This is a genomic window from Pseudomonas sp. 6D_7.1_Bac1 (assembly GCF_025465945.1).
GTDB lineage: Bacteria > Pseudomonadota > Gammaproteobacteria > Pseudomonadales > Pseudomonadaceae > Aquipseudomonas.
This window is the reverse complement of the sequence record NZ_JANLNW010000084.1, coordinates 171,545-226,801: the sequence shown is the minus strand read 5'-3', so window position 1 is coordinate 226,801 and position 55,257 is coordinate 171,545. Positions and strand designations below refer to the sequence as shown.

The 55,257-nt window shown below is 56.3% G+C and carries 59 protein-coding genes and 1 pseudogene (2 of these 60 only partly in view); 28 read left to right on the top strand and 32 right to left on the bottom strand.

From position 1 onward, the window contains the following. Positions 1-430, top strand: partial view of a tyrosine-type recombinase/integrase gene (locus tag NTD87_RS27735; RefSeq protein ID WP_262117349.1) — the 3' end only. It extends 638 nt beyond the left edge of the window; only the last 430 of its 1,068 coding nucleotides appear in the window; its start codon lies off the left edge, out of view; the stop codon is at positions 428-430. A gap of 182 nt (positions 431-612) precedes the next feature. On the opposite strand, the gene NTD87_RS27730 is transcribed toward NTD87_RS27735, so the two are convergent. From NTD87_RS27730 to NTD87_RS27700, 7 genes are all read right to left on the bottom strand, one after another. Then, positions 613-1,434 carry a hypothetical protein gene (locus NTD87_RS27730; protein ID WP_262117348.1) on the bottom strand — a complete coding sequence of 274 codons (822 nt, stop codon included), beginning with the start codon at positions 1,432-1,434 and terminating at the stop codon, positions 613-615. 179 nt (positions 1,435-1,613) lie between these two features. Further along, positions 1,614-2,270, bottom strand: coding sequence for a VOC family protein (locus NTD87_RS27725; RefSeq protein ID WP_262117347.1), 657 nt, complete (start codon positions 2,268-2,270; stop codon positions 1,614-1,616). A gap of 12 nt (positions 2,271-2,282) precedes the next feature. Continuing rightward, complete coding sequence (gene tnpC, locus NTD87_RS27720) at positions 2,283-3,818, bottom strand: IS66 family transposase (protein WP_262117373.1); 1,536 nt, start codon at positions 3,816-3,818, stop codon at positions 2,283-2,285. An 81-nt stretch (positions 3,819-3,899) separates the two neighbouring features. Then, positions 3,900-4,235: an IS66 family insertion sequence element accessory protein TnpB gene (gene tnpB / locus NTD87_RS27715; protein ID WP_262117346.1), complete on the bottom strand. Its 336-nt coding sequence runs from the start codon at positions 4,233-4,235 to the stop codon at positions 3,900-3,902. After that, on the bottom strand, positions 4,232-4,564 hold the full coding sequence (gene tnpA, locus NTD87_RS27710; RefSeq protein ID WP_262117345.1) for an IS66-like element accessory protein TnpA: 333 nt from the start codon (positions 4,562-4,564) through the stop codon (positions 4,232-4,234). The genes tnpB and tnpA overlap by 4 nt, the downstream gene beginning before the upstream one ends. 612 nt (positions 4,565-5,176) lie before the next feature. Beyond that, a complete protein-coding gene (locus NTD87_RS27705; protein ID WP_262117344.1) occupies positions 5,177-6,439 on the bottom strand; it encodes a hypothetical protein in 1,263 nt (420 codons plus the stop codon). 2 nt (positions 6,440-6,441) lie between these two features. Continuing rightward, entirely contained in the window at positions 6,442-7,593 is a 1,152-nt protein-coding gene (locus NTD87_RS27700; RefSeq protein ID WP_262117343.1) for a nucleoid-associated protein, read from the bottom strand. 615 nt (positions 7,594-8,208) lie between these two features. Here NTD87_RS27700 and NTD87_RS27695 point away from each other — a divergent pair. Next, positions 8,209-8,991 (top strand): SDR family NAD(P)-dependent oxidoreductase, encoded by a 783-nt coding sequence (locus tag NTD87_RS27695; protein ID WP_262117342.1) that lies wholly within the window; start codon positions 8,209-8,211, stop codon positions 8,989-8,991. After that, positions 8,991-9,995, top strand: coding sequence for an AraC family transcriptional regulator (locus tag NTD87_RS27690; protein ID WP_262117341.1), 1,005 nt, complete (start codon positions 8,991-8,993; stop codon positions 9,993-9,995). Before NTD87_RS27695 ends, NTD87_RS27690 begins: the two co-directional genes overlap by 1 nt. A gap of 422 nt (positions 9,996-10,417) precedes the next feature. On the opposite strand, the gene NTD87_RS27685 is transcribed toward NTD87_RS27690, so the two are convergent. The 6 genes and pseudogenes from NTD87_RS27685 to NTD87_RS27660 all read right to left on the bottom strand — a co-directional run. Continuing rightward, positions 10,418-11,104, bottom strand: coding sequence for a hypothetical protein (locus NTD87_RS27685; protein ID WP_262117340.1), 687 nt, complete (start codon positions 11,102-11,104; stop codon positions 10,418-10,420). Then, a complete protein-coding gene (locus tag NTD87_RS27680; RefSeq protein ID WP_262117339.1) occupies positions 11,101-12,279 on the bottom strand; it encodes a hypothetical protein in 1,179 nt (392 codons plus the stop codon). Before NTD87_RS27680 ends, NTD87_RS27685 begins: the two co-directional genes overlap by 4 nt. 1 nt (position 12,280) lies before the next feature. Beyond that, complete coding sequence (locus NTD87_RS27675) at positions 12,281-13,324, bottom strand: hypothetical protein (protein ID WP_127927725.1); 1,044 nt, start codon at positions 13,322-13,324, stop codon at positions 12,281-12,283. Between the two features lie 473 nt (positions 13,325-13,797). After that, positions 13,798-14,610, bottom strand: a complete 813-nt coding sequence (locus NTD87_RS27670) for a hypothetical protein (RefSeq protein ID WP_262117338.1) — start codon at positions 14,608-14,610, stop codon at positions 13,798-13,800. After that, positions 14,591-14,866 carry a hypothetical protein gene (locus NTD87_RS27665; protein WP_262117337.1) on the bottom strand — a complete coding sequence of 92 codons (276 nt, stop codon included), beginning with the start codon at positions 14,864-14,866 and terminating at the stop codon, positions 14,591-14,593. The genes NTD87_RS27670 and NTD87_RS27665 overlap by 20 nt, the downstream gene beginning before the upstream one ends. Positions 14,867-15,802: 936 nt before the next feature. Further along, positions 15,803-15,970 (bottom strand): annotated as a pseudogene (locus NTD87_RS27660) (DUF4113 domain-containing protein); the annotation flags it as partial. Between the two features lie 405 nt (positions 15,971-16,375). On the opposite strand from NTD87_RS27660, the gene NTD87_RS27655 reads away from it, so the two are divergent. Together NTD87_RS27655 and NTD87_RS27650 are read left to right on the top strand one after the other, a co-directional pair. Further along, complete coding sequence (locus tag NTD87_RS27655) at positions 16,376-16,912, top strand: inclusion body family protein (protein WP_262117336.1); 537 nt, start codon at positions 16,376-16,378, stop codon at positions 16,910-16,912. A gap of 602 nt (positions 16,913-17,514) precedes the next feature. Beyond that, the gene (locus tag NTD87_RS27650; RefSeq protein WP_262117335.1) at positions 17,515-18,414 is read left to right on the top strand and encodes a LysR family transcriptional regulator; all 900 of its coding nucleotides are present in this window, start codon (positions 17,515-17,517) and stop codon (positions 18,412-18,414) included. 15 nt (positions 18,415-18,429) lie between these two features. Here the strand turns inward: NTD87_RS27650 and NTD87_RS27645 are convergent, their stop codons facing one another. The 3 genes from NTD87_RS27645 to NTD87_RS27635 form a co-directional block, all read right to left on the bottom strand. Further along, the gene (locus NTD87_RS27645; protein WP_262117334.1) at positions 18,430-19,059 is read right to left on the bottom strand and encodes a glutathione S-transferase family protein; all 630 of its coding nucleotides are present in this window, start codon (positions 19,057-19,059) and stop codon (positions 18,430-18,432) included. Positions 19,060-19,139: 80 nt separating this feature from the next. Next, the gene (locus tag NTD87_RS27640) at positions 19,140-19,889 is read right to left on the bottom strand and encodes an SDR family NAD(P)-dependent oxidoreductase (RefSeq protein ID WP_262117333.1); all 750 of its coding nucleotides are present in this window, start codon (positions 19,887-19,889) and stop codon (positions 19,140-19,142) included. Positions 19,890-20,370: 481 nt separating this feature from the next. Next, on the bottom strand, positions 20,371-21,225 hold the full coding sequence (locus NTD87_RS27635) for a LysR substrate-binding domain-containing protein (protein WP_262117332.1): 855 nt from the start codon (positions 21,223-21,225) through the stop codon (positions 20,371-20,373). Between the two features lie 107 nt (positions 21,226-21,332). Here NTD87_RS27635 and NTD87_RS27630 point away from each other — a divergent pair, with 107 nt between their 5' ends. Then, complete coding sequence (locus tag NTD87_RS27630; RefSeq protein ID WP_262117331.1) at positions 21,333-21,974, top strand: FMN-dependent NADH-azoreductase; 642 nt, start codon at positions 21,333-21,335, stop codon at positions 21,972-21,974. A gap of 197 nt (positions 21,975-22,171) precedes the next feature. Here the strand turns inward: NTD87_RS27630 and NTD87_RS27625 are convergent, their stop codons facing one another. Both NTD87_RS27625 and NTD87_RS27620 read right to left on the bottom strand, forming a co-directional pair. Beyond that, complete coding sequence (locus NTD87_RS27625) at positions 22,172-22,396, bottom strand: hypothetical protein (protein ID WP_262117374.1); 225 nt, start codon at positions 22,394-22,396, stop codon at positions 22,172-22,174. A gap of 35 nt (positions 22,397-22,431) precedes the next feature. Next, a complete protein-coding gene (locus NTD87_RS27620) occupies positions 22,432-23,634 on the bottom strand; it encodes a M20 aminoacylase family protein (protein ID WP_262117330.1) in 1,203 nt (400 codons plus the stop codon). A gap of 366 nt (positions 23,635-24,000) precedes the next feature. On the opposite strand from NTD87_RS27620, the gene NTD87_RS27615 reads away from it, so the two are divergent. Next, positions 24,001-24,714, top strand: a complete 714-nt coding sequence (locus NTD87_RS27615; protein ID WP_262117329.1) for an SOS response-associated peptidase family protein — start codon at positions 24,001-24,003, stop codon at positions 24,712-24,714. 94 nt (positions 24,715-24,808) lie between these two features. Beyond that, the gene (locus tag NTD87_RS27610; RefSeq protein ID WP_262117328.1) at positions 24,809-25,009 is read left to right on the top strand and encodes a hypothetical protein; all 201 of its coding nucleotides are present in this window, start codon (positions 24,809-24,811) and stop codon (positions 25,007-25,009) included. Between the two features lie 82 nt (positions 25,010-25,091). Here the strand turns inward: NTD87_RS27610 and NTD87_RS27605 are convergent, their stop codons facing one another. From NTD87_RS27605 to NTD87_RS27595, 3 genes are all read right to left on the bottom strand, one after another. Next, positions 25,092-25,283, bottom strand: coding sequence for an SPOR domain-containing protein (locus tag NTD87_RS27605; protein ID WP_262117327.1), 192 nt, complete (start codon positions 25,281-25,283; stop codon positions 25,092-25,094). Between the two features lie 215 nt (positions 25,284-25,498). Then, positions 25,499-26,092, bottom strand: a complete 594-nt coding sequence (locus NTD87_RS27600) for an NUDIX domain-containing protein (RefSeq protein ID WP_262117326.1) — start codon at positions 26,090-26,092, stop codon at positions 25,499-25,501. A 147-nt stretch (positions 26,093-26,239) separates the two neighbouring features. After that, positions 26,240-26,875, bottom strand: a complete 636-nt coding sequence (locus NTD87_RS27595; RefSeq protein WP_262117325.1) for a lytic polysaccharide monooxygenase auxiliary activity family 9 protein — start codon at positions 26,873-26,875, stop codon at positions 26,240-26,242. Positions 26,876-27,198: 323 nt separating this feature from the next. Here NTD87_RS27595 and NTD87_RS27590 point away from each other — a divergent pair, with 323 nt between their 5' ends. Continuing rightward, positions 27,199-27,642, top strand: coding sequence for a GNAT family N-acetyltransferase (locus NTD87_RS27590; protein ID WP_262117324.1), 444 nt, complete (start codon positions 27,199-27,201; stop codon positions 27,640-27,642). Positions 27,643-27,654: 12 nt separating this feature from the next. On the opposite strand, the gene NTD87_RS27585 is transcribed toward NTD87_RS27590, so the two are convergent. Then, entirely contained in the window at positions 27,655-27,993 is a 339-nt protein-coding gene (locus NTD87_RS27585; protein WP_262117323.1) for a hypothetical protein, read from the bottom strand. A 212-nt stretch (positions 27,994-28,205) separates the two neighbouring features. Here NTD87_RS27585 and NTD87_RS27580 point away from each other — a divergent pair, with 212 nt between their 5' ends. The 9 genes from NTD87_RS27580 to NTD87_RS27540 all read left to right on the top strand — a co-directional run bounded on the left by NTD87_RS27580 (position 28,206) and on the right by NTD87_RS27540 (position 33,094). After that, complete coding sequence (locus tag NTD87_RS27580; RefSeq protein WP_019689854.1) at positions 28,206-28,454, top strand: hypothetical protein; 249 nt, start codon at positions 28,206-28,208, stop codon at positions 28,452-28,454. Positions 28,455-28,513: 59 nt separating this feature from the next. Further along, positions 28,514-28,843, top strand: coding sequence for a DUF6388 family protein (locus NTD87_RS27575; protein WP_262117322.1), 330 nt, complete (start codon positions 28,514-28,516; stop codon positions 28,841-28,843). A 3-nt stretch (positions 28,844-28,846) separates the two neighbouring features. Continuing rightward, entirely contained in the window at positions 28,847-29,551 is a 705-nt protein-coding gene (locus NTD87_RS27570; RefSeq protein WP_262117321.1) for a YoaK family protein, read from the top strand. A 65-nt stretch (positions 29,552-29,616) separates the two neighbouring features. Beyond that, positions 29,617-30,009: a sulfurtransferase complex subunit TusD gene (tusD, locus tag NTD87_RS27565; protein WP_262117320.1), complete on the top strand. Its 393-nt coding sequence runs from the start codon at positions 29,617-29,619 to the stop codon at positions 30,007-30,009. A gap of 3 nt (positions 30,010-30,012) precedes the next feature. Then, positions 30,013-30,375, top strand: coding sequence for a sulfurtransferase complex subunit TusC (gene tusC, locus NTD87_RS27560; protein ID WP_262117319.1), 363 nt, complete (start codon positions 30,013-30,015; stop codon positions 30,373-30,375). Further along, positions 30,375-30,674: a sulfurtransferase complex subunit TusB gene (gene tusB, locus NTD87_RS27555; protein ID WP_262117318.1), complete on the top strand. Its 300-nt coding sequence runs from the start codon at positions 30,375-30,377 to the stop codon at positions 30,672-30,674. The genes tusC and tusB overlap by 1 nt, the downstream gene beginning before the upstream one ends. Then, positions 30,671-31,006 carry a TusE/DsrC/DsvC family sulfur relay protein gene (locus tag NTD87_RS27550; protein ID WP_262117317.1) on the top strand — a complete coding sequence of 112 codons (336 nt, stop codon included), beginning with the start codon at positions 30,671-30,673 and terminating at the stop codon, positions 31,004-31,006. Before tusB ends, NTD87_RS27550 begins: the two co-directional genes overlap by 4 nt. Continuing rightward, positions 31,003-32,004, top strand: coding sequence for a glycosyl transferase family protein (locus NTD87_RS27545; protein WP_262117316.1), 1,002 nt, complete (start codon positions 31,003-31,005; stop codon positions 32,002-32,004). Before NTD87_RS27550 ends, NTD87_RS27545 begins: the two co-directional genes overlap by 4 nt. An 88-nt stretch (positions 32,005-32,092) precedes the next feature. Continuing rightward, positions 32,093-33,094, top strand: a complete 1,002-nt coding sequence (locus NTD87_RS27540; RefSeq protein WP_262117315.1) for a glutathione S-transferase family protein — start codon at positions 32,093-32,095, stop codon at positions 33,092-33,094. 134 nt (positions 33,095-33,228) lie between these two features. On the opposite strand, the gene cysG is transcribed toward NTD87_RS27540, so the two are convergent. The 7 genes from cysG to NTD87_RS27505 all read right to left on the bottom strand — a co-directional run bounded on the left by cysG (position 33,229) and on the right by NTD87_RS27505 (position 41,162). Continuing rightward, complete coding sequence (cysG, locus tag NTD87_RS27535; protein WP_262117314.1) at positions 33,229-34,623, bottom strand: siroheme synthase CysG; 1,395 nt, start codon at positions 34,621-34,623, stop codon at positions 33,229-33,231. Beyond that, the gene (gene serS, locus NTD87_RS27530) at positions 34,624-35,904 is read right to left on the bottom strand and encodes a serine--tRNA ligase (protein ID WP_262117313.1); all 1,281 of its coding nucleotides are present in this window, start codon (positions 35,902-35,904) and stop codon (positions 34,624-34,626) included. 16 nt (positions 35,905-35,920) lie between these two features. Beyond that, positions 35,921-36,295, bottom strand: a complete 375-nt coding sequence (crcB, locus tag NTD87_RS27525) for a fluoride efflux transporter CrcB (protein WP_262117312.1) — start codon at positions 36,293-36,295, stop codon at positions 35,921-35,923. Then, positions 36,295-37,617 carry a replication-associated recombination protein A gene (locus tag NTD87_RS27520; RefSeq protein ID WP_262117372.1) on the bottom strand — a complete coding sequence of 441 codons (1,323 nt, stop codon included), beginning with the start codon at positions 37,615-37,617 and terminating at the stop codon, positions 36,295-36,297. Before NTD87_RS27520 ends, crcB begins: the two co-directional genes overlap by 1 nt. Before the next feature lie 167 nt (positions 37,618-37,784). After that, positions 37,785-38,408 (bottom strand): outer membrane lipoprotein chaperone LolA, encoded by a 624-nt coding sequence (gene lolA, locus NTD87_RS27515; protein WP_262117311.1) that lies wholly within the window; start codon positions 38,406-38,408, stop codon positions 37,785-37,787. A 58-nt stretch (positions 38,409-38,466) separates the two neighbouring features. After that, positions 38,467-40,872: a DNA translocase FtsK gene (gene ftsK, locus NTD87_RS27510; protein WP_262117310.1), complete on the bottom strand. Its 2,406-nt coding sequence runs from the start codon at positions 40,870-40,872 to the stop codon at positions 38,467-38,469. Further along, a complete protein-coding gene (locus NTD87_RS27505) occupies positions 40,869-41,162 on the bottom strand; it encodes a hypothetical protein (protein ID WP_262117309.1) in 294 nt (97 codons plus the stop codon). The genes ftsK and NTD87_RS27505 overlap by 4 nt, the downstream gene beginning before the upstream one ends. A gap of 38 nt (positions 41,163-41,200) precedes the next feature. Here NTD87_RS27505 and trxB point away from each other — a divergent pair, with 38 nt between their 5' ends. From trxB to infA, 4 genes are all read left to right on the top strand, one after another. After that, positions 41,201-42,151 (top strand): thioredoxin-disulfide reductase, encoded by a 951-nt coding sequence (trxB, locus tag NTD87_RS27500; RefSeq protein WP_262117308.1) that lies wholly within the window; start codon positions 41,201-41,203, stop codon positions 42,149-42,151. A gap of 64 nt (positions 42,152-42,215) precedes the next feature. Then, positions 42,216-42,896, top strand: coding sequence for a leucyl/phenylalanyl-tRNA--protein transferase (gene aat, locus NTD87_RS27495; protein ID WP_262117307.1), 681 nt, complete (start codon positions 42,216-42,218; stop codon positions 42,894-42,896). A 58-nt stretch (positions 42,897-42,954) separates the two neighbouring features. After that, complete coding sequence (locus NTD87_RS27490; RefSeq protein ID WP_262117306.1) at positions 42,955-43,662, top strand: arginyltransferase; 708 nt, start codon at positions 42,955-42,957, stop codon at positions 43,660-43,662. Positions 43,663-43,773: 111 nt separating this feature from the next. After that, complete coding sequence (gene infA / locus NTD87_RS27485) at positions 43,774-43,992, top strand: translation initiation factor IF-1 (protein ID WP_002553999.1); 219 nt, start codon at positions 43,774-43,776, stop codon at positions 43,990-43,992. Between the two features lie 236 nt (positions 43,993-44,228). Here infA and clpA read toward each other — a convergent pair whose 3' ends face one another. Together clpA and clpS are read right to left on the bottom strand one after the other, a co-directional pair. Beyond that, positions 44,229-46,499 (bottom strand): ATP-dependent Clp protease ATP-binding subunit ClpA, encoded by a 2,271-nt coding sequence (clpA, locus tag NTD87_RS27480; protein WP_262117305.1) that lies wholly within the window; start codon positions 46,497-46,499, stop codon positions 44,229-44,231. Between the two features lie 29 nt (positions 46,500-46,528). Continuing rightward, positions 46,529-46,891, bottom strand: coding sequence for an ATP-dependent Clp protease adapter ClpS (gene clpS / locus NTD87_RS27475; protein ID WP_015094394.1), 363 nt, complete (start codon positions 46,889-46,891; stop codon positions 46,529-46,531). A 223-nt stretch (positions 46,892-47,114) separates the two neighbouring features. On the opposite strand from clpS, the gene cspD reads away from it, so the two are divergent. Continuing rightward, complete coding sequence (gene cspD / locus NTD87_RS27470; protein WP_262117304.1) at positions 47,115-47,378, top strand: cold shock domain-containing protein CspD; 264 nt, start codon at positions 47,115-47,117, stop codon at positions 47,376-47,378. Positions 47,379-47,456: 78 nt separating this feature from the next. Here the strand turns inward: cspD and icd are convergent, their stop codons facing one another. Further along, a complete protein-coding gene (icd, locus tag NTD87_RS27465) occupies positions 47,457-48,713 on the bottom strand; it encodes an NADP-dependent isocitrate dehydrogenase (RefSeq protein WP_071550691.1) in 1,257 nt (418 codons plus the stop codon). 492 nt (positions 48,714-49,205) lie between these two features. Here icd and NTD87_RS27460 point away from each other — a divergent pair, with 492 nt between their 5' ends. From NTD87_RS27460 to purB, 5 genes are all read left to right on the top strand, one after another. Further along, positions 49,206-51,431, top strand: coding sequence for an NADP-dependent isocitrate dehydrogenase (locus NTD87_RS27460; protein ID WP_262117303.1), 2,226 nt, complete (start codon positions 49,206-49,208; stop codon positions 51,429-51,431). A 216-nt stretch (positions 51,432-51,647) separates the two neighbouring features. Next, positions 51,648-52,094: an NUDIX hydrolase gene (locus NTD87_RS27455; RefSeq protein WP_262117302.1), complete on the top strand. Its 447-nt coding sequence runs from the start codon at positions 51,648-51,650 to the stop codon at positions 52,092-52,094. Positions 52,095-52,153: 59 nt separating this feature from the next. Next, positions 52,154-53,287, top strand: coding sequence for a tRNA 2-thiouridine(34) synthase MnmA (gene mnmA, locus NTD87_RS27450; protein ID WP_262117301.1), 1,134 nt, complete (start codon positions 52,154-52,156; stop codon positions 53,285-53,287). After that, positions 53,284-53,907, top strand: a complete 624-nt coding sequence (gene hflD, locus NTD87_RS27445) for a high frequency lysogenization protein HflD (RefSeq protein ID WP_262117300.1) — start codon at positions 53,284-53,286, stop codon at positions 53,905-53,907. The genes mnmA and hflD overlap by 4 nt, the downstream gene beginning before the upstream one ends. Before the next feature lie 126 nt (positions 53,908-54,033). Then, positions 54,034-55,257, top strand: partial view of an adenylosuccinate lyase gene (gene purB / locus NTD87_RS27440; protein WP_262117299.1) — the 5' portion only. Its footprint extends 147 nt past the window's final position; the window shows 1,224 of its 1,371 coding nt (coding positions 1-1,224); it begins with the start codon at positions 54,034-54,036; the stop codon falls past the right edge of the window.

Sequence of the window (55,257 nt, the reverse complement as noted above, 5' to 3'; positions counted from 1 at the left end):
GGATCTGACCGAAAGCTTTCTGCAGGTTGCCCAGGGCAAGACTTCGAAAAAGCTCCGAATCCGGCTCGATGCTGGCGAGATCATTAACGGCTTGGGTGAGCTGATAGAAAAGCTGCTCGCACAACGGAAGGCGCGTGCAGTCCGAAACCCATACTTGATCGTCACGGAGGACGGACGCCGCGTGACCGCACCAATGCTGCGTCTGCGCTTTGACGATGCACGAAATATTGCCATCGCGAAAGCTCTAGAGGACGAGGATTCGCAACTCGCTTCGAACATCCGACAGTTCCAGTTCAGGGATATCCGGCCTAAGGCAGCCAGCGAGATTGACGATCTTGGGCATGCCAGCAGACTGCTTGGTCATACAGATAAGCGCATAACAGAAACGGTTTACCGACGTGTCGGTGAGATCGTGAAACCTACCCGATGAACCCGATGATCGATTGAGTTCGTACACGAGTTTTCTTAACCGCCGCTCTTTCTCGAAGTACGGCTCTCGTCCGGAGGCGGACATTCGAGGAGGACAGCTTTCGGTTGTGGATTCAACCGGTCTGTCGAGGGTCTACCAACTCGGGGGACGATTCACTCAGTTGCGACCCAGTTGAGCCAGAGTTAGGAGATGAAAGCCTCAGGTGTGTAGCGTCTACCATCGAACCTGAGAATATCGCTCGGCCTTATGTTACCTCCCCAATCTGCAACACCTTCCTGATACCTTTCAGGCCCTTCAAGAAACCTCATCAGGTTACCTGACCGGCGAACATCAATTTCGTAAAATGGGGCCGCAATTGGTCGGAAGGCCAGCTCGCTCTTCCAGCCAAGTCCATCAGGATCGTGCTGTTCGTACATCAGCTCTAATATCTCATCGAAGCTATCCCCCAGCTTCGTGTATATCTTTAGGGTTGTGACGCCCCAACCCTGTGCCATATCGCTACTCTTCAACAGAACACCGTACCTGGCATCCGCGATAAGCTGCACCGCGATCATCGGCGGCTTTCCCCAAGCACCGTCCTGTACCGCAGCGATACTGAAAGTAGAGAGATCCCACCCACCAATCACTTTATCGAATTCAAAGAAGCTCAAATACGGCGCACATGCATGGCAATCGTTACCAAGAGGTGTCGAGGCATACACTAAAACGCGCCCTTCTTTGCCATCCCTGTAGATCAGTGAATAGACATTTACTGAAACGTGATCTGGCGTGTCATGAATCCCAATAGAAGGCCAGTCAGCCTCCTCAATCTTCTGTTGAGCAATTGCACACGCTAATGCTTGGTCCCACTTACCCGGAACAGCCAAAACCGCAACTGGGAAAATTGGAGCGGCGGCAGGCGTCAGAGCAGACGTTGCCATATGGTTGATTGTAATGTTGCCAGTGACGGAGTGAATCTGCGTGCTGTTAGCTCCAGCGCTTTGCCGCTGGTCACCGCGGGGCACGGGAATGTCCGCCTTCGATCCCGCAGCATCAGCAGACTTACGCCTCCAGAGTCTGATAGCGCCTAAACCGTAAGCGCCCGGCCAACACACCCTCCTGAATCCAAACCTCAATGAAGCACACCAACGCCCCCAGCGTTGGGATCAGAACGAGATGTTGGCTGAATGGTTAGGTCAATGCATCACCAGTTCATAATCATCGGCAACCCTGGACGGAAATCGTGTGTCTGGCCGCTTGCGCCATGATCGATTTCCAATACGACCAGATGCTCATCACCATGAACAATTTCAAATCCTTTCAGCTGGTTTGCGCAGTTGGCAGGGGTAGAAAAAGCTTGGCTGTTGGGAGTGGTAACTCGCACAGATGTAATGTCGCGAAAGCCGTTGGGATGTTCAAACGGCTGCGCTCGCTCAATCGGAGCCTCATCTGGTCTCTTGGCAAACGAAAGAAAAAACCACATCGGTTCGGATATAGGCGCATGTCCTACGTCGACTTTCAGGGCAGCTGGTAAGTAAACAGGTTGATATTCCCAGACCGGAAATATTGGCTTCTCGCCTACGGTAGATGGTCTGAAGCAAATTCCAAAGGGCGCGGCGACTCCATCTGCGCACTTGAGGCGGTCAAAGAGCTGGGTTGGCGCTGTTAACTGACTTTGAGCTTCTAACTCATCGGTGAGATGTAAAAGTTCAATGAAAGAATTTCGGAAGAAAAACCTTCTATTGGCAGTGCCTTGGCCTGGGTGTACGTTTGGCGTCCCTTCAGCAAGCCCGAGGGCTTTCAGTGCGTCAGCGCCTCGACCGTCATCATTCACACAAATAAAAATGTGATCTATTTCCATCGTTAATTCCCTTTAATCCTGTGATTTGATTGCCCAATTATTCGGCAACAGGTCAGCAACTTCACTCGCCCGCTGCGTCGGCAGGCGCGTGAGAACGTCTTTCAGGTAAGCATACGGATCATGGCCATTGAGCCGTGCCGACTGGATCAAACTCATGATCGCCGCCGCGCGTTTGCCGCTGCGCAAGGAACCTGCGAACAGCCAGTTCGAGCGCCCAAGAGCCCACGGCCGAATTTGATTCTCGCACCAGTTATTATCGATGGGCACAGCGCCGTCATCGAGATAGCGCGTCAGCGCTATCCAGCGTTTGAGGCTGTAATCCAAGGCCTTGGCAATGGCTGATCCCTCAGGCACCAGCTGCCGCTGGGCGATCATCCAAGTATGAAGTGCGTCGATGATCGGCGCTGCTTTTTCCTGTCGTATTCGTTGCCGGACACCCGGCTCTAGCTCGCGGACTTCTCGTTCAACTTCGTATAAGGCCGCGATGTAGTGCAGCGCCTTTTCGGCGATCTGGCTCTTGTTGGTCGCGTGCAAATCGAAGAACTTGCGGCGCGCATGGGCCATACAGCCGATTTCAGTGACGCCCAGTTCGAAGCTTGCCTTGTAGCCAGCGAAGTCATCGCAGACCAGCTTGCCGTTCCAATTGCCCAGGAAGGCTCGGGCATGTTCGCCAGCGCGACTCGAGCTGAAGTCGTAAACGACCGCCGCCAGGTCAGAGAACTGGCTGGTGGCATAGGCCCAGACATAAGCGCGATGAGTTTTCTTCGCGCCAGGCGTCAGCATTTGTACCGGCGTTTCGTCAGCGTGGACGACGCCGTGCGTCAGCACGGCTTCGCGCAGCGCATCAACCAGCGGCTGTAATTGCACACCGCAGTTGCCCACCCATTGCGCCAAGGTTGAACGGGCGATGGATAGCCCGGCGCGGCCGAAGATTTTCTCCTGCCGATACAGCGGTAGATGGTCGGCAAACTTGGCCACCATGACGTGGGCCAACAGGCCCGCCGTCGGTATGCCTTTGTCGATGACGTGCGCCGGCACCGGTGCCTGGATCAGTGTTACGCATTGCTCGCAGGCCCATTTGCCACGGATGTGGCGCTCGACGGTGAACACGCCGGGCGTGTAGTCGAGCTTTTCGCTGGCATCTTCGCCGATACGCTTGAGGGCGCAGCCGCATTGGCAGTGGCTGTTGTCTGGTTCGTGATGGATCAGCGTGCGAGGAAACTGCGGCGGCAGCGCTGCGCGCTTGGGCTGCTGGCGAACTTTGGTCTCGATTGCCGCCGGTTGCAGCGCCTCAAGTTCGGCTTCGATAGCGGCGATATCGGCATCGATCAGCTCGTCGAGCAGGCTGGCCTGATTCGGGCTTAGCTGCTCGCTGCGCTTGGCAAACTTGAAGCGCTTGAGCAGCGCGATCTCGTGGGCCAGTTTCTCGTTGACCGACTTGTGATGGGTAATTTGCTTGTCCATTGTCTCGACGCGCTGGATCAACTGCGCCGCCAAGGCACGCAGTTGTTCAGGGTTTAGTTGGTCGAGATTGGGAAGCGAAGTCATGCCGCCGATTTTGCCAGAGCAGGCCAATACCAGCGATAGACTCATCGGACAATTGCACGGCCAGGCAGGTCATGGCAGGCGTCACACGATAGAAATCGCGCCGCCTGGCCCGACTCTTTGCCAGGGTAGCCCGAGCACAAGGACGTGCAACTGCTCAGCGCTCAATTCCACGTGAGCGCCGTGTCGAGAGCCCGGCCAGAAAAACTTGCCTTGATGCAGGCGGCGAGCCGCCAGCCAAATACCCAACCCGTCGTGCACCAACACTTTGATGCGCGTGGCGCGACGATTGGCAAACAGATAAGCACAGTGCGGCTGCGCCGCACCGAATACTGCAACAACCCGTGCCAACGCGGTGTCGGTACCCGCGCGCATGTCCATGGGCTCGGTGGCGAGCCAGATGGAATCGACGCGGATCATCGCAACAGGTCTCGCAGAAAGGTCGCGCAGGCAGCCGCACTTTCGGTCGGCCAGTTCACTTTGATGGTGCCGCGCGGGTGTGGGATTTCAACGCAGATATTCGATGATGCAGCTTGCGAATTTGCTCCGGCTAGCGGCATGGGTAACGGAATAAAAGCAGGTTGCAGCTCGGTGCTTTTTTGCGTTTGCACCCGAATCCATTTGTGGACGAGGTTCGCGTTGAGGCTATGGCTCAGCGCGACGCTGGCAATCGAGGCACCGGGCTGGGCGCACTCTTGAATGACTTGGACTTTGAAGGATTTGGAGTAGGAACGGCGTTGTGGCTGCATGAAATACCCGCTTAAAAGGCTAGAACTGGTGCCCACTTAAATTTAAGTGCACACCATGTCTTGGCTTTGCAGGGCTAGGTAGATGACTTGGCCGGACGGATACCCTAAACCTGCCTGCCACAAGGTTATGCCGCCCGCAGCGATACCGGCCAACCAAGATAAATATTCCACATAATTCGTCACGCGCGGCTCCCTGAGTCCTACTTCCCTGCGGCGCCTCTAATACTCCGCAATCGCTATCTTACCGTGAGGAACTGGCAGTGCCATACATTGCCATCAAGCCGCTGCATATACCAAGTCTCAACCCTGCGGGGCAAGTCATTGACGGGGCCAGGTAGGCGAGCCGTCGACAGGTTGTAGCGCACAATTTCTCCTGACCATGGACGAAAAGGGAAAAGCTAGACGCTCGCAAACGTTGGCGAGACTATCGCAATTGATTACAGAGTTTAGAGGGAGTGATCTTCAGCCCCTTACCTAACCTGAACAGACACTTGGCAATGTAGTCACGAATACTCACACTGAGCGTGACCGGCAGAGAGCGGCCAGAAGCAGCCACTCTAAGGTATCTACGAATCTAGGACCGGCTCAGCCCTCCCAATCCAAAAGCTTGTTCTATGGGCTGAGAAAAATCGGATCAACCGTTGGGGCGGAAAATACGATTGATAGAACAGCCATGAATAGCCACACAAAACCATCCCAGTATTTGACTAAGGCCAACAGCAAAGCCCCTGCGATTGGCAGCATGGATAGTCCCTTGAGTAACTGAAACGTCTTGCTGAGGGTTTTGCCCTGCTTATCGACTTGATCGATGGTAATTCTGAGTAATCCCTGAAGTTTTGGGGGATACGTTTTTATTTTGTCTTTAAACTCATCGAAAATAACGTTGAAACTGTGTAGTAGACGCTCTGTTTGCAGCATTTGATTGCGCAAGATCGCAAGCAAGACTATGGAGACTACCGCAAGACCAGCGACAAGGATAAATGCTTCGAATTTTGAGGTAGTCTTCTCCAGGACCACCAAACCGGCAAAAGATATCGGCAGAGCCAGCATCTTGCCTGCAATATCACCAAGCACTCCGCTTAACTTGGTGCCGTAGTCAATTTCAGCTTGGGCTACCTCGCGTCTAACCCGCTCAAAGGAAAAGCTGTAGACGTAAGTTTGGAGATTCGCCCGGTAAGTAGCCAGAACTTCCCGCCACTCCTGCACGATCACAAGGAGCAAATTCGGCTCGCTCTCGAACTTTTCAATAACGCTGGCAATAGCCATCCGAATCATCAACTTACGCTCGGAGAGATGCGCCTTGTTTTCGTTTTTTCGATTGAGGATTTCCTCCAGCAAGCTCAAATGGTTGAGCTCATAATCAAGAACTTTGATATCAACCTGAGTGGGCAGAAGGAATGTTCTCGGGGGCTTAGCTCCATCAGGAGGCAAGGCAAAAAATAGGTTATAGCCATCCGGGCTACTGTCTTTATCAACGCCGATCGCTAGTAACGCAAGCAGTTCGATTAGCCGGCAAACCCGCCTGAGAGACTTGATTTCCGGGGGGGCAACCTCATCGCTGTCCGACCAGCAGAGCTCAGTGATGTAAACATTGCTTGGAAAATGGCCCTTTCCCAACGATCCATTTCGCGCGACAAACTCGCTTAGGCTGCTGTAAAAACGTCCCGACTCATTCGAAGGCAGGCGAAATTCAATCTCAAGAGCGTCGGTCTCCTCAGAAAGATACTCGAACTTTCCGTAGGCGGCGGGCAACCCATCACATTTTCGCAATGCGCTAATGATGTCGGCCGTTGGCACCCCCTCATAACTGACGACTCCGTCTTCAATGGTGGGTGCCCCAAGGGCGCGGTAGAGGGCTACTACATGAGAGAACATTGTCAGCTAATCCTTGCCTGTAATTCCTTCTCGATCACATCGATCAGTTCAGTCGTCATATTGGACAGGGTCAATTTCTTCCGAGTCTCATCGTAATAGACGTCTGCTGCCGGATCTTTCCCAAGCGCTCCGCGCTCGAATTGCAGCGACCAATTGGAGGCATCTCCCTTGATACGAGTTTTCTCCCTCAGCGTTTTAGCGTTGACTGTAAAATCGTCAGGTACCTTGTTTTTTTCACTATTCAAATAATCTTTCAAGCCAGCAACTTCATCCACCAGGTCAGCAGGAACATGTGCGACTGCAGCGTGAACAATGGAGTCCAATCGTGCTGACTTTCCTGCTGCCAATTGCGCCTCTAGATATTTTATGACCGCCTCTTTAGCCCTGTAACCGAAGCTTTTTAACAATTTCTTGTCGCGAAAGAACTTGGCAACGTTATCGATGGCATTTTTCGTAGCACGCCCCGAAGCCACTCCTTTTGCACAACCCAGTGCAGAGATGAAGTAGTCGGACGCCTGGCTATCGCGACCACGACTAATGAAGCACAGGTAGGTAGAGTCGGCCTCTTCTGCCGTCTCATCTTCGGTTGCTTCGGTTGCTTCGGTTGCTTCGGTCGCTGAGGCGGCAGCAGCTGCCATAGCCTGAATGGCGACAAAGCTTCCCAGGTTGATCCGAGCGGCTTGTTGAACTTTGCTCAGGTCTACTTCCTGAATCTCTTTAGGCACATAGTTTTCGTCCAGCTGAATGCCATCACGCTCCTTCATGCTGGCGACGAGGAAAAAGTTGGAAGCCCCTGAGGAGTACTGCGCACACAGAATATGTCCGCCGGTTGACAGCACCTGATTACCGGCCTGTTCAACCAGTTGATCCATAGCCAAGTGAGTCAGATCGATGAATTGGGTCTCATCATCCTGGACGGCTACGAACTCGGTAAAACGTCTCGGAAATGGACCTTGGCGTTCATCATTGGCGAACTGGCCGTAGACCACACTGTTGCCTTCCTTGCCTATGAGACCGTGAATCCCATTCACAAGAAATTGTAACGCCGGGTTTTCGGTATTGAGTACTACATCCTTTTTCACCACTTCGGAGATAAAGCTCGTCTTCGCCAGCTTTTTGAAGCTGTGGATGATGGCGGTTTTCAGTGCGATCATGGGTCGAATTCCGTTCCGATAACATCAATATGGAATCACTGAAAATAACACCTTACCCAACAAACTTCAGGGCTTATCTCGACGCGTGTAAGCGTCAAATGGAATCCATGCCTATCTCATGAGCGCAGCCGAGATCGCCAAACAACTGTACATCCATACAGCAAAAGAATCCAGGCCGTTCGTCTTGGCAGAATGAGGGAAAACTAGCACGCTAACGTCCGGCTTCAGCATTTGTGGGAAACGTGATGAGTCGGTCCCCAGGGTGGGTAGACAAATCTGAATGCCTTCTCTTGGCCGTTTTCTGCCCCTTACGGAGGGCCGCTATGGGTCGGTTGCTGCCCTTCGCGACAGGCAGTAATCGGCCAGATGCTGCCTCTTGGAACAGGCCGAAATAGCCCCAAGCTGCACGGCCAGGCGCGGCCAATAGCCATATCAGCAGATCGCTCATTCAAATGTATGCTCGGGTAAATACTTTCCTGACGACATGCAGCGGACTGTGCGCTGCATGATTGGCGTGATTGGAATTATTCGTGGCGCGTTGTGCTAGTGCTACGCAGATATTGAGCCCCTACCATCTCCTTATCCCATTCAATCATCCTGAACCAAGGAGAAACCATGAAATCCGCAACCGCATTGATCACCGGCGCTTCGAGCGGTATAGGTCTGGAGCTGGCGCGTATCCATGCAAGCAAGGGGGGCGATGTCGTCCTTGTGGCGCGTTCGCGTGACAAGCTCGAATCCATCAAGCAAGAACTCCAGACACGGTACCGTGTGAAAGTGCAGGTGATCGTCGAGGATCTCGCCGATCCAGCATCGGCCGATCGGATCTTCTTTGCCACCGAGGCACTGGAGCTATCTATCGACGTGCTGATCAACAACGCTGGTTTCGGCGGCCATGGCAAGTTTGTCGAACGTGACCTCGCTGCCGATCAGGCCATGATGCAGGTGAACATGGTGACGCTTACCAACCTGACCCATCACTACCTGAGGGGTATGGTGGCACGTCGACGCGGGCGCATCCTGAATGTCTCGTCGACCGCGTCGTTCATGCCGGGACCTTTGCAGGCGGTGTATTACGCAACCAAGGCCTATGTAACCTCATTCACTCAGGCTGTCGCCGAAGAAGTACGCGAATACGGCGTGACTGCCACGGCTTTATGCCCGGGCGCGGTGGCTACCGGTTTCGTCGCCGCCGGCGATCTACAAGGCGTGGATGTCTGGAAGAATGCCAAGTCGGCCGAGTCAGTGGCTCAGTGCGGCTACGAGGCCATGGAGCGCGGTGAACTGGTGGCATTCAACGAGTGCAAGCTGCGGATCATGCTCGATTGGATAGTTCCGCTATTGCCGCGCAAAGCGGTGCTGAAGGTGTCCCGTCAGGCGATGGAAAAGGCAGCGTAATGAAACAAGCCACGCGCTTTGCCGTGCATTCCGGCTGGAAACTGATCATCTCCGACCTGGGGGTCGCGCCCGGCGAGTTGCTGGCTCTAGCCGAACTGCCCGCCGACCTGTTCAGCCGCAAGGATGCCTCGCTCACTCCTGCTGAGTACTTTCGTATCTTTCACAGTCTCGAAATGTTGGTCGGTGAAGCGCAGCTGCCGCTGCGGCTCGGCGGCGCCATCTCGGTCGAAGCTTTCGATCCGTCGCTCTTTGCCTGCCTTTGCAGCCCGAACCTGAATGTCGCGCTCACCCGGCTCGCCGAATACAAGCGCCTTTGTGGACCATTAGCCTTGGACGTCTTCGTCGGCAAGGACTACACCGAGGTATCCATCGAATGCTACGGCTACGACCGTCCGCTGCCGCGCAGCCTGGGCGCCATGGAAGTGGTTTTCTTAACGCAGCTAGCTCGGATCGCCACGCGGCAAGCGATTCGCCCTATCGAGACGGAGCTGGTAGTCCTGCCGACCCACACCGGCCCGTGCGAAAACTTCCTCGGCTGTCGCTTGCGGCAAAGCACCTACAATCGCATTCGCTTCTCGGCAGAAGATGCCGCGCGCCCGTTCCTGACCGAGAACGTCGCCATGTGGCAGTTCTTCGAGCCCGAACTCCAAGCGCGACTCTCCAAGCTTGAAGTCGAGGCCAGCACGCGCGAACGTGTGCGCAGCGCACTGTTTGACATGCTGCCGAGCGGTCAGAGCGCCATCGAGGATATCTCGAAACGTCTGGCAATGAGCAAGCGATCACTACAGCGCCATCTCACTGACGAGGCAGTCAGCTATCAGGACGTGCTTAACGACACACGACAGGAACTGGCCAGCTATTACCTGGCCCGCTCGGCCATCTCGCCGGGCGAGATCTCCTTCCTGATCGGTTTTCGAGACTCCAACTCATTCCTGCGCGCCTTCAAGGGCTGGACGGGGATCACGCCGGGCGAATACCGGAGTTTGCACGCTCATCCGGGCTGACACGGACGCTGAATCCGTCATTTGACCATCAGGATGAATCACTGACCGTTCAGTAAACTCCAAGTAAGTCAGCACTCGTCCTTCGACGGGGTTGGCCTCAACGATTGAATCGACCGACGTACATCTCGTGATTTGTGCGACTGCTCCAACCAGTAACTTGCCGTCGAATCTCTGGAAACTCAACCAGCTGCTTCGGGCCGATTTCTGCTATTCCCACTGGCAGCTTTGGGCTGTCGATTGCAGCCCCTCACGGAGGGCAGAAAACGGCCAAAAGGGGACACTAGAGAATATAGAGCCGTCCCCTTTCTGGTTACTAGCAGTCAAGCGTGTTATGGGCGGGGCCGGGTTTTGTGGACGCCCCAGGCGCCGAGCCAGCCGAGACAGATCTGATGCACCCGCTCGACTTCTCTTAGCCTCTCTATCTACCGGATCAAGAGACCTGTCAGCAGGTGAAGGTGCTCCTCATCATCCCACGACACTGCAATCACACCTGAGCGCGAGAGCTCAATCTGAACAGGCCTTGAGTCGTACGTGTAGACGATTTTGATCTTGTCGATCGGGGCCGCGCGGCCACCCGTGATCTCCAACAACTTCGTCATCGCGTTCCCCGTCGAGGCAATATCGACCCGGTAGCTGCTTTCGATGTCGAACGTCACCGCTCCAGAAACGATCCGCTTGGCCATGACTCTCGTGAAGCGCTTGTCAGCCTTGAGCTGCTGATAAACCGAAGAGATGTCCGGCTTCACGATCTCCAGCGCGAAGTTCGTCCCGGTTGCCGCTCGCATGAGCTCCACGAACGGCTTCAAATCCTTCGGTGGCGAACCCATGCAGATCGAATACCGATCCGGCCCAAGCTTTTCGAAAACCATGTCGAAGCTGATGAACGTCGAGTAACTCGATTCGACGGTTTCGCCCAGAGGGTTCGTGAACGACTGGGTGATATCCCGCTGCTCGTGGTACCGAAAGGTTGCCTTGCCATCCAGGATCTCGATAGCCTCGACACCAACGCGACTCTGGTCGTTGAACGGCTGTTGTCGAAGCCCATGCACAAGGGTCTGAAAGTCAATGCGAGCGGTCAGAACCCAGAGTTTCAGCCGCTTTGACTTCATGTCGTCAGACTCCTTTCGATGTCATTCAGGGTCTTCTGCGCCGCCTCCTCCAAGCGGATCTTGAGCTTCTGCTCGAACACCGGCTCGGCACGTACCAGGTTTTTGGCGTATTTCCCGTTGTTGTAGTTGTAGACACCTTTGACGATGTAGGAGAAATCGCAGTACTTAGCCTGGTTACCAAACTGAGCCTCAAACAGGACTAGCTCAGACCCAACGAGCTTCTCACGAGCTTTCCATCGAATTTTCCACATATAGAACCCGTGGCCTTCAAGCTCAAGCAACTGCTTCGACTCCAAGACACCCTTACCCTTCAGGGACGCCTTGTCGATGCGGATGATCTTGTGAATCCTGGCTTCTGGCTGCGGCCTGGTCAGTTCGGCTTCAGGGTTGCCATCCTCCCCCTCCTCACCCTCATCTTCTGACTCAACCTCAATCGAATCCTCGATCACCAACGCATCGTCACTGAGATCCAGGTCATCATCTTCTTGGTCTTTAGGGTTGAACGTGGAGACGTCGACCACATCGACCACCTCCATGTCCTTGAGATTGCGGATCAAGCTGCGAAGGAAATTCGTCCTGATGCCCGCATCAGGGATCGCCTCCAAGGAAATGGTTCGGGTCGCCACGTCCTGATCAGTGACTATCTCGATCTGGGAATACAATTGATCTGTAATGTCCTTGAACTTGTCGTTCATGGGGCCAGTGATCTTCCAGCCACTGCCCTGCTTCTCAAGGATCACCTCCGCCGTCTTCTCAACCACCTGGCGGAACTCTGCCTGACTCAGATCGAGCTTTTGGTATTTGACGGTGAGCTTGAGCTGATCACCATGGACGGCCACCTCAGCCTGCTCGTGCTGGTCATCCACCAGCCATTCCTTGACGGAGGTGAGAGCGTCGGTCAGTTGGTCTTTAGTGACCGCTGTCGTGACGACCACATTGGTGGTTTTCTCACGACTGTCACGCCCACCCACCAGGAGGGACAGGTTCCGATAGTCGTAGTAGTCATGGAACAGGGCACTGAATCGATTGGCTAGGAATTTTTTGTCCGATTCATTGGAGATCACGATCCCTCTGGAGAGGAAGACCTTCCTGAGCTCAGCGCTCGTCAGGCTTCGCTGCGTGAGCGCATCGTAGATCGCTTTGTCGGATGCAAAGTACAAACTACCCATTCTCATGTCAGTCTCGCTCCCATCCGATTACTTCGGGCTTATAGTTCGGAATCGCGTGATTTACGACTTCCAGTTCGATCGCCTGCAATTTCCGCTTGCGGTTTTCGTCTTCGCCCCACTCGGTCACATAGCTGTTAATGGCAGCATTGAAGTTGCTGATGATGCTGCTGTGATGGTGGCGATTGGCAACCCTGATTCGGATCTTCAAGTCCTTGTTGGCGTTAAGGATCTGGAACCTGGAAAGCGCGTCAAAGAGGTACCTGAACTCGATCTCAGTGCTGCCATCGCGGCGATAATAGATCAGATAGCCTTCGCTATAAGTCTCAGTCACGTCTTGGGCCTTCTCGCAGTACGACTTCACCTCTTTGTGGTGAATGATCATATACGGCGAGGCGATGAGTTCTGCGGTGGCCGCACGATCCCAGTATTCACCACTGGCCTTGTGCAAGACGAGGTCAGGGTAATAGAAGGTGTAATTGTCTCTCGGGAATTTCCCTTCCGCCCTCAGGGTGTTTACATCGAGCTGCAAGGTCTTCAGGTAATTGATCAATGAAGGTTCGACGATATGAACCTGCTGAGAATCTTTGATGTGCAGATTCTCACCTTTGTAATTCTTGAAGTGATCGTAGAAATTCTTGTCGTAATCGTCATCGTGGTTATAGACGAACAGCATCCCACGGATTTCATACTTCTCACGCTTAGCCAAATGGTAGCGAGTCCGCCATTCCGGCGAAGCACGAGCACAGTCGATGGTCTTGCCCAGAGACTTCAAGGCCTTCTTGATCGAGTCCAGAGTGATGGAGCCAACCGCATAGCTCTTCAAATCGGTATGAAGGTAGATGGCTTTGTTCAGGTAAGGATCTGCGTACTTGAACACCACGTCAGCCGGGTGTGTGTGCTCGGACTTCTTCAACGGCGCGTGAGTTTCCCTCTTCACACAGACGAAGTTGAGGTTGGGTGGCCCCTCTTTCTTCCACCTGAAAAAGCTGAAGATGTCGTTGGAAACGAGCTCCGCGAGTCTCGCAATGTTATCGGTTTCGCCGCCTGACATGGTCGTTCCTGTCACGAAATGAATGCGCAGGAACGGTACCGGCTAGGGAGCATTGGCCCGTGCCGTGGAGGTGCGTCCTGCCTTGAATGTGGCCTCATGCCAGTACAAAGTACCGTAAAACATTGTGTCCGGCCACCAGCTGATGGGAGATTACCCGCGCGTCACGTGTTGAGATAGAGAGGAGCCCCGGAAGGGGCATCCAACCCAAGTAGAACGCAAACCTTTGAACCCAGTGAATCAGGGTTGGGAATTAGGGATTCCATTCGCTCAGCAGGCCATTAACGCCCATTTTACTTTGACAAAATGGACACGCTATGCGTGCCAGCAGGACGGCTGTCCGCTCCTGGCCGGTAGCTGCCCTTGAGGAGGGGCCGCAATCGCCCCAAAACTGTCCTTCACGAAGGGCGATTTTACAGAGGAGGGCCGTGCCTAGGGCAAACTCTAGTGCGGTTGCCCCCATAAGAATATGGTTTTCAGTGACCTATTTCAGAGGGAGATACTGACGGAGGGGCAGATTGAGTCGCTTGGCTTGCTTGAGAGTCTGGAGTGTAAGCAGGGGCCGAGGCGGGATTAGAAAAATAAAGAATAAGGAAGATGGCAATGGCGCCGGATGCGGTTATTGTGGTTCCATTAACATTTAACTTTGTCTTTATGTAGTCTTTAGTAAGCCCGGTGATTAAAAAGCCGGCGCCAAGAGCGATTAATATTCTAGATATATAGTATTGGGTGCCGGTTTCCAATCCAATGAAGAAAGCCAGGAATATGCCGATGGATAGTAGTGCTGAGCCGGCTATAGTTTGAGGTATATGTATTTTCATCTGATTAAACCTCATTGATTTCTTGTGGTTAAAGCCACTGATTGGTAGGTTCAGGGTTGTGTATATCGATTCTATTTCTTTGGCTTTTTGTTTTTTGTAAGTTTTAAATATGGCCTGTGAGGTGAATAGGTAGCTGCCAGTAGGCAAGGTGATAGGTGTGTCAAAGTACTCTGATGCAGCCTCAAAGGCCACCCATGAATTGGCACATAAAAACAATATGTTCTCGATGCTCGCAAGTATGTCCTCAGTGTGTGTTTTGGAAATGTCTATTGTGTCTGATGAAGCATTTGTCAGGTAGTGTTCGAATGCAGTGATTAAGTCAGATAGAGACGAAAGTGCGTGGTTATACGTTTTGTGAGTTAGTGAGTGTTCCTGCATCTCAGTGAGCAGGTCTGATAGGGAGGAGTTAAACCTCCCTTTAAGCTCTAAGGTCGCAGCGTATTGAACGTCAAGGCTTTGGTTTGGCATTGTTTTTTGCAGCTGCAATGATTTGCTGTAGTAGGTTTGTTGTGTCCGTGGTGTCTATACTGCTGAGGGAAAATACGGTTCGCCCACTTAATACTTCGTAAATTACCTTTTCCGCTTCTTTTTCTGATATCTGTCCCTTGTTCTTAGCTTGTATTAGTCTTATCTTTTCTAATATTTCATCTATTTCTTTGCTGGTTATTGGGTCTACATATTTATATTCGCTGGCGATGCGTGCTGCTAGTTGTTCTTTTGTCATCTGTTAAGTTTCCAGTGTGTGTATTTTTTTGAACTACATAGGTTGTAAGGTGTGGCAATGTAGCAGCATCAAGAACATTAGTGGCACACGGCCAAATATGCTATGCCGATGCTAGACCCATGGGATCAGTGCCTACAGCGCCTCGATTTAATGAGGTTTTGTTAGGGGTGGCTAGAGAAATGAGGGCAGAGGCCGCAGCCCATTGAGCGGCCTTGAGGGGATCATTTTTCCGAAGCAAAGGTGACGCTATCAAAATGACAGCATTGATTCAAGACCGGCATTCTAAGGCCCTCGTATTAGAGCATCACAGCGAGACGATGCTGCTTATCTATCAAAATGGGATGGGCAGGAAGCGACTTTTCGCAAAGGTCTGCTTTTGGCCGTTTTCTGCCTGTCACGACTGACCAGGGTTGGCTCCAAATCCCACTTCAGATGAAAGCCGCTTTCCACCAAGCGCAGTCTCTCGGTTGCAGCTACGAAATTTAGGGCGATCATGAGCCCACCCAGAAAGCCAAAAAATCGGCCAAATTCGTTTCCGCAAATAAATTTCCACCCCTTGATTTCAGAGGCCTCCAGAGCATTAATGAATACTGTCTAGCGGAAACGAATAGAACTTAAGACATTGAAATATAAGGATTAATCTTCGGACTTGAAAACCGTCGACTGTAACAGGTCCATGAGTTCGAATCCCATCGCCTCCGCCATCTTATGTACGACAAAGCCCTGATTTTTCAGGGCTTTGTCGTTTCTGGGGACCTTCACTCCTGCCCAGCCCCACCACTACTTCAATCGCAGATTTTCGGACGCGTCCCAAAACTTTGCGCTTGCCCTTGAATTCTATACGCCCCATCCCGTCTTCGATCACATTGGCGTTATGCCAATAATGCATGCTGCGACATCCCTCATCCGGCGTCCTGCCGACCGAACACATCCCCTTCAAACACAAGACACCTTCCACAACTGATCGAGCCTGGTCGTGTAGCTCTGACTCATCATTTCGCGCCGCATCCCCCAGTCCGGATTGCTCGGCACGCTGGCCGAACGAAGCGTTCCCCTGCCCCATCGTTGATTGATCTCGTCCAGAACCCCCATCAGCTTTGTCGAGGCGCGCGAATGTGAACAAATGGTGACGTAGCAAGGCAGGCCGTTCGAGGATATTGGAATATTCAGGGCTGTATGCTGAATTGATCACCCCGTGGGTAAGTGCACCATTAGCGTATTTATGTGTATTGATAGCAATATCAGAGCTGACAAAGTCCAAAACTCCGCACCGTACCTTTAAGCCAAAACTGAATATTGAAGTAATAAAATATAACCCTTTGCAATAACAAAAACACCTATTCAACCCATACTGGGCTACCGTTCATCTCTTGCCTACAAATATTTAAGATAATTATTTGACTCCCCAAACCTTGGGCCTATAGTCAACTCGAAAACTGCTTAACAAAAGCCAATCCGCTGAACATTTAATTCATCGCACCCCTCTAACCCAGACAAAGGAAAGTCATAATGGGAATTATTGTTGATGTACTAACCGTGATAGATGTAGACACCATTATTCAATACTACAACGAAAAGGGACACCCGGACATCAGCACTAACCGCAACCAACCAACTATGCTGAGCTACGATTTAGCCCAAAAAACAATCCACATGACTGCCAAGTTTAGCAACGGACTTCAACATCAAGGAACAGGCAACCTATATCTCCCAGTAGGAGTTGGCGATGTCATTCGATGGCGCGCAACAGACATCTCAAGGAGCCTCGGCACTGCGGTGATACTAGATAAATTCAAAATTCTTAGTTCCAACCCCCCTGGAATTATTGACCAGCCTAGACTAACGCCAATCACTGACAACGTATCATCGCTTAATCCCAATAACCCAGACGGACCACCAATCCCACAGATGATCACTATCAATGCATGGGAGGCTACTGCAGGAGCCAGAGGTACCGTAATATACACATGGTCCTTTATTATCGTCGACAGATTTAACAAAGTCGTTGGATGCTGCATGTGGGATCCAACACTCAACATCGAATAAACTGGACGACTATTAGGCAGCAAGACTCTCGCCCAACATAAATTGGGCGAGAGTCCTAGTACTGTTCACCTATTACGAAAGTCTATTTAGTACATACGCCACACTCGCAGCACTAAGTCGACCACCCTAAGCGCCGACATTTAAAGAATTCAATACTTGTAAAAAACCCAATTTGCAGAAACATCCATTGCATACGCTTGACACGCAGCCAGCGCGATCATTCCCCGGTCTCCGTCGTCGGTGATGCCGATAATTCGTTGAGCATGCGCTGGGGCAAGTCAGGCGCGTGCTCCTCCATCCCCCGCCCCGTGGCTGACGCAACCTCAAAATGCCACCATTCAAACCTCCGTACTAGAGCGGTTACCATTCGCACCCCAGCAGTGACATGGAACACAGGGAAAGCGGAGCTGGCTTTTAGGATAAGTCCTACAGTCAGCGCCTGAGCGTCCCGGTAACGTCATTCTGCCCCAGTCTCAGGTCGGGGTTTCTCCAAGGACGAACAAGGATGCTGCGTGAGTGGTTATGTCCCAAAACCAGCTTTAGTTATCTGCCCGTGACACACTGCACTGCGACTGACCTCACCCCACTGGGCATGACTGAGCATGAACCAACTTTTAGCCATTCGCGTGTTTGCCCGGGTCGTGGAAGCGGGCTCATTTACAAAGGCAGCCGATTCGCTGGAAATGCCGAAAACATCCGTGAGCAAGCTGATACAAGAGCTGGAAAGTTTTTTGCGCGTACGCTTGCTGCAACGCACCACGCGCAGTGTCACCGTCACCGCAGACGGGGCGAAGTATTACGAACAAACCGCACGGCTCATCCGGGATCTGGAAGAGATCGATGCCGGATTTCAGAGCGCGCAATTCAATCCTCGCGGGAAAATCCGCGTTGACATGGGTAGTTCCGTGGCGACGTCGCTGATCATTCCCGCCCTGCCCGATTTCTTTGCACGTTTTCCCGACATTGAGATCGACATGGGCGTGAGTGATCGGCATGTCGATTTGATCAGCGACAACGTCGACTGTGTCATTCGCGGCGGCGCCATCATGGAGCAGTCATTAGCTGCGAGGTTCCTTGGCCATGCCTCCTGGACAACCTGCGCATCACCCGCATATCTGCAACGCTTTGGTACTCCGGCGCACCCATGGGAGCTGGAAAAGGATCATCGCGTCATCTGTTATCACTCGGCTCGAACCAACCGAGTGATACCGGCAGCCTTCCAGCGAGGCGCTAAGAAATTTGAAGTGATCGGCAGTGGCGTGCTGAGCGTCAACGAAAGTAACGCCCACATCGCCGCCGGTCTGGCGGGTCTGGGCGTGATCCATACGTTCAACTACGCCGTGCAACCCTACATTGAGAGTGGAGGCTTGGTGCCCATACTGAAAGACTGGCGCCCGGCCCCCTATCCTTTTCATGTCGCTTACCCGCCCAACCGCAACATCAGCAACAGGCTTCGAGTATTCATCGACTGGTTGGTGGAGCACTTCTCCACGCTGAAATAATCTGGTTCGCGCTTTTCAAAGCCTTGGTACCGACATCCCCCGTTGAACGGCCGGTCGATTGCCGACTCTGTCCATCCACGCAAACAGATTGGGCTTTCCAACCAACTGCGCTGCAAGAACATCCTGCAAGAACGTGGTGGCAGTAATCGCCCAAGGGTAAGTCGCGATGTCAGCGATGGAGTATTTCTCCCCTGCAAGATAGGGTGCATCGGAAAAACGCTGTTCCAAAACCGTGAGCAAACGATCGGCTTCACCGATGAATCGCGAACTAGCCAATGCCGACTTTTCGCCGGAAAACTTCTCGAAAAACGCCAGTTGGCCAAGCATTGGCCCGAAGCCGCCCATTTGCCAGTTCAGCCACTCCAGTGCCTTGTACCGCCCAGGGCCGGTGACATCCAGAAACTGCCCATGCTTTTCGGCTAGGTAGGTCAGGATCGCGCCGCTCTCAAACACGGACAGGTTATCCGCATCGGAATCGACAATCGCCGGGATGCGGTTGTTGGGAGAGATGGCCGAAAACTCGGGTGTAAACTGCTGCCGCTGGCTCAGGTTGATAGGGTGAACCTCATAAGAAACTCCCAACTCTTCCAACAAAATCGAAACCTTTCGCCCGTTTGGCGTCGTCCAGGTATAAAGAGTAATCATGCCGTTCCCGCCTGAATAAAATGTGAACAGCTCATTTGTCGAAACGCCCAAGAGGCGTTTCGACGCGAGAGCTATGGGAATCAGATTTGTGCAGCGCCACCATCAACGAACAGTTCAATTCCGTTAATGAAACTGCTGTCGTCAGAGGCCAGGAACAAGACCGCCTTGGCCACTTCTTTTGGATCACCTAACCGCCCCATTGGGACCAGTGTGGACAGGTGGGCGTATAGACCGTCGACATGATCTGCCGGAACCAGACCTGCCAACCCGGGAGTGGCGATCGGGCCAGGGCTGATAGCGTTCACACGAATGTTGCGAGGCCTCAGGTCGAGGAGCCAAGAGCGGGCGAAGTTTCGTACAGCGGCTTTGCTCGCACTGTAAACGCTGAAACTTTCGGTGCCTTGCGTGGCCGTGGTGGACGCCGTCAGGATCACCGAGCCACCGTCTTTCAGTAACGGCAGAGCCTTCTGTACGGTAAAGAGCAGACCCTTGACGTTGACACTGAAGATGCGATCGAAGTGCTCTTCCGTGATAGACCCCAGTGGCAGCATGTCCCCACCGCCAGCGTTGGCAAACACGATGTCGAGATGCCCGGCTTGTGCTGCGATCTGTGAAAAAACGTGGTCCAGATCGGCCAGGTTCGCCACGTCGCCCTTGATCCCGACGGCCTTCTCTCCGATGAGTGCGACAGCCGCATCCAGTTCGGTCTGACGACGGCCCGTGATAAAGACTGTTGCGCCCTGTGCCGCAAACTCCTGTGCCGATGCCAGACCGATGCCGGTGGTGCCGCCAGTGATCAGTGCAACTTTACCTGCCAGTTTATTGCTCATGTTGAATCTCCGATGACTTGGAAGCGGGGTTTCAGCTCGGTGTTCCGAACCGGTGAATCCACTCTATGCCAACGGATTTAACGGAAAAATGCTGTAAATACGTTTTATTTATACACCAGCGTGGACAATCTGGATGTGTCACCACATTAGCGAAAGCCGCTACTTGGAAGCACTTGCATAGAGCCCGGGGCGGCCACCGCACCACGACGGCAGCGACGGCAGCGACGGCAAACCATGGATTGGTTCCGGTGAACAACAGCAACAGTGACAAGCCCAAAATCAGCGACGTGCTCAGCACAGCGAGGCGCATATCACGCTCGACAACTCAGCCCCAGAAAAGATTGCCGAAGAACCCTGAAAGGCCATATCCCAACAACACGGCGCTCAGGACACCAGCTTCAATTCCACTGATCTGGTTCAAAAACGGTGTGATACCTGCTCCCTACCGGCAGCCATGACCTCCACGTCCGGTTAATGACTGTTAAGCCCTCCGCGTGGAGCAATACTCCACAATAAGCTGAGTGACCGCTGCCACAATCGCCTGATCCGCTTCAGGAGAGGTAAACAACCGAAATTGCGCATCCGGCAAATCCGGCAACCCTTGTTCTACCCCGAGAACCGCCAGTCCTTGCCCCACCTGACTGAGTGTCATGGGCGCTACCGCGAAGCCTGCAAGCGCCGCCGCCCGCAACCCGGCGGTGCTGCTGCATAACATCGCCGTGCGTTGGGCGATCCCCGCCTGAGCCAGCCTCGTCAGCGCTACCTCGCGATAAGGGCACGGCGCGGGGAACAGGGCCAACGGCAACGGTGTCGGTAACTGGGCGACGGGTTGCGCCGACCACGCCCACACCAGCGGTTCTTGCCACAGCAGCAACCCCGCTTCGCTGGTTTCGCATAGAGAACCGATGACCAGTTCCAGATGGCCTTCCTTCATCAGGTTCAGCAGCGTGCCAGGAATGCCCACCTGCACGTCGATCTCCATGCCAGGGTACTGCGCCGCGAAATCCTGAAAAGTGCGCAGTAACCGCGATTCGACAAAATCCTCGGACACCCCGATCCGCAGCCGTCCGTGAAACGGCGTGCGCGTCAGCTCTGCCCAGGCATCACGGTTCAGCACAAGGATCGTGCGCGCATAAGAGACCAAGCGCTCGCCATCGGGAGTCAGTTGCTGGGAGCGGGTGGTACGCGTCAACAGGGGTTTACCAATCTGTTCCTCCAATCGCCGCACGTGGCCACTGACCGCAGACTGAGTGAGGTGCAGCTTCTGGGCTGCACGGCTGAAGCCTTCTTCATCGACAACAGTGACAAATGTTTTGAGCAGCAGAGTATCGAACATAGTTTTATTCGTGATTAATCGCTTGGCAATTTACGATTTATATTTCAAATCAAACTATGTTGCAATACTCCCACCTGCCTTATCTCCCCCACCACTCGAGGCGTGCCATGACTACCCTTCTCCATATTGAATGTTCTCCACGCAAGCAGCGTTCGGCCTCCCTTGAAGTCGCCCGCAGCTTCATTGCGCGCTATCAAGAACACGCCCCGGACACCGAAATCATCACTCTCGACCTTTGGAACATGGCTTTGCCGGAATTCGATGATCTGGCAATAGAGGCCAAATACGCCGGACTCAATGGCACGCCCTTGACCCCCGCACAACAAGACGCCTGGAACACGTTGAAACATTTGGCAGGTCACCTGCACCACTCGGATGTGCTGGTCATTTCCGTACCGCTGTGGAATTTCAGTATCCCGTACAAACTCAAGCACTTCATCGACCTGGTGTCGCAGAAAGACATCCTGTTCAGCTTTGACACAGAGCGCGGCCTGGAAGGCATGCTGCTCAACAAAACCGCTGTGGTGATGTACGCCCGTGGCCTGGATTTTTCGGCGCAGTCGATCACGCCAGCAACGCGCTTCGACTTTCAGAAGCCCTATGTTGAAGCCTGGCTGAAATTTGTTGGCGTGACGGATGTGCATTCGGTGATTGTGGAGAAAACTATCTTGGGGGAAGACGTTGATCGCAGCGCGCGTGAGGCCGCGACTCAGCAGGCCAGGAGATTGGCAGATAGTATTTGTCGCTGACGCTTCAGGGGCTCTGGTTGGTGTATGGGATTAAGAAAAAAGAGGCGTTGTTGCCGTGCACTATGGTTACCGAGTGTATGTCCGCATTGGGTCCAGAGTGTGTAAAAACGCATATGGACTCGCGGTGACGGTTATGCAGCCGGTTCGAAGACACCTGCATCCACGAGCATCTCAACTAACGCCTCTGGCCATATCGTTTATCCAAGCGGCGGATGGAAGAAATTGAATCGAGTATCAGCCGTTACCTGACCGAGCTCGATACTGCCGATCAGCGATGCGAAAAAACTGTAAATGGTAAAATCGAATATCTCTAGCCCGTTACCCAGTGAGGTGGCGATGATCAGTCGCCGCTGCTTCCCTGCGCTGGCGGTAGGCGTTGTCGCCGGGGTAGACGCTGCATTTATTATAATTGTGTCGTTCATTTTGCTCGCGCACTCAGCAATGGTTTGAATATGGATCAATCTTTTTTCAAGTAGTGCTCGACCAAGTTGGCCCAGTAACTAGCTCCCACTGGCAAAGCTTCATCGTTAAAGTCATAACCCGGGTTGTGGTTCATGCAACCGCCAAATTCGCCTACACCGTTACCGAGAGCCACGTAACACCCAGGTACTTTTTCCAGCATCCAGGAAAAGTCTTCCCCTCCCATGTTTTGCATGTTCCTAGGAGGCGTGAAGATGTTCTTCTCGCCCACTTGGGCGAGGATGACTGCACGCGCAATCGCTGTTTCTTTCTCGGTATTCACCAGCACGCTAGTGACATAGTTGTATTCGATTTCGGCGGTCACCCCGAAACTAAGCGCATGCGACTCGCTCAACTCGCGAATCCGCCGCTCAAGTAGTGCGCGAACAGCGTGATCCATTGCTCGCACCGTCAGCAGCAGCGTGGCGTGCTCGGGAATCACATTGTGGGCATTACCGGCATGAATGGCGCCTACAGTAACAACCGCCGCCTCACTCGCGGGTACGTTGCGCGATACGATAGTCTGAAGCGCCATCACCAGACTAGCAGCCGCCACTATCGGATCATGACCGAAGTGTGGCTTAGCACCATGTGCGCCCTTGCCCTTGAGGGTGATAGTGACAGTATCGGAAGACGCCGCTACTGCACCCGGCAGCACAGCGAACATACCCACCGGTAATCCTGGCGTATTGTGTAAAGCGTAGATGCCATCGCATGGAAAACGCTCGAACAAGCCATCTGCCATCATTCGCAACGCCCCGCCCTGACCTTCTTCGGCCGGCTGAAAAATCAGGTTCAGCGTGCCAGCGAAGCGACGCGTTTTGGCCAGGTAATGTGCCGCCGCCAAGAGGATAGCCGTGTGACCATCATGGCCGCAGGCGTGCATTTTCCCAGCAAATTTTCTGGCATAAGAAAGCCCTGTGGCCTCCTCTATCGGCAAGGCGTCCATATCAGCGCGAAGACCAATGCTCTTTGGGCTATCGCCGAGTTTGAGGCGTCCAACCACCCCGGTTCCACCCATCCCCTCATGTACTTCGTATCCCCATTCTTTTAAATTGGCGGCAACCAACCGACTGGTTTCGACCTCTTCAAAGCCCAGCTCAGGGTGTGCATGGATCTGCCGACGGATACGAATGAACTCATCTTGTGTCTTCTGGATTTCAGGAATGACATAAGTCTGGTTGGGGCTGCGATTATCCATAACGGGAGTCCAGGGAGTATTTACAGGAATAACTGGCAACGCGTTGGGATATGCCCAGATGTCGCACAGCCGTGCTGGTATTAAGCATTGCAGGATGCTATCCGGCCATGTTCACACTGGACACTGAAAAAAAATTATTGCGATAACCAAAATAGGCAACACACAGAGGCAAACGGCATAACCAGAATCACCAGACAGGCACCTACGAAAAATCGCCGGATGGGACAGGCGTGGTTGGCGTACTAAAGTGCGGGAGCGGGGTCGAAATACAGATAATTGGCCTGCCGCAGCAGCAAGTTTCCAGCATAGATCCACCTTCCCGGACGCGACTCGGCTAAGCTGAAATCTCCACCGGAGGATTTTCCAATGTGTGGACGACTTTCACAGTACCGAGGCATCCACGACTTCGTTGCGGCGCTGAGCATGCCCAATGCCCTGGTCAACACTGTGGGCGACCAGCCTTTGGGTCTGTACAACGTCGCCCCCACGACTCAGGTCGCTCTCTTCCACCTCGAAGGCGAAACCTTGCACGCTGATCGGGTGCGTTGGGGCTGGCGACCGCACGGTTCGAAAGATCACTCTGTCCCGATCAATACCCGGGTTGAGAAAGTCGCACACGGCTCTTTCTTCCGGGCAATCTGGCCACACCGCGCCATTGTGCCTATCGACAACTGGTTCGAGTGGGTCTATGAAGGCGGCCCGAACAAACAACCCTACCTTATCCGGCGCCGGGATCAGGCCCCCATTCTGTGTGCCGCCATTGGCCAGTACCCCGCAGGGGGGCGAGAACCGAAGGAGGACGATGGCTTTGTGATTTTCACCGCAGACAGTGCCGGTGGTCTGGTCGATCTACATGATCGGCGGCCGGTGGTTCTGTCGCCGGAGCTGGCCCGAGAGTGGCTCAACCTGGCAATGCCCAAGGAGAGCGCCGAACAGATGGTGCTGCACCAGGGCGAGCCTGCCGAAACCTTCGAGTGGTTCAAGGTCGACATGGCCGTGGGCAACGTGAGAAACCAGAGACCCGAACTCATCACGCCGATCGGCAAAATCATCAGCGGCGATCACAAGGGCAACAAGTGATAGCGACTGGCGACACCCGGGTTTCTCGACTAGGATTTTCGCGATATGGAAACACAGCCGCGCTGTAAGCGAGCACCTCGTCTGGGAGACATAAATGAACCCGATACGAATCGCCGAGCGGACCTATAGAACCTGGTCCAGCCCGATCCTGCTTGAGCTCAAAGAAAGGGAACATCAGTTGGAACCTTCAGCCCGCCAGGCACTGGAAAATGTGCTGGTGGAGAGGAGGCTTCTGAACATGGGCAATCCTTCCGGCAAGGATCGACGCAAACCTGAGTCGACCGATAACTCCTGACGAAAGAGCCCGCTACAAGCGGGCTCTTTTTTTGTTTGCGGCTGCTGGAGAAAAGGCAGACACACATCTCCAGATAATCACGTCACTGTATGTGGGAAACGGGTTTCACTCCGGATTTACGGGCGGGCAACGACGCCGCGTAGGCCAACGCTTCTTCTCGGGTGCCAAAGGACCCGAGCCGGTCATTACGAGTACAGACCTTCCAGAGACCACTGTTGACGCTGACCACTTGATAACCGTTCATGTGCATTTTGCTAAGCAGCGGAACGCTCATAGTCACCTCCATTCACGAGAGATAAGCCCGGACCTAACTTACACCCGGTTTAGAGTTTTGTGGGCTTAATAGGTCGAGCGGTCGAGCGGATAAAGCATGAAACATCTTTCACAGTGATTTCAGCCCTTAGCGCTTATATTCCCCGCCGCTCATTCAAGAAACATTCGGCCCGCACCCTCCCGCGGGCTTTTTTTTGTCCTTCAGAAGAGCCAGGTCTAAACCGCCGCAAAAATGTCCTTCATCGCCGCGTACTGCAGCAGCATGATGGTTTTCCCGTCGACGATCTGCCCACTGTAAAACGCCTCGAGCGCCTCATCGAACTTCAGTTCCAGCACCTCAAGATCTTCAGCTTCCGCCTCCAGCCCGCCACCCGATCCGACGCGTGAAGAAGCATCATATTCAGCCACAAAGAAATGCAGCTTCTCGGTCACCGACCCCGGGCTCATGTAAGCCTCGAATACTTTCTGCACATCGTGAACGCGATAGCCCGTTTCCTCCTCCGCTTCGGCGCGAATGCGCTCCTGCGGTGAGGAGCCTTCCAGCAGACCCGCAGCCACTTCAACCAGCAAGCCGTCATGACCGTTTACGAAGACCGGCAACCTGAACTGGCGGGTCAGGATGATGGTTTTTTGTGCGCGGTTGAACAGCAGAATGGCTGCGCCATTGCCACGATCGTAGACCTCTCGGGTTTGTCGCTGCCAAACACCATTGTTGCGCAGGTAATCAAAGGTGACTTTCTTGAGCAGGTACCAGTCGTGGGACAACACCTGGGACTCAATGATGTTGACGCGCTCGGCCGTGTTCGACATGACAATCCATCCTGTTTGTTGTCAGAGGCCGCCATGGTATTCCATCAAAGTGACGGCTGCAGCGACAGCTGATACCAAAAAGCCCGGCATCGCTGCCGGGCTTTCGGCTCTAATCCTTTAGAACCTGTTCACGCTACGAACGAGGGCTTACTTGAAGTCCACGTCGAAGGCTTGATAGAACGCATTGCCGGTGTTGGCGACAATCCACAGCAACACAATGACGTGATGGCCTTTCTTGCCCACGGGCAATTTCACTTCATGTTCGACTTTGGCTTTGAGTTCGCTGCTGTGCGAGTAGTAAGGCACCTGCGTGTAGAAGTCATCAGCGAACGGTTTGGCTTCCAATTGCGCACGGCTGATGCGTTGCTTCGGGTCCCAGCCATCCTTGGTGATAAACCAGCTGTAGCCGCGGGTGGTATGAGGTGCGGTGTACTGCCAGGTAACATGGAAGGTCTGACCGGGGTCGACGTTGAGCAGTGGCCAGGTGAACGGACGATTGAGCTTTTTGCTCATTTCCTCGTTGGTGTAGTTGATGCAGTCACGAGCATCAGCCTTGCCGCCGCTGAGGATATAACCGTCAGCCGGTGGTGCAACGCTGGCGCTGTCCGTCTCGTACGGTGCGGGGAATGGCCCGGCGGTCAGTGAAGGGAAGTTTTTCCCGCCTTCCATTTCGTTGACCTGCCAACCTTCCAGAAGACCGACCTCTATAGCGACAGAGCCGCGACTGGCAGGGGTAATGACGCGACCATGTTTGAGTTGCGGTTGAGTTTGTGGCTTGTTCATTTTTTCACTCCGTTGATTAAGAACGTTCCTTCCTGAGGAACGCTTTCAACCTATCCGAATGACCGACGAAGTCCATGGCGGCTTTTTCCACGGTTCAGGCGGTTTTTCGCGTCAACCCCAACAAATACTGGCTATACATACAGTTAAACGTATAGATTCCTACGCTTAATCTGGCAAAAGGACTACATCACAACTCCACAATCGGAATGATTGTTCCCCCCACACCCCTCTCGGGACCACCGAGCTTTAGCCGTTCACCTAAACGGCAGCACAGGGTAATCTCACGCTCGATTGCCCTCAAAACCGTTACAAGGACGTCGCGAATGAAACTGTGCATCGAGCTATCGAAAAACCCTCTACCGGAAGAACGCCTGGCGATTCTCAAACCGCTGCGAGCCTATAACGTCGCCAATGCGGGCGAAGGCCACCCGCAGGAAATCGCCCTGCTGGTTCGTGATGAACAGAGCAACGAGATCCTCGGCGGGCTCTACGCAAAACTGTTTTACCAATGGATGTTCATCGATCTGTTGTCAGTGCCCGAGCAGGCACGCGGTCAGGGCACTGGCTCACGGCTGATGCACATGGCCGAAGAGCTGGCCCGAGAGAAGAATTGCGTAGGCATCTACCTCGACACCTTCGAATTCCAGGCGCCGGAGTTTTACAAGAAGCTGGGGTTTACCGAGATTGGGCAAATTGCCGACTATCCGCCGGGCCATAAGCGTTTCTTTTTTCAGAAACGCCTGACGGCCACTGAGCAAAATAGCTAAACCTTCACGGGCTCACATGCAGGTTGCCAGCGCTGCCAGTCGGCGCTTGGCAACCCAGTTGTCTTGAGTGGCGTAATACTTCAATGCGCCGCCTTGCACGTCGATGAAGGATTCGGCCGAGCGGGTATACACGGTAAAACCGCCGGTTTCGCCGGGTTGCAGGTAGCCACTGGCGTCGACTCCGAACACCGCCTCATCCTGCCAGGCAAACTGCACGCACTGGGCGACGACCAGATCAGGTTTGTTCGAGGTCAGCGTCTTGTAAGGGGGCTGGGAGCGCGCTTGTTTCATCGTCGATCCCGCACACCCTGCCAGCAACACGCCAGCCAGTGCCACCATCAAAATACGCATTGTGTTTCCTTAATTCGCAAAACGCTGACTGTACCACCGCAAGTGCGTGTCCCGAAGCGCCAGGCAAACCTGTTCCTCATGTCCCATCCTTGGTGCCGCTCTGTTTTACTTCATGCTTTACTTCATATAGATCGCGACAGGCCGCACCGATTCGCGCACCCTGTCGCGCCATAATGGGCGCCTCGCGCCGCGCAACTACTTCTGGAAAGCTCATGACCCCCAATGCCGAGTTCTACAAACCTTCCACCGACTACGCCGACAAACTGATCAGCCAGATCGGCCAGACCCCGTCGTGGATTGCCAAACGCATCGGCGTGACCGACAAACGCATTCGCTACATCCTTGATGGCGAAAGAACGGTCAAAGGTGAAACCACGCCGATCCAGATGACCTACACCGAGCAGTTTGCGCTCGAGTGTCTGGCCGCCGAGGCCAAAGCCAACAAGAAAAAGACCTCCTGACCCGCGTCAAGGCAATCGCCATCAAGCAGTTCATACTTTCTCTTTGACAAGGATGGTTCATGGCCCCCATCGAATCGCAACACGAACTGGCGCTGCAACGGTTTCTCAATGCGCGACCGGCGTTACGTGAAGAACTCGATCACCTGAACCCTCTGGCTGCCCAGGCCAAAGGCGAAACCATGGCGCAGTATCGCAGCGAACGGCTGCATGAAGCCTTCGAAGCAGAGGCCGAACGACTGGGTCTGTTTGCCTGGGAACTGACGTTGCAATTGACCGCGGCCACTGTTGAGGACTATGAAGCCCAACGGTTGGAGGTGCACAAGGAGGTGGCGCAAATGGCCGGCATGGACTGGAAGGAATACTGCAAACTGCATGGTCTTGAGAGCTGAAAAATGCTGCCGTCCTCGCCTAATCGCGCCCATACACCCGGCCTGTTGCACGTGCAGAAATGGCGCGGGCGGGTAGGATTGTGCCTGGTGGCGAGCCTGTCGGTACTGGCTGGCATGACCGACGCCATCGGCTTCATGGCCACCGGCGACTTCGTCTCATTCATGAGCGGCAACACCACCCGTCTGGCGGTGGCGATCAGCAACGGTGATCTGGGCCTGACCCTGCGCTTGCTGGTGCTGGTCGCCATGTTCATTGTCGGTAATGCCTTGGGCATTGTGGTCAGTCGCATGGGCGGTCGACGCGCCCTGCCATTGATGCTGAGCGTCGCCACCCTATTGTGCGGTGCCGCTGCGTGGCCATTCGAGACTCAATATCCAGCGTTGCTGGCGGCGATCATCGCCATGGGGATGCTCAACGCCGCCGTCGAACAGGTCAATGGTTTTCCGGTCGGGCTGACCTACGTCACCGGCGCCCTGTCGCGCTTCGGGCGCGGTCTGGGACGCTGGTTGCTCGGCGAACGCCGCAATGGCTGGCGGGTGCAGTTGATCCCCTGGACCGGCATGTTTGCCGGCGCGGTTATCGGTGCGGTGCTCGAACACCATCTCGGCCTGCAAGCCCTGTACGCCAGTGGCCTGTTGGCCGCTGTGCTCGGGGTTGTTTCACTGAAGATTCCGCGACGCTGGCAACTGGGCTACATGCCACGCTGAATCGCCCTTCGCCGCACTGGCGATAAAGCTTTATCATGGCCGCAGATTTGTCGTCAGAGTTCGCCATGAAGTTCGCCATTGCGCTGTTTTCCGCCGCACACGCGCCCTCCTCGCGCCGCGCCCTGCTGTTTGCACAGGCAGCGCTGGCCGGTGGGCATGAGATCGTGCGGCTGTTTTTCTATCAGGACGGCGTTTACAACGCGTCGAGTAACGTCGTTACGCCACAGGATGAGCAGGATCTGCCGCTGCAATGGCGCACCTTCGTCAGCGAACACCAACTCGACAGCGTGGTGTGCATTGCCGCTGCCCTGCGCCGTGGCGTGCTGGATGAAGCAGAAGCCCGGCGTTATCAGCGCACGGCGATCAATGTCAGCGCGCCGTGGGAATTGTCCGGGCTCGGGCAGTTGCACGATGCGGTGCAAGACGCCGATCGCTTGATCTGTTTTGGAGGGCCATGAGACATGTCTAAATCCTTGCTGATTATCAGCCGGCAGGCGCCTTGGTCTGGCCCAAACGCCCGTGAAGCGCTGGACATCGTACTCGCCGGCGGCGCCTTCGATTTGCCGATCGGCCTGCTGTTTCTCGATGACGGCGTATTCCAGCTGGCCACCCGGCAAGACGCCAAAGCCGTGCAACAAAAAGACCTCAGCGCCAACCTGCAGGCGCTTGGGTTGTTTGGTATAGAAGACCTGTACGTGTGTGGCGACAGTGCAACCGCACGCGGATTGATGCCGACGGCCTTGAGCCTCGAACCGCTGCACGTGCTGGCCGCTGAACAGATCTCGGCCGTTATTGACCGTTATGACCAAGTGATCACTCTCTGATGTCGACTTTGCATGTGTTGTCTCACTCGCCGTTTACCGATAACCGACTGACCAGTTGCCTGCGCCTGCTGGGCGCAAGCGATGCGGTTCTGCTCAGTGGCGATGCGGTCTACGCCTTGCAACCTGGCACGACACCACTCAGTGCACTGGAAGCCCGGCGCGATACCTTGCGCCTGTTCGTGCTGGACGAAGACGTCCGGGCCCGCGGATTGCAGGTGCCCGACTGGGTGAAAAGCGTCGACTATCCGGCCTTCGTCGAACTGTCGATTCACTATGACAAGGTCAACAGCTGGTTATGAATTCGCTCACCGTAGGTGCACGTCGCATCGATCTGGACAAGGACGGTTACCTGAAAGATCTCGGTGACTGGTCCGTCGAAGTCGCCGCAGCCCTGGCCGCTGCCGAAGAACTAGAGCTGAGCCCCGAGCATTGGGAAATTCTTGAGTTGCTGCGTGGTTTCTACCAGCAATACCAGCTGTCGCCGGCCACCCGCCCGCTGATCAAATACACCGCGCTGAAGCTGGGCCCGGACAAGGGCAACAGCCTGCACCTGAACCGATTGTTCAAAGGCACTCCCGCCAAACTTGCCGCCAAGCTGGCGGGTCTGCCCAAACCGACGAATTGTCTATGACCGATTTCGCCCCTCTGATCACTGAAACACCTGCCGAACACCCCTTCGCGCAGTTCGTGCGGATTCTTGGCAAAGGCAAACGCGGCGCCCGCAGCCTGACCCGCGAAGAAGCTCGCGAGGCCATGGGCATGCTGCTCGACGACAAGGTCGAGGACACCCAACTCGGCGCTTTCCTGATGCTGTTGCGGCACAAGGAAGAAAGCCCGGAAGAGCTGGCGGGCTTCACCGAAGCCTTGCGCGAACGACTGAACGCCCCTGCGCTGGCTGTCGATCTGGACTGGCCGACCTACGCCGGCAAGAAACGTCACCTGCCCTGGTATCTGCTGGCGGCCAAGTGCCTGGCACAAAACGGTGTGCGGATCCTGATGCACGGCGGCGGCGCGCATACCGCCGGGCGGCTGTACAGCGAGCAACTGCTCGAACAGTTGCAGATCCCGTTGTGCCGTAACTGGCAGCAAGTGGGTTCGGCGCTGGAGCAAGGCAATCTGGCGTTCATCCCGCTGGGCGACTGGGCGCCGCAACTGCAACGGATGATCGACCTGCGCAACACCCTCGGCCTGCGTTCGCCGATCCACTCGCTGGCACGGATTCTCAATCCGCTGGGTGCACGCTGTGGCCTGCAAAGCATCTTCCATCCCGGTTACCAGGGCGTGCACCGCGACGCCAGCGGCTTGCTCGGCGATAACGTGATCGTGATCAAGGGCGACGGCGGCGAAATCGAGATCAACCCGGACGCCGACAGTCACTTGTACGGCACCACCGGCGGCGAGAGCTGGGACGAGGAATGGCCGCAGCTGTCGGTGCAGCGTCACGTCAAACCGGCAAGCCTTGATCCTGAACACTTGAAAGCCGTATGGCGCGGCGATGTGGTCGACAGCTATCCGCAAATGGCATTGATTTCGACCATGGCGTTAGCCTTGCGCGGCCTCGGTACGCCGCGTGATGAAGCCTTTGTGAAAGCCCAGCAGTTCTGGGACGCCCGCGACAAATCGATTTAACCGATCATTAACGCCCAACCTTTGCGCTTTTTGTTCGAACTCATCCGAATAGACTGAACTCCAACGTTTAACAGCCGAGGAGTTCGAGATGGGTTTGCTGATTGAAGGGCACTGGCGTGATCAGTGGTACGAAAGCAGCAAGGACGGCGCGTTCCAGCGTGAACAAGCGCAGCGCCGCAATTGGCTGACCGCTGACGGAAAACCTGGCCCCAGCGGCGAAGGCGGCTTCCCTGCGCAAGCCGGTCGCTATCACCTCTACGTCTCGCTCGCCTGCCCCTGGGCTCACCGCACGCTGATCCTGCGCAAACTCAAAGGCCTGGAAAGCCTGGTCGATGTGTCGGTGGTCAGCTGGCTGATGCTGGAAAACGGCTGGACCTTCGACAAAGCCTTTGGCTCCACTGGCGACAAGCTCGACCACCTCACGTTCATGCACCAGCGCTACACCGCCGACACCGCCAACTACACCGGCCGCGTGACGGTGCCGGTGCTGTGGGACAACCTGCAAAAACGCATCGTCAGTAACGAATCGGCGGAAATCATCCGCATGTTCAACAGCGCTTTTGACGGTCTGACCGGTAACGATCTGGATTTCTACCCGCAACCGCTGCGCGCTGAAATCGATGAGCTGAATGCGCGGATTTATCCGGCGGTGAACAACGGCGTGTACCGCGCAGGGTTTGCCACGTCACAAACCGCTTACGAAGAAGCGTTCGATGAGCTGTTCAGTGAACTCGACTGGCTGGAAAACCGGCTGGGCGAGAAGCGCTATCTGGCGGGTGAATACCTGACCGAGGCGGACATTCGCCTGTTCACTACGCTGATTCGCTTCGATGCGGTGTATTACAGCCACTTCAAATGCAATCTGCGGCGGATCGCCGATTACCCGAACCTGTCGAACTGGCTACGCGAGGTGTATCAGTGGCCGGGGATCAGCGAAACCGTAGACTTTGCCCACATCAAGGGGCACTACTACGCCAGCCATCGCACGATCAATCCGACCGGCATCGTGCCGAAGGGACCGGCACAGGATTTCACTGCGGCGCATGATCGGGAGCGGTTGAGCGGGAAAGGGGTTTGGCGTAAAGCCTGAGGTTTATGCAGGTTTTGAGGGCCTCATCGCGAGCAGGCTCGCTCCCACATTTGATCTGTGTTTGACCATAAATCTGTGGCTAAACACAGCCCAGTGTGGGAGCGAGCCTGCTCGCGAATGGGGCGACGCGGCTCTCAGACCTGCGACTGAGCGCCTTCAAACCACGCGAGCTTCTCGCGCAGTTGCACCACTTCTCCCACAATCACCAACGTTGGCGCATGAACCTCATGCTCCGCCACCAGCTGTGGAAGATTGGCCAGCGTGCCGGTGAACACGCGCTGATTCGGTGTCGTGCCCTGCTGGATCAACGCTGCCGGCGTATCCGCCGAACGACCATGTTTGATCAACTGCTCGCAGATGATCGGCAACCCCACCAGCCCCATGTAAAACACCAGGGTCTGCGCTGGCGCGACCAGATCGCTCCACGGCAGATCCGTGGTGCCATCCTTCAGGTGGCCGGTGACAAAGCGCACAGACTGCGCGTAATCACGATGGGTCAGCGGAATCCCGGCATAGGCCGCGCATCCGCTGGCGGCGGTAATGCCCGGCACGACCTGGAACGGAATGCCATGAGCTGCCAGTTCTTCGATCTCTTCGCCACCGCGGCCGAAGATAAACGGATCACCGCCCTTCAACCGCACGACACGCTTGCCCTGTTTGGCCAAGTCCACCAATTGCTGGTTGATCTGATCCTGAGGCACGGCGTGATCGGCGCGTCGTTTACCGACATAGATCCGCTCGGCATCACGACGGCACAGCTCAAGAATCGCCGGTGCTACCAGTCGGTCGTAGAGCACCACATCAGCTTGCTGCATCAGTCGCAAGGCGCGGAAGGTCAGCAGATCCGGATCACCCGGCCCTGCGCCTACCAGATACACCTCACCCGTGGCATTGGGGGATTCACCATTGATTTTTGCCAGCAACAAACGCTCGGCTTCGGCACCCTGCCCGGCCAGTTGACGATCAGCGATCGGCCCCTGGAAAACATCTTCCCAGAATGCCCGACGCTGCTGCACATCCGGGAGCAGACCTTTGACCTGGTTGCGAAAACGCGCCGCCAACCCGGCCAATTGACCGTAGGTCGAGGGAATCCAGGTTTCCAGTTTGGCGCGGATCAACCGCGCCAGCACCGGCGCATCGCCGCCGCTGGAAACGGCAATCACCAAGGGTGAACGGTCGACGATCGCCGGGAAGATCACGCTGCACAAGGCCGGCGCATCCACCACATTGACCGGCACGCAGCGCTGATGAGCATCCCTGGAGACTTGGGCATTCAGCGGTTCATCGTCGGTAGCGGCAATGATCAGCCCGCAACCGTCGAGGTCCGACTCACGATAACCGCGCAACACCAGCTCGCCGCCACTGTTCTGCACCAGCTCACGCAACTGGGCTTCGATCTCGGGTGCAACGACCCGCAGCAGCGCACCGGCATCGGCCAGCAGACGGGATTTGCGCAAGGCAATCTCCCCTCCACCGACGACCAACACACGACTGCCGCGCAGGTTGTGAAACAGCGGCAGAAATTCCATTTAGCCGATGACCTCAAGGCCGCCCATGTACGGCTTGAGCACGGCTGGCACGCGGATCGAACCGTCGGCCTGCTGATAGTTCTCCAGCACCGCCACCAGGGTACGACCGACTGCCAGGCCGGAACCGTTCAGGGTGTGAACCAGCTCAGGCTTGCCGGTTTCCGGGTTACGGAAACGCGCTTGCATGCGACGGGCCTGGAAATCGCCGCAGTTGGAGCACGACGAAATTTCACGGTATTTGTCCTGGCTCGGAATCCACACTTCCAGGTCGTAGGTCTTGACCGCGCTGAAGCCCATGTCGCCGGTGCACAGCGCGATGGTGCGGTAAGGCAGTTCCAGCAGTTGCAAGACTTTCTCGGCGTTGGCGGTCAGGCCTTCCAGCGCTTCCATCGAGGTCGATGGCTCGACGATCTGGACCATCTCGACCTTGTCGAACTGGTGCTGACGAATCATCCCGCGCGTGTCACGACCCGACGCACCGGCTTCGCTACGGAAGCACGGGGTGTGAGCCACAAATTTGATCGGCAGCTGTTTGGCGTCGATGATTTCGCCAGCCACGATATTGGTCAGCGACACTTCAGCGGTCGGAATCAGGTACAGATCGGCTTCGCCTTCGCGGCTGATCTTGAACAGGTCTTCCTCGAATTTCGGCAGTTGACCAGTGCCCTGCAAGGCAGGCGCCTGAACCAGATAAGGCGTGTAGGCTTCTTCGTAGCCGTGCTCGCTGGTGTGCAGGTTGATCATGAACTGCGCGAGGGCGCGGTGCATACGAGCGATCGGCCCGCGCAGCAAGGCGAAACGGGCGCCAGACAGCTTGGCGGCGGTTTCAAAGTCCAGCCAGCCGAACTTCTCGCCCAGCGCAACGTGGTCCTTGATTTCGAAATCGAAGGCGGTCGGCGTGCCCCAGCGGCGCACTTCGACGTTGCCGTCTTCGTCAGAACCAATCGGCACCGATTCGTGCGGCAGGTTCGGGATGCCCAGCACAATCGAATCCAGCTCGGTCTGGATCGCGTCCAGTTCGAACTTGCCGACACCCAGCTCGTTCGCCATGCGCTCGACGTCCGCCATCAACGGCGCGATGTCTTCGCCGCGCTGCTTGGCCTGACCGATGGATTTGGAGCGCGCGTTACGCTCAGCCTGCAGTGCTTCGGTGCGGGTCTGGACGGTCTTGCGCTGTTCTTCCAGCGCTTCGATGCGCGCAACATCCAAGGCATAGCCACGGGATGCCAGGCGGTCCGCTACGTCCTGAAGGTTGCTACGTAACAGTTTGGAATCGAGCATGTCGGTCTCTCGTTTATCAAAGTTTGGTCAATGACAGGCCAGCCCACGTCGCGAGCAGCCCGCCGAATACGCTGATTGCCAGATAACCGAAGGCTATCGGTGCCTGCCCGCTTTCCAGCAAGCGCAGCGTATCCAGTGAAAAGGATGAAAAGGTCGTCAGACCGCCTACAAAACCGACGATCAGGCCAGCGCGGATTTCAATCGGCACTTCGGGGCGAACCAGAAACAGCCCGTAAAGCAAACCGATGATCAGACAGCCCACCAGATTGACGGCCAGGGTCGCCGTATAAAAATGCCGCGGCCAATTGGCGTTGACCCAATTGCCAGCTGCGAAACGCAGTAATGTACCAGCGATACCGGCCACGGACACCGCAAGAATAGTTCGAATCACTACTTTCTCCGCTGTTTCGGGCTAAGACGGTCGAGTTGAGCGAGATGGTTAAGCTTTTCGCCAATCTTCAGTTCGAGGCCTCGCGGTACCGGTCGGTAGAACGGCTGCGGCTCCAGTTCTTCCGGGAAGTAGTCTTCACCGGCGGCGTAAGCGTCCGGCTCATCGTGGGCATAACGGTATTCGTCGCCGTAACCGAGCTGCTTCATCAGCTTGGTCGGGGCATTGCGCAAATGCAGCGGGACTTCCAGCGAACCGTGTTCGGCAGCGCTGCGCATGGCGGCTTTGAAGCCCATATACACGGCGTTGCTTTTGGGCGCGCAGGCCAGATAGGTAATCGCCTGCGCGACCGCCAACTCGCCCTCGGGGCTGCCGAGCCGTTCCTGCACATCCCACGCCGCCAGACACAGGCTCAAGGCCCGCGGGTCGGCATTGCCGATGTCTTCGCTGGCCATGCGCACCACGCGCCGGGCCAGGTACAACGGATCGCAGCCACCATCGAGCATGCGCGCGAACCAGTACAACGCACCGTCCGGGTTGGAGCCACGCACCGATTTGTGCAACGCGGAAATCTGATCGTAGAAAGCTTCCCCGCCTTTGTCGAAACGCCGCCGGGTGTCGCCGAGCAGGCTCTGCAGCAGCTCGACGCCGATTTCCGTGCCGTCTTCGGCCAGGTCGGAGGCGTTTTCCAACAGGTTGAGCAGACGCCGGCCGTCACCGTCGGCGGCGCTCAGCAGCATCTTGAAGCCGTCATCGCCGAGACTCAGCTGACGCTTGCCCAGGCCACGCTCTTCGCTCAACGCCCGCTGCACCAGTTTTTGCAGCGCGGTTTCGTCGAGGCTTTTGAGCACGTAAACGCGTGCACGGGACAGCAGTGCATTGTTCAGTTCAAAGGACGGGTTTTCAGTGGTCGCACCGATGAAAATCAGCGTGCCGTCTTCGACGTACGGCAGAAAGGCATCTTGTTGCGACTTGTTGAAACGATGGACTTCGTCGACGAACAGAATGGTCCGACGGCCATATTGCCCGGCCTGCTGTTTGGCGACTTCCACCGCCTGACGGATTTCCTTGACCCCGGCCAGGACCGCCGAGACCGTTTCAAAGTGCGCATCCGAGACTTCCGCCAACAACCGCGCCAGGGTAGTTTTACCCACGCCCGGCGGCCCCCAGAAAATCATCGAGTGCAGGGCACCCTGCTCCAGCGCCTCGCGCAACGGCTTGCCGCGGGCCAACAGGTGTTCCTGACCGACGTACTCGTCCAGATTGGCCGCACGTAAACGGGCGGCCAGAGGCTGAGCTATCGGGGCACTGCGAAACAGGTCCATCACTACTTATGAAACCTCTACTGGGTCCTGATGCCGACCCGCCAAAGTGTTAAACACTAAAATCCCTGTGGGAGCGAGCCAGCTCGCGAATGCGGTGTGTCAGACAACATTTATGGTGACTGACACTCCCTCTTCGCGAGCAGGCTCGCTCCCACAAGTTCTGCGTCTTATTCCTGGATCACATCGGCACCCTTGGGGATGTCGAACTTGAACTTGGAAGCCGGAATCGGCTCGTTGGCCTTGACCCCGGTGAACAGGATGTTAGTGCGCTGACCGACACTGTCGATCATCTGCATGTCGTTGACCATGCCGTTACGGAACGACAGACGCAGGCTGTCGAACAGCGTGTCCTTGGTCTTGGGCTTGAGCGTGAAGTCGATCACGCCGCCGGCTTCCTTGGACGTGATGGAGAAACTCTGGCTGATTTTCGACACGTCACCGGACAGCAACAGTGCTGGCGTCTGGGTCAGGCGCTGGTCGAGGTTCTTGATGGTGACCTGTTGCAGGTCCGGGTCCCACAAGGAAACCTTCTTGCCATCCGACACCATCAGTTGCTCTTGCGGTGCATCGGTGTGCCAGTAAAACAGACCCGGACGCTGCAAGGACATCTCGCCAGCGGTTTCCTGCAACTGAGTGCCGCTGCCGTCGAGGGTCAGCTGGGAGAAACGTGCGGTCAGGGTCTGCGACTTTTCGAGCAGTTGGGTCAGACGCGCCACGTCCTTGTCATCGGCGTGGGCCGAGAGTGTGGTTAAAGCCAGTACCGGCAGCAACAACATGCGGATAAGACGCATGGGAGTCCTCTTTGATATTCGTTTGAATGGCGTGCCGCGTGATTTCACGCGGCACTGATCAGTCGCGCATTGGACCAGGGGCTAAAACTTCACGCGAACCGTTGGTATTCATGGACGTCACGACCCCGGCCATTTCCATGGCTTCGATCATGCGCGCAGCGCGGTTGTAGCCGATCTTGAGTTTGCGTTGAACCGCCGAGATAGAGGCGCGGCGGCTTTCCAGCACGAACTGCACGGCTTCGTCGTAAAGCGCGTCGGTTTCGCTATCATCGTCGCCACCACCGCTGCCGCCTTCAAAGCCGCTGCCCGCTTCTTCGACACCGTTGAGGATGTCGTCGTTGTATTCCGGTGCGCCACGCAGTTTCCAGGCTTCTACCACCCGGTGAACTTCATCGTCGGAAACGAACGCGCCGTGGACACGAATCGGCAGGCTGGTGCCCGGTGGCATGTAGAGCATGTCACCGTGACCCAGCAATTGCTCGGCGCCGCCCTGGTCGATGATGGTTCGCGAATCGATCTTGCTCGATACCTGGAACGCCATACGGGTCGGAATGTTGGCCTTGATCAGACCGGTGATCACGTCCACCGATGGACGCTGGGTCGCCAGAATCAAGTGAATACCGGCAGCACGGGCTTTCTGGGCGATCCGCGCAATCAGTTCTTCAACCTTCTTGCCGACGATCATCATCATGTCGGCGAATTCGTCGACCACCACCACGATGGTCGGCAACTTGGTCAGCAGCGGCGCTTCGTCGTGAATGCTTTCGCGGTTGTACAACGGATCCGCCAGCGGTGTACCGGCTTCCTGCGCCTCTCTGACCTTCTGGTTGAAGCCGGACAGGTTACGCACCCCCATCTTCGCCATCAGCTTGTAGCGACGCTCCATCTCGGCCACGCTCCAGCGCAGCGCGTTGGCGGCGTCCTTCATGTCGGTGACCACCGGGCACAGCAGGTGCGGAATGCCTTCATAGATCGACAATTCAAGCATTTTCGGGTCGATCATGATCAGCTTGGCGTCTTCCGGGCCCGACTTGAACAGAATCGACAGAATCATCGCGTTCACACCCACCGACTTACCGGAACCGGTCGTACCGGCCACCAGCAGGTGCGGCATTTTCGCCAGGTCGACGATGATCGGCTTGCCGCCGATGTCATGGCCCAGGGCCAGGGTAACCGGGGACTTGGCATCATCGTATTCCGGGGTCGACAGCACTTCGGAGAAGCGCACGATCTGCCGGTCTTCGTTGGGAATCTCGATGCCGACCGTGGTCTTTCCGGGAATCACTTCCACCACCCGCACACTGGTGACTGCCAGCGAGCGTGCAAGGTCTTTGGCCAGGTTGGAAATACGGCTGACCTTAACCCCGGCCGCCGGTTGAATCTCGTAACGGGTAATCACCGGGCCCGGGTGAATCGAATCCACCGACACCTCGACGCCAAACTCCTTGAGTTTGATTTCCAGCAAGTGACCGACCGCAGCCAGCGACTCAGGCGAATAGTTGAGCTGTTTCTTTTCTGCCGGATCGAGAATCGAGATCGGCGGCAAGGTGCCTTCCACCGCACTGTCGACGAACAGCGGCGCCTGCTTTTCTTTCTCAACCCGCTTGCTGGGCGGCGGCGCTTTGGGTGGTGCCGGGGCGATCACCGGCGGAACCTGCTTCTCGCGCTCGGACATGTGCTTGCTCAGGGCCTGCTCACGCTCGATCAGGCGCTCCTTGACCTTGGCTTGCTCGCGTTTGTCAGTCACGGTCGGCGCCACGACATCGTGCACCCGATCGTCGACTTCACGCAGTTGCGCGACCAGTTGCTTGCGCTCGGTACGCGCGGCCCACCAGCGATTGGCGGCGCCTTGAAACAGTTCGAACAGGTCGAGGGTGATCTTGCCGGTGACGTCCATCACCTTGAACCACGACAGGTCGGTAAACACGGTCAGACCGAACAGGAACAGCGCAATGAACATCAGGGTACTGCCCTGGACATTCAGCGCGTTTTTCGCCAGATCGCCCAGGCTTTCGCCCAACGCACCACCGGCGCCGGCCGGCAAACCGGTCGCGGCATGGAAATGGATATGCGCCAGGGCCGCGCCCGACAGCACCAGAAACACCAGGCCGATCAGGCGCCAGGAAAACAGCCAGCCACTCCACTGCCACGGCTCGTGGCGCTGGCGGAAGATCTGGTAGGTCTTGATCGCCAGCAACAGCGGGAAGATATAAGCGAAGTAACCCAGCACCATGAACAGAATATCGGCGCTGTAGGAGCCAGCCGGCCCGCCGAAGTTCTGCACATCGTCGATTTTGCTGTTATGGCTCCAGCCCGGATCGTCCTTGCCATAGGTCAGCAAAGCCATCATCAGGAACAGGCACAAGGCACCGATGGCGATCAGTGCACCTTCCTTGAGCCGGTAGTGCAGATGCTGACGCCAAAGTGGAACTGCTGTTTTAGGTGCTGCGGTGGATTTCTTCAAAACGCGTCTTTTCCTGCGCCTGTAGCGCGTCCAACTGTTGATTGACTACAAAAAACTGCCCAATCCGGGCAGGTAACAACATTAACAAGCGCAACAGAGACTACTTTTAACACTCTGACATCAAAATCTGAAACCGGCAGGCGCTGGCGAAGACTGCCCTGTTTTCGCCCCAAGCCTTGGAACATCTCGATACAGACCGCATTGTACGGGTTTGCCCGCACGATGCCACGCCAGAGCAGCTTGGGTGTAGCATAGCCAAAAGTACGTTGCGCGCGCTTCAATTTGAGCATGCATTCTCTTTTGTGACAAAGGCTTATGAGGTGTTTTTATGAGCGAAGCTAAGCATTCACGCCTGATCATTCTGGGTTCCGGCCCTGCCGGTTACAGCGCCGCCGTTTATGCCGCTCGCGCCAACCTCAAGCCGACCGTTATCACGGGCCTGCAAGCCGGCGGTCAGTTGACCACCACCATTGAAGTCGACAACTGGCCTGGCGATGTCGAAGGCCTGACCGGCCCGGTGTTGATGGAGCGCATGCAAAAACACGCCGAGCGTTTCGACACAGAGATCGTCTACGACCACATCCACACCGCAGAGTTGCAGCAGCGACCGTTCAGACTCACCGGCGACAGCGGTACTTACACCTGCGATGCACTGATTATCGCCACTGGCGCCTCGGCGCAGTACCTGGGATTGCCCTCTGAAGAAACCTTCGCCGGCAAAGGTGTTTCGGCCTGCGCCACCTGCGATGGTTTCTTCTACCGCAATCAGGTCGTCGCGGTGATTGGCGGCGGCAACACCGCCGTTGAAGAAGCACTGTACCTGGGCAACATCGCCAGGGAAGTCCACCTGATCCATCGCCGCGACAAGCTGCGCTCAGAGAAGATTCTTCAGGACAAACTGTTCGAACGCGCCCAAAACGGCAATATCCGCCTGCACTGGAACCAGAACCTTGAAGAGGTGCTGGGCGATGCCAGTGGCGTGACCGGCGCACGTCTGCGCGACAACCTGACCGGCGAGATGAAAGACTTGGCGCTGACCGGCGTATTCATCGCCATCGGTCACAAGCCCAACACCGACCTGTTCCAGGGTCAACTGGAGATGCATAACGGCTACCTGCGGGTCCGGGGCGGCAGCGAAGGCAATGCCACCGCCACCGAGATCGAAGGTGTGTTTGCAGCGGGCGACGTGGCCGACCATGTCTACCGCCAGGCAGTGACTTCCGCGGGTGCCGGCTGCATGGCGGCACTGGACGCTGAAAAGTACCTCGACGACAACTGATGAGACATTCCTTGCGGCAGACCCTGGCCTGCCGCTGCCCTCCCCTTCTGCAAGCCTGGATGCCATGCTGACCTGGTTACAACGCGACTCTCTGAAATTCCCGCCACTGGAAAAAGCCATGCGCGACCCCAACGGCTTGCTTGCCGCTGGCGGTGACCTTAGCGCCGATCGACTGGTCCAGGCTTATCGGCACGGGTGCTTCCCGTGGTTTTCGGAGGGTCAGCCGATCCTCTGGTGGTCTCCCGATCCACGTACCGTACTACTTCCCGACGAACTGCATGTTTCGCGCAGCCTCGGTAAACTGCTGCGCCAAAAACGCTACGACGTGACGTTCGACCAGGACTTCCCCGCCGTCATTCGTGCCTGCGCGGCGCCCCGCGAGTACGCCGACGGCACCTGGATCACCGAAGCGATGCAAACCGCCTATATGGAGTTGCACGCTCGCGGATACGCCCACTCGGTCGAGGTCTGGGACCGGGGCGTGCTGGTGGGTGGCCTCTACGGCCTGGCGATGGGTCAGCTGTTTTTTGGTGAATCGATGTTCAGCCGTGCCGACAACGCGTCCAAGTTCGGCTTCGCCACGCTCGTCAAACACCTCAAGGACGCCGGCTTTGTGCTGATCGACTGCCAGATGCCGACCGATCACCTGCACAGCCTGGGTGCCCGAGCAATCCCTCGTCGCGAGTTTGCCCGCTATCTTCAGCAACATCTTGATCAACCCAACCGTGCCACATGGGTTTGCTGAGCGATTTTTGCACCCGTGGCTTACACTTAATTGAACAGCTATTCCCGAGGGTTGATTCATGACCGAGTTGGCGCGCCTCAAGTTTTATGCCACTCAGCCCCACTCTTGCAGCTATCTGCCCGATGAACAGGCCACTACGCTGTTCCTCGACCCTAGTCAGCCCATGGATGTGCATGTCTACGCAGATCTGTCGGAAATGGGCTTTCGTCGCAGTGGCGATCACCTTTACCGACCCCATTGCCAAAATTGCAATGCGTGCGTGCCTGCGCGCATTCCCGTTGCGCAATTCTCGCCTGACCGTCAGCAGAAACGTATTTTCAAACGCAATGCCGACCTGCAGGTTCGCCCCGCCAAACCAGGCTACAGCGAAGAGTATTTCGACCTTTACCAGCGCTATATCGAACAGCGTCACGCCGATGGCGACATGTATCCCCCCAGTCGCGATCAGTTTTCAACCTTCCTGGTCCGCGACCTGCCGTTTTCGCGATTCTATGAGTTCCGCCTCGAAGGCCGCCTGCTGGCGCTAGCCGTGACCGACCTGCTGCCCAACGGCTTGTCGGCGGTTTATACCTTCTATGAGCCCGAAGAAGATCGTCGCAGCCTGGGTCGTTACGCGATTCTCTGGCAAATCAACGAAGCCCGGCGCCTGGGACTGGACGCGGTCTACCTCGGATACTGGATCAAAAACTGCAAAAAAATGAACTACAAGACCCAATATCGCCCCATAGAGCTGCTGATTAATCAGCGCTGGGTGGTGCTGAACTAGGGTCAGCCCTAAAGCCCTTGGCTTAAACCCCATTTTTCGGGCACAATGCACGCCGCTTTTGCCTGGCGCAGTTGCACCGGGCCATTCATTGGATACCGAGGGCTTTACTGCATGTCGAAAGAAGACAGCTTCGAAATGGAAGGCACTGTCGTCGACACCCTGCCCAACACCATGTTTCGTGTGGAGTTGGAAAATGGGCACGTCGTAACCGCGCATATTTCCGGCAAGATGCGCAAGAACTACATTCGTATTCTTACCGGTGACAAGGTGCGCGTCGAGCTGACGCCCTATGACTTGAGCAAAGGGCGCATCACTTACCGCGCTCGCTAATCAAGTCAATACAAAACGCCCGGCTCTGCCGGGCGTTTTTGTTTGTGCGCGATCTGACAGGCACCCTCAATCCATTGTGGGAGCGAGCCTGCTCGCGATGGCGGTTTCACACCCGGCATTAATGCAGTCTGACCCACCGCTATCGCGAGCAAGCTCGCTCCCACAGGGGATTTGCGTGTTCTCTCGAGACAGCAAAAAGGCGCCTTTCGGCGCCTTTTGCTTTTGTTGCGAGGCTATCAGGCCATTTCGGCGGTGGTCTCGAACTCGAAGGTGAGTTCGCCGTCCTTGATGTCGATGTGTACCACACCGCCATGCTCGGCCAGTTCGCCAAAGAGAATTTCCTCCGCCAGCGGACGCTTGATCTTGTCCTGGATCAAGCGCGCCATTGGTCGCGCGCCCATGGTTGCGTCGTAACCACCGGCCGCCAGCCAACTGCGTGCGGCATCGGTGACCTCAAGCAGTACACGCTTGTCTTCCAGCTGCGCCTGCAGTTCGGTAAGGAACTTGTCCACCACGCTTTTGATGACCTCATGACTGAGGCGACCAAACTGGATAATGGTGTCCAGACGGTTACGGAATTCCGGCGTGAAGCTCTTCTTGATCACTTCCATCGCGTCGGAAGAGTGATCCTGATACGTGAAGCCGATAGAAGCCCGAGCTGCGGTTTCGGCACCGGCGTTGGTCGTCATGATGACGATCACGTTACGGAAATCCGCCTTGCGCCCGTTGTTATCGGTGAGCGTACCGTGGTCCATCACCTGCAACAGCAGGTTGAAGACTTCCGGATGCGCCTTCTCGATCTCATCGAGCAACAGCACGCAGTGAGGCTGCTTGGTGATGGCTTCCGTCAGCAGGCCGCCCTGATCGAACCCGACATAGCCAGGAGGCGCACCGATCAAACGCGAAACGGTGTGGCGCTCCATGTACTCGGACATGTCGAAACGAACCAGCTCAATACCCAAGGCCTTGGCCAGTTGCCGAGCCGCTTCGGTTTTACCGACACCGGTCGGTCCGGCAAACAGGAACGAACCGACAGGTTTGTCAGGCGACTTCAGACCGGCACGGGACAGCTTGATCGCGGTCGACAAGGAGTCGATCGCTGCATCCTGGCCAAACACCGTCAACTTCAGATCGCGCTCAAGATTACGCAGCAGCTCTTTGTCGGAACTGGTGACGTGTTTTGGCGGAATCCGCGCGATCTTCGCCACGATGTCCTCGACCTGAGGCACCTCGATGCGTTTCACGCGCTTCTCGATTGGCTGCAGACGCTGATAGGCGCCCGCCTCGTCGATGACGTCGATGGCCTTGTCCGGCATGTGCCGATCATTGATGTAGCGTGAGGCCAGTTCGGCAGCGGCACGCAGGGCTTCATCACTGTATTCGATGTTGTGATGGAGTTCGAAACGCCCCTTGAGACCGCGCAGGATGCCAATGGTGTCTTCAACCGAAGGCTCCGATATGTCGACCTTCTGGAAACGCCGAGCCAAGGCACGGTCTTTCTCGAAGATCCCACGGAATTCCTGGAACGTGGTCGAACCGATGCAACGGATATCACCCGACGACAGCAGCGGCTTGAGCAGGTTCGAAGCATCCATGACACCACCGGACGCAGCGCCCGCACCAATAATGGTGTGGATCTCGTCGATGAACAGGATCGCCTGCGGACGTTTTTTCAGCTCATTGAGCAACGCCTTGAAGCGTTTCTCGAAATCGCCACGGTACTTGGTCCCAGCCAGCAACGCGCCCAGATCGAGCGAGTAAACCACGCTGTTGGCCAACAGATCAGGCACCTGATTGTCGACAATGCGCTTGGCCAGGCCTTCGGCGATTGCGGTTTTACCCACGCCTGCCTCGCCGACCAGCAACGGATTGTTTTTACGCCGGCGCGCCAGAATCTGCGCGACACGCTCAACTTCCATTTCACGCCCTACCAACGGGTCGATACGGCCCTGGCGTGCAAGTTCGTTGAGGTTGCTGGCATAAGCATCCAGAGGATTGCCTGAAGAAGAAGACTCACCGCCCTCGTCGTCCTGCATATCTTGCTCACCTTCAGAGTGATCGCCATGCCCCGGCACTTTCGAGATGCCGTGAGCGATGTAATTGACGACATCAATACGGGCAACGCTCTGCTGTTTCAGCAGAAACACTGCCTGACTCTCTTGCTCACTGAAGATTGCGACCAGCACGTTGGCGCCAGTCACTTCGCGTTTGCCCGAGCTCTGCACATGAAAGACAGCACGTTGCAATACACGCTGGAAGCCCAGGGTTGGCTGGGTTTCGCGATCCTCGTCATGGAGCGGGATCAAAGGCGTGGTGGAGTCGATGAACTCCTGCAGGTCATGCTTGAGTTTGTCGAGGTTTGCGCCGCAGGCACGCAAAACGGTGGCGGCAGCCTCATTATCCAATAGAGCCAACAGGAGGTGTTCGACGGTCATGAACTCATGACGTTTCGAACGCGCCTCCTTGAAGGCGAGATTGAGGGTGACTTCGAGCTCGCGGTTTAACATAGCTTCACCTCATACCCAAGTGGTCGGCGTTAACCGTCCTTCTCGATTTCACAGAGTAGCGGATGCTGGCTTTCCCTGGCGTACTGGTTGACCTGCATGGCCTTCGTCTCGGCGATGTCGCGGGTAAACACTCCACATACTGCCCGTCCTTCTGTGTGAACGGCCAGCATGACCTTGGTCGCCAGCTCGCGATTCAGGTTAAAAAACACCTCGAGCACTTCGACGACGAAATCCATCGGTGTGTAGTCATCATTGAACAAAACCACCTTGTACATCGGCGGCGCCTGTAACGCAGGCTTAGCCTCCTGTACAGCAATGCCTGCTGAATCGTCGTCGTGTAAATCAGGGCGATCCTGATTGAATGTTAGTCGAATCTGGCTGATTGCATGCATGGAAAGAAAGGTTCGTTAGTTGAGCTGAATACAGTGGTGGGGGCGGCCCCAGAGCTTTTCAACTCCGACTGCTTGGTCACCTTGACTATCGGCAAATCAGTGTTACAACCAATAGAGCCCACAGTGGGTAAAAAAGGTCCGCGGAGTCAACCTCAATTCAAGGTTGATGCGGATTAACTGGATGATACTCCAGTGATGGAGTCTGTTGCAGAGGGATATGAGCATGGCTAGCGGTAAGGTCAAGTGGTTCAACAATGCCAAGGGATATGGCTTCATCAACGAGGAAGGCAAGGAAGAAGATCTCTTTGCCCACTACTCGGCCATTAAAATGGACGGCTACAAGACCTTGAAAGCAGGCCAACCCGTGAGCTTCGAGATCATCCAGGGTCCCAAAGGTCTGCACGCGATCAACATTGATTCAGCTACAGTAAAGGCCAATGTGTCCACGCCTGCAACGACCGTCCAGCACGAGACTGCGCTGAGCTGATACCACCAAACTTCCAGACATAAAAAAACCGGCCGACTCAATCATTTGAGTCGGCCGGTTTTTTTAAAGCTGTTCAGCTCACATGTGCGAGATCAGCGCATCGCCGAACGCGGAAGACGACAGCAGTTTGGCGCCCTCCATCAGACGTTCGAAGTCATAAGTCACGGTCTTGGCCGAGATTGCGCCATTGGTGCCTTTGATGATCAGGTCGGCCGCTTCGGTCCAGCCCATGTGACGCAGCATCATTTCCGCAGACAGAATCAGCGAACCCGGGTTGACCTGGTCCTTGCCGGCGTACTTCGGTGCAGTGCCGTGGGTGGCTTCGAACATGGCCACGGTGTCGGACAGGTTCGCACCTGGCGCGATACCGATACCACCGACTTCAGCCGCCAGGGCGTCGGACAGGTAGTCGCCGTTCAGGTTCAGGGTCGCGATCACATCGTATTCGGCCGGGCGCAGCAGGATCTGCTGGAGCATGGCGTCGGCGATGGCATCCTTGACGATGACGTTCTTGCCGGTTTTCGGGTTTTTGAACTGCATCCACGGGCCGCCGTCGAGCAGGGTTGCGCCGAATTCTTCAGCGGCCACTTCGTAGGCCCATTCTTTGAAGGCACCTTCGGTGAACTTCATGATGTTGCCTTTGTGGACGATGGTCAGCGAATCGCGATCATTGTCGACAACGTATTGCAGAGCCTTGCGCGCCAGACGCTTGGTGCCTTCCAGGGAAACCGGCTTGACGCCGATACCGCAGTTTTGGTCGAAACGGATCTTGGTGACGCCCATTTCTTCTTTAAGGAACTTGATGACCTTGGTCGCTTCCGGCGAACCGGCCTTCCACTCGATACCGGCGTAGATGTCTTCCGAGTTCTCGCGGAAGATCGTCATGTCGACGTCGCCAGGCTTCTTGACCGGGCTAGGCACGCCTTCGAACCAACGCACAGGGCGCAGGCACACATAAAGATCGAGTTGCTGACGCAGCGCAACGTTGAGGGAGCGGATACCGCCACCGACCGGCGTGGTCAGCGGGCCCTTGATGGAAACCACGTAATCCTTGACTGCGTCCAGAGTTTCCTGAGGCAGCCAGGTGTCCTGATCGTAAACCTGAGTCGCTTTCTCCCCGGCGTAGACTTCCATCCAGGAAATTTTGCGCTCGCCGCCGTAAGCCTTCTTAACAGCAGCATCGACAACCTTGATCATGACCGGGCTGATATCAACGCCAATACCATCACCTTCGATGAAAGGGATGATCGGGTTGTTAGGAACATTGAGAGAATGGTCTGCATTGACGGTGATTTTGTCGCCGACTGCTGGAACCTGAATCTTCTTGTATCCCATGCTGAACTCCATTGTTTGGATTGAACATCTGGCTTCGTCCGAGCGTACCCCAGTTAAATCGGCACGCAAACCCTCTGTTCCATCCATCTGCCGCAAAGCTGCGCAGTTCGCGACGTACAAGTCTGAAAGCAAAGGGAAAAGCGCCAAACTCAAGCACGGCGAGCGACTCTACGCCCCACGCGCCCCTGCGACCTTTAGACCAATGGACGAGAATCGTTGCATATGAACCATCGGCAGATTGCCAGCGACCTATGTATAATGCCGCCGCTGACCACAGGGTCACGACGGCCGACCTCTCTATTACGAGACTTTCCGCCCGATTAAAGCCGGACTGCTACCGCTGTCCACCCGCTTGACGCTCGACTGATGCACCCAACATCACCGCGAAGAAACCTCGACATTCGGCTCATGGATGACTTTGAACGAACGCGCTTACCCGGCGCCCCTCGAGTTTCTGCGCACGCTCTAGCAAAGAAGAGAGTTAATCCGAATATGCCCACCCGCTCGAAGATCATCTATACCTTCACCGACGAAGCCCCAGCCCTCGCCACCTATTCACTGTTGCCTATCGTAGAGGCCTTCACCGCCTCCGCTGATATCGCCGTGGAAACCCGCGATATCTCTCTTGCAGGGCGCATCCTGGCCAGCTTCCCCGAGCAATTGGGCGACAAAGCCGTAGCCGACCACCTCGCCGAACTGGGCGCCCTGGCCGTCACGCCTGAAGCCAACATCATCAAGCTGCCGAACATCAGCGCTTCGGTTCCGCAACTGCAAGCCGCGATCAAAGAGCTGCAAGCCCAGGGCTTTGCACTGCCGGACTACCCGGAAACCGTCACCAGCGACGCTGATAAAGACGCCAAGTCCCGTTACGACAAGATCAAGGGCAGCGCGGTAAACCCGGTTCTGCGCGAAGGCAACTCCGATCGTCGCGCACCGCTGTCGGTCAAGAACTACGCTCGCAAGCACCCGCACAAAATGGGCGCCTGGGCAAAAGACTCCAAGTCCCACGTTGCTCACATGAGCACCGGCGATTTCTACGGCAGCGAAAAAGCCGCCCTGATCGACGCCGCTGACGCCGTCAAAATCGAACTGATCGCTCGGGATGGCAGCACCACCGTCCTGAAAGAAAAAACCACCGTACAAGCCGGTGAGATCCTCGATTGTGCCGTGATGAGCAAAAACGCCCTGCGCAGCTTCATCGCCGCCGAAATCGAAGACGCCAAGCAAAAAGGCGTGCTGCTGTCGGTTCACCTGAAAGCCACCATGATGAAGGTCTCCGACCCGATCATGTTTGGCCAGATCGTTGCCGAGTTCTATAAAGACGCCCTGGCCAAGCACGCTGACGTGCTGGCACAGATCGGCTTCAACCTGAACAACGGCATCGGCGACCTGTACGCCCGCATCAAGGCCCTGCCTAGCGATCAGCAAGCGCAGATCGAAGCCGACATTCAGGCGGTCTACGCCGTTCGTCCGTCGCTGGCCATGGTCAACTCCGACAAAGGCATCACCAACCTGCACGTGCCGAGCGACGTCATCGTCGACGCCTCGATGCCGGCCATGATCCGTGACTCCGGCAAGATGTGGGGCACCGATGGCCAGTTGCACGACACCAAGGCCGTGATCCCGGACCGCTGCTACGCGACCATCTACCAGGCGGTGATCGAAGACTGCAAGCAACACGGCGCCTTCGACCCGACCACCATGGGCAGCGTGCCAAACGTTGGCCTGATGGCGAAGAAAGCGGAAGAGTACGGCTCCCACGACAAGACCTTCCAGATCAAGACTGACGGCGTGGTTCGGGTTTCCGACAGCGCTGGCCGCACCCTGCTGGAACAGTCGGTTGAAGCCGGCGACATCTTCCGCATGTGCCAGACCAAAGACGCGCCGATCCAGGACTGGGTCAAACTGGCCGTCAACCGCGCTCGCGCAAGCGCAACGCCAGCGATCTTCTGGCTCGACCCAATGCGCGCCCACGACGGCGTAGTGATCGAGAAAGTTCAGGCTTACCTGAAGGATCACGACACGTCCGGCCTGGACATCCGCATCATGTCACCTGTCGACGCGATGGCCTTCACCCTGGTCCGTACTCGCTCCGGCCTCGACACCATTTCGGTGACCGGCAACGTACTGCGCGATTACCTGACTGACCTGTTCCCGATCATGGAACTGGGCACCAGCGCCAAGATGCTGTCGATCGTTCCACTGATGAACGGCGGTGGCCTGTTCGAAACCGGCGCCGGCGGTTCGGCACCGAAGCACGTTCAGCAACTGCTGGAAGAAAACTTCCTGCGCTGGGATTCCCTGGGCGAGTTCCTGGCCCTGGCCGCTTCCCTTGAGCATCTGGGTGTGACGTACAACAACCCTAAGGCGCTGGTGCTGGCCAAGACCCTGGACCAGGCCACCGGCCAGTTCCTGGACAATAACAAGTCGCCATCGCGCAAAGTCGGCAACATCGACAACCGCGGCAGCCACTTCTACCTGGCGCTGTACTGGGCTCAGGCCCTGGCTGCCCAGACTGAAGACGCAGCACTGCAAGCGCAGTTCAGCCAACTGGCCAAAACCCTGACCGAGAACGAGGCGACCATCGTTGCCGAGCTCAACGCCGTTCAGGGCAAACCAGTGGAGATCGGCGGTTACTACCACGCCGACGCCGATCTGATCAGCAAGGCCATGCGCCCAAGCAACACCTTCAACGCGGCGATTGCTGCGCTGGTTTAAGGTTGTAAGGATGCAAAGAAGCCCCGGCCCCGTGCCGGGGTTTCTGTTTTTGGTCCTCATTTATTTTTATCTGTGAAATACGGACCAATGTGGGAGCGAGCCTGCTCGCGATAGCGATATATCATTCAAAATTGATGTCGACTGACCCACCGCTATCGCGAGCAGGCTCGCTCCCACATTGTTCTTTATTCCAATATTAGAAATCGAGGAAGCTTTATGGATTGGCTACCCCACATCACCGTCGCCACCATCGTCGAAGACAATGGCCGTTTCCTGATCGTCGAAGAACTCAAGGCCGGACGCGCGGTACTCAATCAACCCGCAGGCCATCTGGACCCGCACGAAACCCTGACCGAAGCGGCTGTGCGCGAAACCCTCGAAGAAACCGGCTGGGACGTTGAAGCCACTGGCGTGGTGGGCATCTACCTCTACACCGCCCCGAGCAACGGCGTGACTTACCAGCGTGTGTGCTTTGCCGCCAAAGCAGTGAAACACCACCCTGACTACCAACTCGACGACGGCATCGTCGGCGCAAAATGGCTGACGCGTGACGAACTGCTGGAACAGCGCGCAAACTGGCGTAGCGAGCTGATCATCCGCTGCATCGATGATTATCTGAGCGGTAAACTGTTCAGTCTCGAACTGATCCGCCCTTCTCTTTAGCCTTGCAGGCTCGGGCCTGATAGAATCGCGTCCTTTTTCAAGACACTCATTAAATTCCTATGCGTGATCCAGCCCCTTCTGACACACAAAAGAAGCGCGTCATTGTCGGCATGTCCGGCGGCGTGGACTCTTCCGTTTCCGCCCTACTGCTGATCGAGCAGGGTTATCAGGTGGAAGGCCTGTTCATGAAGAACTGGGAAGAGGACGACGGAACGGAATACTGCACCGCCATGGACGACCTGGCGGACGCCCAGGCCGTGTGCGACAAGATCGGCATCAAGCTGCACACCGCCAACTTCGCCGCCGAGTACTGGGACAACGTGTTCGAGCACTTCCTGGCCGAATACAAGGCCGGTCGCACGCCGAACCCGGACATCCTGTGCAACCGTGAAATCAAGTTCAAGGCGTTCCTCGACTACGCCATGATGCTCGGCGCCGACCTGATCGCCACAGGCCATTACGTGCGCCGCCGCGACATCGACGGCCGCACCGAACTGCTCAAAGGCCTGGACCCGAACAAGGACCAGAGCTACTTCCTGCATGCGGTCGGTGGCGAACAGATCGCCAAGACCCTGTTCCCGGTTGGCGAACTGGAAAAACCCGAAGTTCGCGCGATTGCCGAGAAGCATCATCTGGCCACCGCGAAGAAGAAAGACTCCACCGGTATCTGCTTTATCGGTGAACGACGCTTCAGCGACTTCCTCAAGCAATACCTGCCGGCGCAGCCAGGCGACATCAAAACCACCGAAGGTGAAGTGATCGGCCGCCACCACGGCCTGATGTACCACACCATCGGCCAGCGTCAGGGCCTGGGCATCGGCGGCTTGAAAGACGCCGGCGACGAACCGTGGTACGTGCTGATCAAGGACCTGGAACACAACGAGTTGATCGTTGGCCAGGGCAATGACCATCCCTATCTGTTTTCCCGCGCCCTGCTCGCCTCGGACATCTACTGGGTCAACCCGGTCGACCTGAGCTCGCCACGCAAACTCACGGCGAAAGTCCGCTATCGCCAGAGCGATCAGCCTTGCACCCTGGAAAAAACCGCTAACGGCTACCGCGCCACCTTCGATGACCCGCAGCGCGCGGTCACCCCAGGTCAATCGGTGGTGTTTTACGATGGTGAAATCTGCCTCGGTGGCGGTGTCATCGAAGTCGCCGAACCCTGGAGCAGCAAGGATTCGCGCGCATGAGCCCGACTCAGGAGCAACTGACGGCGCTCGGCGGCGTGTTTCTCGCCGCCGTTCTGGTCGACAAGATCGCCAAGACCGGCCAGGTCACCGAAGCCGGCCTGACCTGCATGCTGGGCAGCCTGCTGATCCGCGATCCCAAGGACACGCTGGAGGTCTACGGCGGCGACGACATCAATCTGCGCGAAGGTTATCGCGCATTGATCGGCGCCCTCGAACGCGACCCTAGCACCTTGCAGCGCGAACCACTGCGTTACGCACTGTCGATGCTCGGGCTTGAGCGGCAACTGGCCAAGCGCGGCGACATGCTCGAAGTGATCGGCAAGCGCTTGCCGCAGATTCAGTCCCAGGTCGAACATTTCGGCCCGGCCCATGAAAACGTGATCGCCGCCTGTGGCGCGCTGTACCAGGACACCTTGAGCACCCTGCGCCAACGCATTCAGGTACACGGCGACATGCGCAACCTGCAGCAGCCGAGCAACGCCTCGAAGATCCGCGCCCTGCTGCTGGCCGGTATCCGCTCGGCGCGCCTGTGGCGACAGTTGGGTGGCCACCGCTGGCAGTTGGTGATCAGTCGCCGCAAACTGCTCAAAGAGCTTTATCCGCTGATGCGCAGCAGCTGAACTGCGCCGCAACACTGATTTGTAGTCTGTAACGCGTAATACGCTGGTCAGTTGGCAACGGACCGGCGGATTTTTTCATGTATGATACGCGCCCCATTTCGTTGCCCGACTGTCCGAGAACACCCCATGCAGCTTTCTTCGCTCACTGCGGTTTCCCCTGTTGACGGCCGCTACGCCGGCAAAACCCAGGCCCTGCGCCCTATTTTCAGCGAATACGGTCTGATCCGTGCTCGCGTCCTGGTTGAAGTGCGCTGGCTCCAGCGCCTGGCCGCTCACCCAGCCATCAGCGAAGTACCGGCGTTCTCCGCCGAAGCTAACGCAGTGCTGAACACCCTGGCGGAAAACTTCTCGCTGGAGCACGCCGAGCGCGTCAAAGAAATCGAGCGCACTACCAACCACGACGTTAAAGCCATCGAGTACCTGCTCAAGGAACAGGCCGCCAAGCTGCCTGAGCTGGCCAACGTCAGTGAGTTCATCCACTTTGCCTGCACCAGCGAGGACATCAACAACCTGTCCCACGCCCTGATGCTGCGCGAAGGCCGTGATGACGTGATGCTGCCGCTGATGCGCCAGACCGCTGAGGCTATCCGTGAGCTGGCAATCCGCTTCGCCGATGTGCCGATGCTGTCGCGCACCCACGGCCAGCCGGCTTCGCCGACCACCCTGGGTAAAGAACTGGCGAACGTGGTTTACCGTCTGGAGCGTCAAATTGCTCAAGTCGCTGCCGTTCCGCTGCTGGGCAAGATCAATGGCGCTGTCGGCAACTACAACGCACACATCTCGGCCTACCCTGAGATCGACTGGGAAGCCAACGCCCGCGCCTTCATCGAAGACGAGCTGGGCCTGGGCTTCAACCCGTACACCACGCAGATCGAACCGCACGACTACATCGCCGAACTGTTCGACGCAATCGCCCGCTTCAACACCATCCTGATCGACTTCGATCGTGATATCTGGGGTTACATCTCCCTGGGCTATTTCAAGCAGCGCACCATTGCCGGCGAAATCGGTTCCTCGACCATGCCGCACAAGGTCAACCCGATCGACTTCGAAAACTCCGAAGGTAACCTGGGTATCGCCAACGCACTGTTCCAGCACTTGGCGAGCAAACTGCCGATTTCCCGCTGGCAGCGCGACCTGACCGACTCCACCGTACTGCGCAACCTCGGCGTCGGCTTCGCCCACAGCGTGATCGCATACGAAGCAAGCCTCAAGGGAATCAGCAAGTTAGAGCTCAATGCTCAGAAGATTGCTGCAGACCTGGATGCTTGCTGGGAAGTTCTGGCTGAGCCGATTCAGACCGTGATGCGTCGCTACAACATCGAAAACCCGTACGAAAAGCTGAAAGAA

Excerpts from the sequence above, each read along its gene's own strand:
- NTD87_RS27725 (WP_262117347.1), bottom strand. The coding sequence starts at position 2,270 with ATGGAAATAGATCACATTTTTATTTGTGTGAATGATGACGGTCGAGGC.
- tnpC (WP_262117373.1), bottom strand. The coding sequence starts at position 3,818 with ATGACTTCGCTTCCCAATCTCGACCAACTAAACCCTGAACAACTGCGT.
- tnpB (WP_262117346.1), bottom strand. The coding sequence starts at position 4,235 with ATGATCCGCGTCGATTCCATCTGGCTCGCCACCGAGCCCATGGACATG.
- tnpA (WP_262117345.1), bottom strand. The coding sequence starts at position 4,564 with ATGCAGCCACAACGCCGTTCCTACTCCAAATCCTTCAAAGTCCAAGTC.
- NTD87_RS27705 (WP_262117344.1), bottom strand. The coding sequence starts at position 6,439 with ATGTTCTCTCATGTAGTAGCCCTCTACCGCGCCCTTGGGGCACCCACC.
- NTD87_RS27700 (WP_262117343.1), bottom strand. The coding sequence starts at position 7,593 with ATGATCGCACTGAAAACCGCCATCATCCACAGCTTCAAAAAGCTGGCG.
- NTD87_RS27695 (WP_262117342.1), top strand. The coding sequence starts at position 8,209 with ATGAAATCCGCAACCGCATTGATCACCGGCGCTTCGAGCGGTATAGGT.
- NTD87_RS27690 (WP_262117341.1), top strand. The coding sequence starts at position 8,991 with ATGAAACAAGCCACGCGCTTTGCCGTGCATTCCGGCTGGAAACTGATC.
- NTD87_RS27685 (WP_262117340.1), bottom strand. The coding sequence starts at position 11,104 with ATGAAGTCAAAGCGGCTGAAACTCTGGGTTCTGACCGCTCGCATTGAC.
- NTD87_RS27680 (WP_262117339.1), bottom strand. The coding sequence starts at position 12,279 with ATGAGAATGGGTAGTTTGTACTTTGCATCCGACAAAGCGATCTACGAT.
- NTD87_RS27675 (WP_127927725.1), bottom strand. The coding sequence starts at position 13,324 with ATGTCAGGCGGCGAAACCGATAACATTGCGAGACTCGCGGAGCTCGTT.
- NTD87_RS27670 (WP_262117338.1), bottom strand. The coding sequence starts at position 14,610 with ATGCCAAACCAAAGCCTTGACGTTCAATACGCTGCGACCTTAGAGCTT.
- NTD87_RS27665 (WP_262117337.1), bottom strand. The coding sequence starts at position 14,866 with ATGACAAAAGAACAACTAGCAGCACGCATCGCCAGCGAATATAAATAT.
- NTD87_RS27655 (WP_262117336.1), top strand. The coding sequence starts at position 16,376 with ATGGGAATTATTGTTGATGTACTAACCGTGATAGATGTAGACACCATT.
- NTD87_RS27650 (WP_262117335.1), top strand. The coding sequence starts at position 17,515 with ATGAACCAACTTTTAGCCATTCGCGTGTTTGCCCGGGTCGTGGAAGCG.
- NTD87_RS27645 (WP_262117334.1), bottom strand. The coding sequence starts at position 19,059 with ATGATTACTCTTTATACCTGGACGACGCCAAACGGGCGAAAGGTTTCG.
- NTD87_RS27640 (WP_262117333.1), bottom strand. The coding sequence starts at position 19,889 with ATGAGCAATAAACTGGCAGGTAAAGTTGCACTGATCACTGGCGGCACC.
- NTD87_RS27635 (WP_262117332.1), bottom strand. The coding sequence starts at position 21,225 with ATGTTCGATACTCTGCTGCTCAAAACATTTGTCACTGTTGTCGATGAA.
- NTD87_RS27630 (WP_262117331.1), top strand. The coding sequence starts at position 21,333 with ATGACTACCCTTCTCCATATTGAATGTTCTCCACGCAAGCAGCGTTCG.
- NTD87_RS27625 (WP_262117374.1), bottom strand. The coding sequence starts at position 22,396 with ATGAACGACACAATTATAATAAATGCAGCGTCTACCCCGGCGACAACG.
- NTD87_RS27620 (WP_262117330.1), bottom strand. The coding sequence starts at position 23,634 with ATGGATAATCGCAGCCCCAACCAGACTTATGTCATTCCTGAAATCCAG.
- NTD87_RS27615 (WP_262117329.1), top strand. The coding sequence starts at position 24,001 with ATGTGTGGACGACTTTCACAGTACCGAGGCATCCACGACTTCGTTGCG.
- NTD87_RS27610 (WP_262117328.1), top strand. The coding sequence starts at position 24,809 with ATGAACCCGATACGAATCGCCGAGCGGACCTATAGAACCTGGTCCAGC.
- NTD87_RS27605 (WP_262117327.1), bottom strand. The coding sequence starts at position 25,283 with ATGAGCGTTCCGCTGCTTAGCAAAATGCACATGAACGGTTATCAAGTG.
- NTD87_RS27600 (WP_262117326.1), bottom strand. The coding sequence starts at position 26,092 with ATGTCGAACACGGCCGAGCGCGTCAACATCATTGAGTCCCAGGTGTTG.
- NTD87_RS27595 (WP_262117325.1), bottom strand. The coding sequence starts at position 26,875 with ATGAACAAGCCACAAACTCAACCGCAACTCAAACATGGTCGCGTCATT.
- NTD87_RS27590 (WP_262117324.1), top strand. The coding sequence starts at position 27,199 with ATGAAACTGTGCATCGAGCTATCGAAAAACCCTCTACCGGAAGAACGC.
- NTD87_RS27585 (WP_262117323.1), bottom strand. The coding sequence starts at position 27,993 with ATGCGTATTTTGATGGTGGCACTGGCTGGCGTGTTGCTGGCAGGGTGT.
- NTD87_RS27580 (WP_019689854.1), top strand. The coding sequence starts at position 28,206 with ATGACCCCCAATGCCGAGTTCTACAAACCTTCCACCGACTACGCCGAC.
- NTD87_RS27575 (WP_262117322.1), top strand. The coding sequence starts at position 28,514 with ATGGCCCCCATCGAATCGCAACACGAACTGGCGCTGCAACGGTTTCTC.
- NTD87_RS27570 (WP_262117321.1), top strand. The coding sequence starts at position 28,847 with ATGCTGCCGTCCTCGCCTAATCGCGCCCATACACCCGGCCTGTTGCAC.
- tusD (WP_262117320.1), top strand. The coding sequence starts at position 29,617 with ATGAAGTTCGCCATTGCGCTGTTTTCCGCCGCACACGCGCCCTCCTCG.
- tusC (WP_262117319.1), top strand. The coding sequence starts at position 30,013 with ATGTCTAAATCCTTGCTGATTATCAGCCGGCAGGCGCCTTGGTCTGGC.
- tusB (WP_262117318.1), top strand. The coding sequence starts at position 30,375 with ATGTCGACTTTGCATGTGTTGTCTCACTCGCCGTTTACCGATAACCGA.
- NTD87_RS27550 (WP_262117317.1), top strand. The coding sequence starts at position 30,671 with ATGAATTCGCTCACCGTAGGTGCACGTCGCATCGATCTGGACAAGGAC.
- NTD87_RS27545 (WP_262117316.1), top strand. The coding sequence starts at position 31,003 with ATGACCGATTTCGCCCCTCTGATCACTGAAACACCTGCCGAACACCCC.
- NTD87_RS27540 (WP_262117315.1), top strand. The coding sequence starts at position 32,093 with ATGGGTTTGCTGATTGAAGGGCACTGGCGTGATCAGTGGTACGAAAGC.
- cysG (WP_262117314.1), bottom strand. The coding sequence starts at position 34,623 with ATGGAATTTCTGCCGCTGTTTCACAACCTGCGCGGCAGTCGTGTGTTG.
- serS (WP_262117313.1), bottom strand. The coding sequence starts at position 35,904 with ATGCTCGATTCCAAACTGTTACGTAGCAACCTTCAGGACGTAGCGGAC.
- NTD87_RS27520 (WP_262117372.1), bottom strand. The coding sequence starts at position 37,617 with ATGGACCTGTTTCGCAGTGCCCCGATAGCTCAGCCTCTGGCCGCCCGT.
- lolA (WP_262117311.1), bottom strand. The coding sequence starts at position 38,408 with ATGCGTCTTATCCGCATGTTGTTGCTGCCGGTACTGGCTTTAACCACA.
- NTD87_RS27505 (WP_262117309.1), bottom strand. The coding sequence starts at position 41,162 with ATGCTCAAATTGAAGCGCGCGCAACGTACTTTTGGCTATGCTACACCC.
- trxB (WP_262117308.1), top strand. The coding sequence starts at position 41,201 with ATGAGCGAAGCTAAGCATTCACGCCTGATCATTCTGGGTTCCGGCCCT.
- aat (WP_262117307.1), top strand. The coding sequence starts at position 42,216 with ATGCTGACCTGGTTACAACGCGACTCTCTGAAATTCCCGCCACTGGAA.
- NTD87_RS27490 (WP_262117306.1), top strand. The coding sequence starts at position 42,955 with ATGACCGAGTTGGCGCGCCTCAAGTTTTATGCCACTCAGCCCCACTCT.
- infA (WP_002553999.1), top strand. The coding sequence starts at position 43,774 with ATGTCGAAAGAAGACAGCTTCGAAATGGAAGGCACTGTCGTCGACACC.
- clpA (WP_262117305.1), bottom strand. The coding sequence starts at position 46,499 with ATGTTAAACCGCGAGCTCGAAGTCACCCTCAATCTCGCCTTCAAGGAG.
- clpS (WP_015094394.1), bottom strand. The coding sequence starts at position 46,891 with ATGCATGCAATCAGCCAGATTCGACTAACATTCAATCAGGATCGCCCT.
- cspD (WP_262117304.1), top strand. The coding sequence starts at position 47,115 with ATGGCTAGCGGTAAGGTCAAGTGGTTCAACAATGCCAAGGGATATGGC.
- icd (WP_071550691.1), bottom strand. The coding sequence starts at position 48,713 with ATGGGATACAAGAAGATTCAGGTTCCAGCAGTCGGCGACAAAATCACC.
- NTD87_RS27460 (WP_262117303.1), top strand. The coding sequence starts at position 49,206 with ATGCCCACCCGCTCGAAGATCATCTATACCTTCACCGACGAAGCCCCA.
- NTD87_RS27455 (WP_262117302.1), top strand. The coding sequence starts at position 51,648 with ATGGATTGGCTACCCCACATCACCGTCGCCACCATCGTCGAAGACAAT.
- mnmA (WP_262117301.1), top strand. The coding sequence starts at position 52,154 with ATGCGTGATCCAGCCCCTTCTGACACACAAAAGAAGCGCGTCATTGTC.
- hflD (WP_262117300.1), top strand. The coding sequence starts at position 53,284 with ATGAGCCCGACTCAGGAGCAACTGACGGCGCTCGGCGGCGTGTTTCTC.